At 57.8% G+C, this 57,671-nt stretch carries 54 protein-coding genes (1 of these 54 only partly in view); 27 read left to right on the forward strand and 27 right to left on the reverse strand.

All coding sequences use genetic code 11. From position 1 onward, the window contains the following. Positions 1 to 26: 26 nt before the first annotated feature. Positions 27 to 281 carry a hypothetical protein gene (locus tag V7773_RS01820; protein ID WP_336072016.1) on the forward strand — a complete coding sequence of 85 codons (255 nt, stop codon included), beginning with the start codon at positions 27 to 29 and terminating at the stop codon, positions 279 to 281. 203 nt (positions 282 to 484) lie between these two features. Here V7773_RS01820 and V7773_RS30335 read toward each other — a convergent pair whose 3' ends face one another. From V7773_RS30335 to V7773_RS01905, 18 genes are all read right to left on the reverse strand, one after another. Then, on the reverse strand, positions 485 to 775 hold the full coding sequence (locus V7773_RS30335; protein ID WP_442963437.1) for an SDR family oxidoreductase: 291 nt from the start codon (positions 773 to 775) through the stop codon (positions 485 to 487). Continuing rightward, complete coding sequence (locus V7773_RS01825; protein ID WP_336072018.1) at positions 748 to 1,233, reverse strand: SDR family NAD(P)-dependent oxidoreductase; 486 nt, start codon at positions 1,231 to 1,233, stop codon at positions 748 to 750. Before V7773_RS01825 ends, V7773_RS30335 begins: the two co-directional genes overlap by 28 nt. A 1,040-nt stretch (positions 1,234 to 2,273) precedes the next feature. Next, positions 2,274 to 3,203 (reverse strand): electron transfer flavoprotein subunit alpha/FixB family protein, encoded by a 930-nt coding sequence (locus V7773_RS01830; protein ID WP_336072021.1) that lies wholly within the window; start codon positions 3,201 to 3,203, stop codon positions 2,274 to 2,276. After that, the gene (locus tag V7773_RS01835) at positions 3,204 to 3,953 is read right to left on the reverse strand and encodes an electron transfer flavoprotein subunit beta/FixA family protein (protein WP_336072022.1); all 750 of its coding nucleotides are present in this window, start codon (positions 3,951 to 3,953) and stop codon (positions 3,204 to 3,206) included. A gap of 148 nt (positions 3,954 to 4,101) precedes the next feature. After that, the gene (locus tag V7773_RS01840) at positions 4,102 to 5,811 is read right to left on the reverse strand and encodes an FAD-binding protein (protein WP_336072024.1); all 1,710 of its coding nucleotides are present in this window, start codon (positions 5,809 to 5,811) and stop codon (positions 4,102 to 4,104) included. Positions 5,812 to 5,994: 183 nt separating this feature from the next. Beyond that, a complete protein-coding gene (locus V7773_RS01845; protein ID WP_079443444.1) occupies positions 5,995 to 7,194 on the reverse strand; it encodes a Rieske 2Fe-2S domain-containing protein in 1,200 nt (399 codons plus the stop codon). Positions 7,195 to 7,255: 61 nt separating this feature from the next. Continuing rightward, positions 7,256 to 7,813: a hypothetical protein gene (locus V7773_RS01850; RefSeq protein WP_336072027.1), complete on the reverse strand. Its 558-nt coding sequence runs from the start codon at positions 7,811 to 7,813 to the stop codon at positions 7,256 to 7,258. A 59-nt stretch (positions 7,814 to 7,872) separates the two neighbouring features. Further along, positions 7,873 to 9,075 carry a flavin-dependent monooxygenase gene (locus V7773_RS01855; RefSeq protein ID WP_336072029.1) on the reverse strand — a complete coding sequence of 401 codons (1,203 nt, stop codon included), beginning with the start codon at positions 9,073 to 9,075 and terminating at the stop codon, positions 7,873 to 7,875. 82 nt (positions 9,076 to 9,157) lie between these two features. After that, complete coding sequence (locus V7773_RS01860; protein ID WP_336072031.1) at positions 9,158 to 10,045, reverse strand: VOC family protein; 888 nt, start codon at positions 10,043 to 10,045, stop codon at positions 9,158 to 9,160. A gap of 71 nt (positions 10,046 to 10,116) precedes the next feature. After that, positions 10,117 to 11,151 carry a ferredoxin--NADP reductase gene (locus V7773_RS01865; RefSeq protein WP_336072033.1) on the reverse strand — a complete coding sequence of 345 codons (1,035 nt, stop codon included), beginning with the start codon at positions 11,149 to 11,151 and terminating at the stop codon, positions 10,117 to 10,119. Positions 11,152 to 11,235: 84 nt separating this feature from the next. After that, positions 11,236 to 12,087 (reverse strand): alpha/beta fold hydrolase, encoded by an 852-nt coding sequence (locus V7773_RS01870; protein ID WP_336072036.1) that lies wholly within the window; start codon positions 12,085 to 12,087, stop codon positions 11,236 to 11,238. Between the two features lie 381 nt (positions 12,088 to 12,468). Beyond that, positions 12,469 to 13,548 carry a helix-turn-helix transcriptional regulator gene (locus tag V7773_RS01875; RefSeq protein WP_336072037.1) on the reverse strand — a complete coding sequence of 360 codons (1,080 nt, stop codon included), beginning with the start codon at positions 13,546 to 13,548 and terminating at the stop codon, positions 12,469 to 12,471. 228 nt (positions 13,549 to 13,776) lie between these two features. Then, positions 13,777 to 15,012, reverse strand: a complete 1,236-nt coding sequence (locus tag V7773_RS01880; RefSeq protein WP_336072039.1) for an NADH:flavin oxidoreductase — start codon at positions 15,010 to 15,012, stop codon at positions 13,777 to 13,779. 13 nt (positions 15,013 to 15,025) lie between these two features. Next, positions 15,026 to 15,802: an SDR family NAD(P)-dependent oxidoreductase gene (locus tag V7773_RS01885; protein ID WP_336072041.1), complete on the reverse strand. Its 777-nt coding sequence runs from the start codon at positions 15,800 to 15,802 to the stop codon at positions 15,026 to 15,028. Between the two features lie 103 nt (positions 15,803 to 15,905). Continuing rightward, positions 15,906 to 18,443, reverse strand: a complete 2,538-nt coding sequence (locus tag V7773_RS01890) for an efflux RND transporter permease subunit (protein WP_336072043.1) — start codon at positions 18,441 to 18,443, stop codon at positions 15,906 to 15,908. Positions 18,444 to 18,497: 54 nt separating this feature from the next. Beyond that, positions 18,498 to 19,574, reverse strand: a complete 1,077-nt coding sequence (locus V7773_RS01895; RefSeq protein WP_336072045.1) for a WD40/YVTN/BNR-like repeat-containing protein — start codon at positions 19,572 to 19,574, stop codon at positions 18,498 to 18,500. Between the two features lie 324 nt (positions 19,575 to 19,898). Further along, positions 19,899 to 21,248: a DUF1329 domain-containing protein gene (locus tag V7773_RS01900; protein ID WP_336072047.1), complete on the reverse strand. Its 1,350-nt coding sequence runs from the start codon at positions 21,246 to 21,248 to the stop codon at positions 19,899 to 19,901. Between the two features lie 77 nt (positions 21,249 to 21,325). Further along, positions 21,326 to 22,972 carry a DUF1302 domain-containing protein gene (locus V7773_RS01905; RefSeq protein WP_336072049.1) on the reverse strand — a complete coding sequence of 549 codons (1,647 nt, stop codon included), beginning with the start codon at positions 22,970 to 22,972 and terminating at the stop codon, positions 21,326 to 21,328. A gap of 345 nt (positions 22,973 to 23,317) precedes the next feature. Between V7773_RS01905 and V7773_RS01910 the strand changes: the two genes are divergently transcribed. From V7773_RS01910 to V7773_RS01975, 14 genes are all read left to right on the forward strand, one after another. Next, positions 23,318 to 25,069 (forward strand): FAD-binding protein, encoded by a 1,752-nt coding sequence (locus V7773_RS01910; RefSeq protein WP_079443432.1) that lies wholly within the window; start codon positions 23,318 to 23,320, stop codon positions 25,067 to 25,069. A 139-nt stretch (positions 25,070 to 25,208) separates the two neighbouring features. After that, positions 25,209 to 26,237: an acyl-CoA dehydrogenase gene (locus V7773_RS01915; protein WP_336072053.1), complete on the forward strand. Its 1,029-nt coding sequence runs from the start codon at positions 25,209 to 25,211 to the stop codon at positions 26,235 to 26,237. Then, on the forward strand, positions 26,238 to 27,368 hold the full coding sequence (locus V7773_RS01920; protein ID WP_336072055.1) for an acyl-CoA dehydrogenase family protein: 1,131 nt from the start codon (positions 26,238 to 26,240) through the stop codon (positions 27,366 to 27,368). Between the two features lie 18 nt (positions 27,369 to 27,386). Further along, positions 27,387 to 28,145: an SDR family NAD(P)-dependent oxidoreductase gene (locus tag V7773_RS01925; protein WP_079443429.1), complete on the forward strand. Its 759-nt coding sequence runs from the start codon at positions 27,387 to 27,389 to the stop codon at positions 28,143 to 28,145. A gap of 40 nt (positions 28,146 to 28,185) precedes the next feature. Beyond that, positions 28,186 to 30,303, forward strand: coding sequence for an acetate--CoA ligase family protein (locus V7773_RS01930; RefSeq protein ID WP_079443428.1), 2,118 nt, complete (start codon positions 28,186 to 28,188; stop codon positions 30,301 to 30,303). 13 nt (positions 30,304 to 30,316) lie between these two features. Then, positions 30,317 to 30,796, forward strand: a complete 480-nt coding sequence (locus V7773_RS01935) for an FAS1-like dehydratase domain-containing protein (protein WP_161493719.1) — start codon at positions 30,317 to 30,319, stop codon at positions 30,794 to 30,796. Continuing rightward, positions 30,793 to 31,260 carry a MaoC/PaaZ C-terminal domain-containing protein gene (locus V7773_RS01940; RefSeq protein ID WP_079443426.1) on the forward strand — a complete coding sequence of 156 codons (468 nt, stop codon included), beginning with the start codon at positions 30,793 to 30,795 and terminating at the stop codon, positions 31,258 to 31,260. Before V7773_RS01935 ends, V7773_RS01940 begins: the two co-directional genes overlap by 4 nt. Then, positions 31,253 to 31,633, forward strand: a complete 381-nt coding sequence (locus V7773_RS01945; RefSeq protein WP_227778844.1) for a Zn-ribbon domain-containing OB-fold protein — start codon at positions 31,253 to 31,255, stop codon at positions 31,631 to 31,633. The genes V7773_RS01940 and V7773_RS01945 overlap by 8 nt, the downstream gene beginning before the upstream one ends. Then, positions 31,630 to 32,802, forward strand: a complete 1,173-nt coding sequence (locus V7773_RS01950) for an acetyl-CoA acetyltransferase (protein ID WP_336072063.1) — start codon at positions 31,630 to 31,632, stop codon at positions 32,800 to 32,802. Before V7773_RS01945 ends, V7773_RS01950 begins: the two co-directional genes overlap by 4 nt. Further along, positions 32,799 to 33,557: an enoyl-CoA hydratase/isomerase family protein gene (locus V7773_RS01955; protein WP_079443423.1), complete on the forward strand. Its 759-nt coding sequence runs from the start codon at positions 32,799 to 32,801 to the stop codon at positions 33,555 to 33,557. Before V7773_RS01950 ends, V7773_RS01955 begins: the two co-directional genes overlap by 4 nt. Before the next feature lie 32 nt (positions 33,558 to 33,589). Then, positions 33,590 to 34,399, forward strand: coding sequence for an enoyl-CoA hydratase/isomerase family protein (locus V7773_RS01960; RefSeq protein ID WP_079443422.1), 810 nt, complete (start codon positions 33,590 to 33,592; stop codon positions 34,397 to 34,399). 1 nt (position 34,400) lies between these two features. After that, positions 34,401 to 35,609 carry an MFS transporter gene (locus tag V7773_RS01965; protein ID WP_336072064.1) on the forward strand — a complete coding sequence of 403 codons (1,209 nt, stop codon included), beginning with the start codon at positions 34,401 to 34,403 and terminating at the stop codon, positions 35,607 to 35,609. Then, the gene (locus V7773_RS01970) at positions 35,606 to 36,589 is read left to right on the forward strand and encodes an SDR family oxidoreductase (protein WP_079443420.1); all 984 of its coding nucleotides are present in this window, start codon (positions 35,606 to 35,608) and stop codon (positions 36,587 to 36,589) included. Before V7773_RS01965 ends, V7773_RS01970 begins: the two co-directional genes overlap by 4 nt. Before the next feature lie 13 nt (positions 36,590 to 36,602). Then, positions 36,603 to 36,989 carry a nuclear transport factor 2 family protein gene (locus V7773_RS01975; RefSeq protein ID WP_079443419.1) on the forward strand — a complete coding sequence of 129 codons (387 nt, stop codon included), beginning with the start codon at positions 36,603 to 36,605 and terminating at the stop codon, positions 36,987 to 36,989. A 61-nt stretch (positions 36,990 to 37,050) separates the two neighbouring features. Here V7773_RS01975 and V7773_RS01980 read toward each other — a convergent pair whose 3' ends face one another. Further along, the gene (locus tag V7773_RS01980; RefSeq protein ID WP_336072066.1) at positions 37,051 to 38,364 is read right to left on the reverse strand and encodes an MFS transporter; all 1,314 of its coding nucleotides are present in this window, start codon (positions 38,362 to 38,364) and stop codon (positions 37,051 to 37,053) included. A gap of 288 nt (positions 38,365 to 38,652) precedes the next feature. On the opposite strand from V7773_RS01980, the gene V7773_RS01985 reads away from it, so the two are divergent. From V7773_RS01985 to V7773_RS02015, 7 genes are all read left to right on the forward strand, one after another. Next, positions 38,653 to 39,474: a fumarylacetoacetate hydrolase family protein gene (locus tag V7773_RS01985; RefSeq protein ID WP_336072068.1), complete on the forward strand. Its 822-nt coding sequence runs from the start codon at positions 38,653 to 38,655 to the stop codon at positions 39,472 to 39,474. 32 nt (positions 39,475 to 39,506) lie between these two features. Then, positions 39,507 to 40,394, forward strand: coding sequence for an acetaldehyde dehydrogenase (acetylating) (locus tag V7773_RS01990; protein WP_079443416.1), 888 nt, complete (start codon positions 39,507 to 39,509; stop codon positions 40,392 to 40,394). 22 nt (positions 40,395 to 40,416) lie between these two features. After that, positions 40,417 to 41,451: a 4-hydroxy-2-oxovalerate aldolase gene (gene dmpG / locus V7773_RS01995; RefSeq protein WP_079443415.1), complete on the forward strand. Its 1,035-nt coding sequence runs from the start codon at positions 40,417 to 40,419 to the stop codon at positions 41,449 to 41,451. 310 nt (positions 41,452 to 41,761) lie between these two features. Then, positions 41,762 to 42,802, forward strand: coding sequence for a flavin reductase family protein (locus tag V7773_RS02000; RefSeq protein WP_079443414.1), 1,041 nt, complete (start codon positions 41,762 to 41,764; stop codon positions 42,800 to 42,802). A gap of 913 nt (positions 42,803 to 43,715) precedes the next feature. After that, positions 43,716 to 44,213, forward strand: a complete 498-nt coding sequence (locus tag V7773_RS02005; protein WP_079443412.1) for an SRPBCC family protein — start codon at positions 43,716 to 43,718, stop codon at positions 44,211 to 44,213. Between the two features lie 28 nt (positions 44,214 to 44,241). Beyond that, positions 44,242 to 44,811, forward strand: coding sequence for an MBL fold metallo-hydrolase (locus V7773_RS02010; protein WP_336072069.1), 570 nt, complete (start codon positions 44,242 to 44,244; stop codon positions 44,809 to 44,811). Beyond that, positions 44,808 to 45,047: a hypothetical protein gene (locus V7773_RS02015; protein ID WP_336072070.1), complete on the forward strand. Its 240-nt coding sequence runs from the start codon at positions 44,808 to 44,810 to the stop codon at positions 45,045 to 45,047. The genes V7773_RS02010 and V7773_RS02015 overlap by 4 nt, the downstream gene beginning before the upstream one ends. On the opposite strand, the gene V7773_RS02020 is transcribed toward V7773_RS02015, so the two are convergent. The 7 genes from V7773_RS02020 to V7773_RS02050 form a co-directional block, all read right to left on the reverse strand. Next, the gene (locus V7773_RS02020; RefSeq protein WP_336072072.1) at positions 45,033 to 45,623 is read right to left on the reverse strand and encodes a TetR/AcrR family transcriptional regulator; all 591 of its coding nucleotides are present in this window, start codon (positions 45,621 to 45,623) and stop codon (positions 45,033 to 45,035) included. The two genes, V7773_RS02015 and V7773_RS02020, sit on opposite strands and share 15 nt — an antisense overlap. A gap of 86 nt (positions 45,624 to 45,709) precedes the next feature. After that, positions 45,710 to 46,723, reverse strand: a complete 1,014-nt coding sequence (locus V7773_RS02025; RefSeq protein ID WP_336072073.1) for an AraC family transcriptional regulator — start codon at positions 46,721 to 46,723, stop codon at positions 45,710 to 45,712. A 73-nt stretch (positions 46,724 to 46,796) separates the two neighbouring features. Further along, a complete protein-coding gene (locus V7773_RS02030) occupies positions 46,797 to 47,651 on the reverse strand; it encodes an AMP-binding protein (RefSeq protein ID WP_336072074.1) in 855 nt (284 codons plus the stop codon). Positions 47,652 to 47,668: 17 nt separating this feature from the next. After that, positions 47,669 to 47,992, reverse strand: a complete 324-nt coding sequence (locus V7773_RS02035) for an AMP-binding protein (protein ID WP_336072075.1) — start codon at positions 47,990 to 47,992, stop codon at positions 47,669 to 47,671. Between the two features lie 11 nt (positions 47,993 to 48,003). Then, positions 48,004 to 48,396 carry an AMP-binding protein gene (locus tag V7773_RS02040; RefSeq protein WP_336072076.1) on the reverse strand — a complete coding sequence of 131 codons (393 nt, stop codon included), beginning with the start codon at positions 48,394 to 48,396 and terminating at the stop codon, positions 48,004 to 48,006. A 40-nt stretch (positions 48,397 to 48,436) separates the two neighbouring features. Further along, entirely contained in the window at positions 48,437 to 49,573 is a 1,137-nt protein-coding gene (locus V7773_RS02045) for an iron-containing alcohol dehydrogenase (protein ID WP_336072077.1), read from the reverse strand. Positions 49,574 to 49,584: 11 nt separating this feature from the next. After that, entirely contained in the window at positions 49,585 to 49,803 is a 219-nt protein-coding gene (locus tag V7773_RS02050) for a hypothetical protein (RefSeq protein WP_336072078.1), read from the reverse strand. A gap of 423 nt (positions 49,804 to 50,226) precedes the next feature. Here V7773_RS02050 and V7773_RS02055 point away from each other — a divergent pair, with 423 nt between their 5' ends. Continuing rightward, positions 50,227 to 51,822 carry a phytoene desaturase family protein gene (locus V7773_RS02055; RefSeq protein WP_336072079.1) on the forward strand — a complete coding sequence of 532 codons (1,596 nt, stop codon included), beginning with the start codon at positions 50,227 to 50,229 and terminating at the stop codon, positions 51,820 to 51,822. Between the two features lie 583 nt (positions 51,823 to 52,405). Here the strand turns inward: V7773_RS02055 and V7773_RS02060 are convergent. Continuing rightward, a complete protein-coding gene (locus tag V7773_RS02060) occupies positions 52,406 to 54,154 on the reverse strand; it encodes a helix-turn-helix domain-containing protein (RefSeq protein WP_336072081.1) in 1,749 nt (582 codons plus the stop codon). 189 nt (positions 54,155 to 54,343) lie between these two features. Here V7773_RS02060 and V7773_RS02065 point away from each other — a divergent pair, with 189 nt between their 5' ends. The 4 genes from V7773_RS02065 to V7773_RS02080 form a co-directional block, all read left to right on the forward strand. After that, positions 54,344 to 54,943 (forward strand): amino acid synthesis family protein, encoded by a 600-nt coding sequence (locus V7773_RS02065; protein WP_336072082.1) that lies wholly within the window; start codon positions 54,344 to 54,346, stop codon positions 54,941 to 54,943. A 116-nt stretch (positions 54,944 to 55,059) separates the two neighbouring features. Further along, the gene (locus V7773_RS02070) at positions 55,060 to 56,007 is read left to right on the forward strand and encodes a flavin reductase family protein (RefSeq protein WP_294735979.1); all 948 of its coding nucleotides are present in this window, start codon (positions 55,060 to 55,062) and stop codon (positions 56,005 to 56,007) included. A 22-nt stretch (positions 56,008 to 56,029) separates the two neighbouring features. Next, positions 56,030 to 57,541 carry an aldehyde dehydrogenase gene (locus tag V7773_RS02075; protein ID WP_336072084.1) on the forward strand — a complete coding sequence of 504 codons (1,512 nt, stop codon included), beginning with the start codon at positions 56,030 to 56,032 and terminating at the stop codon, positions 57,539 to 57,541. Between the two features lie 18 nt (positions 57,542 to 57,559). Next, a protein-coding gene (locus V7773_RS02080; RefSeq protein ID WP_177042695.1) for an LLM class flavin-dependent oxidoreductase crosses the window boundary here: on the forward strand, positions 57,560 to 57,671 show its start. 965 nt of this gene lie beyond the right edge of the window; 112 of the gene's 1,077 nt are visible here — the first part of the coding sequence; the start codon lies at positions 57,560 to 57,562; its stop codon lies beyond the right edge, outside the window.

Consider the following 57,671-nt stretch of genomic DNA (forward strand, 5'->3'; position numbering starts at 1 on the left):
CTTTAGGCTTTTAATCCGGTGAACTCATGGACACGCCAACCAAAATGGAGATTGAAACAGCCCTTTCCGCTCGCCTTCCTAACTGTGCAGTTAGTTGTGCGTTCAATCCCGAGGGCAGCCTTTCAGTGACTGTAACGGCGCACGACGCTGATCAGTTCACCATCGTAAACATCAAACGCGCCCACTATCACGGGGAATCGGGAATCAATAGGCTTATCCGGGAAATACTGGAAGAAATGGTTATGTCTAGACAGTCTTCCCGGCGTTCATCTGTGGGGTAATTAAACGGGAACTCATATGCCGGACTCTACTGAAGTGCTCGCACAAACATCATCAATCAAATCGGCGTTTTTGTTTCTGTGTTTTCCGGAACTCCGTGAAGAACCTTAAAAATCAGTCTCCATCGGGACGCCAAGCCACGCCATTGACGTGCGACCCGCCGTCTGCATGGATAGTCATGCCGTTTACGTGTGCTGCATCATCGCTAGCCAGAAACAAGGCCACCCCCCCCAATATCCCTCTCAGGGTCACCCATGCGCCTGTTCGGGACCTGTCGGGTTATGGCCCCAGCAGCTTCTGGCCAGGTGCGCTCGAACTCATCGTACGCAGCAGTACGTGCTGCGGGACAAATCACGTTACAGCAAATGCCAAACTGACCCCACTCGACGGCTGCGGTGCGCGTGAGTGCGCGTACAGCTTCCTTGCCTATGTTGTAAGGAGCCGTGTGCATGTGGGCGTTTACGCCATTCAGTGAAAATTGACGATGCGTCCCCACCCACGCTCCTGCATATGTGGAAAAGACGCCTGCATTGCCCAGTAGGACGACCAAAAATTGAGATCCATGCCATAAGCTACATCCGCATCGGAAGTTTCTGCTAGTGACTTAGGAGCAATTCCACCGCCAGCGTTATTAACCAGGATATCTATCGCGCCGAAGCGACTGACTGTATCTGCGATAAGTCGCTCTACTTGCTCCTTAATACACACATCTATCGTCAGGAATTGCGCACGCACACCGAACTCTTCACGAAGTGATTGCCCGACACACTCCCCCACCTCAATCTTTCGCTGGGCAATCACTAGGGTAGCTCCCTCCCGGGCGAAACGGCGCGCAATTCCCAGCCCAATCCCCTCACCGCCACCGGTAATAATAGCGACGCGTCCATTCAACCGACCCATATTCAACTCCTCTGATAATTGAGTGGAAATCGTATCGGCGAATGTTGTAAACATTCTCATCCAAATAGATTAGATGACTCAATATAATGAGTGCGGCCTATCTTAAGCAGGCCTAGGCACTGGCATTGTTTGCTGCACACCTGAACGCCTTGGGCCTTAAAGGCCCGTAGCAAATCGCTGACCAGCGACTATGTGGTGAACGGCATTTGACGGCGGATGATTCTGCAGTCGCGGCTCGACGCGCTCGTGTCAAGCCGTTCGCGAACGCGGATCAGTTAGTACAAGCGCTGTTTGCGGAATGTCGACTGAAGTGCAGAGGCTGCACTGCAGCACCATATCGGTTTCTTTCATTGAGTCTGCAAATCTACTTGCAAGGCTGAATTCGCGATCCCCTTCTGCAGCCTCAGGTTACACATGGATGTGCAGTACCTGCTATCCATACCATCACGGTGTAAATAAAGATCAGAGCTCCAGTTGAAGAATCGGCGGATCGCCGAAGTGCAGTACTAGGTCACGCTACGGCGCACAGCGCGCCCACTTTCAGTGCGATGCTCCCAGCGGTCGACATACTCACCATTGGAATAAAACACTGTACCAACAGGATCGTTGGCATGTTGATGGCAAGCTTGAACATAGGTGTATGTTTGTTATTTTTTTGCTCTCCACTTTTACCATTGTGGAACCGATCAAGTGCCGGATAGACCCGCAAAAATCAATATAACGGCGCATCGTGGCCACTTAAAAGGCAATTCCAAACTGATCGTGGCCGTCACCGTAATCAAACACTACATCATTCTCGAAATACCTCCGATCTAGTCCCAACTTTTTCCATCAATCATCCTAACAAAAAGACCAAGCTCCTTAACAATTTTCCGTTCATCAACAATCATCTGCAAAGTGCTTTTTTACATGCTTGCTTTCCATCAGTATTTTGCCGTGATGGCCACACACGTACAGTTTTCCTCAAAAGGCGCTCTCAGGCACGCGACTCACTCGTCTCGCCACCTTTGTTATTCAGCGGCCCGCTCAGGAGCGCATGCCACAGTCTCTGCTGGACTACGAAGTCCAATCCACACGGTTACTTTGAAATCCGATTAGACCTGTATCTGAAGCTCAGGGATGGCTGCAAACAAGTCCGCAACCAAACCGTAATCAGCCACCTGGAAGATCGGCGCTTCTTCGTCCTTATTGATCGCAACGATCACCTTGGAGTCTTTCATGCCGGCCAGGTGCTGGATCGCTCCGGAGATACCGACGGCGATGTACATCTGTGGAGCAACGATCTTGCCGGTCTGGCCGACCTGCATGTCGTTGGGTACAAAACCTGCGTCGACCGCGGCGCGGGAAGCACCGACGGCAGCGCCCAGCTTGTCGGCCAGGGCGTACAGGTGTTTGAAGTTGTCGCCGTTCTGCATGCCGCGACCGCCGGAAACGACGATTTTGGCAGCGGTCAGTTCCGGACGATCAGACTTGGCCAGTTCTTCGCCAACGAAGCTGGAAATCGCAGCATCGTGAGCAGCAGCAACGGCTTCAACAGCGGCCGAACCACCTTCAGCAGCGACCGGGTCGAAACCGGTGGCACGCACGGTGATCACTTTGACCGCAGCGTTCGACTGAACGGTCGCGATGGCGTTACCGGCGTAGATCGGGCGCTTGAAGGTGTCAGCGCTTTCAACCGAGATGATCTCGGAGATCTGGTCAACGTCCAGCTGCGCAGCAACGCGCGGCAGGATGTTTTTGCCGTTGGAAGTGGCGGCAGCCAGGATGTGGCTGTAGCCCTTGCCCAATTCAGTGACCAGAGGAGCGACGTTTTCCGGCAGCTGGTGAGCGTAGGCAGCGTTATCAGCTACCAGTACTTTCGCCACGCCAGCGATTTTCGCAGCGGCTTCAGCCACGGCGCCAGCGCCCTGACCTGCAACCAGCACGTGGATGTCGCCGCCGATTTTGGCAGCAGCGGCCACGGTGTTCAGCGTGGCCGGGGCCAGCACTTTGTTGTCGTGTTCAGCAATAACCAAGATAGTCATTTAGATTACCTTCGCTTCGTTTTTCAGTTTCTCGACCAGTTCAGCCACCGACTTGACCTTGATACCCGCGCTGCGTGCAGCCGGCGCTTCGACTTTCACGGTCTTGTTGGTGGAGGCGGTGGAAACGCCCAAAGCGTCCGGAGTCAGCACTTCGAGAGGCTTCTTCTTGGCTTTCATGATGTTTGGCAGGGACGCATAACGCGGCTCGTTCAAACGCAGGTCGGTGGTGACGATGGCTGGCAGTTTCAGGGAAACTGTTTGCGCGCCGCCATCGATTTCGCGAGTCACGGCAACCGAGTCGCCAGACACTTCGACTTTCGAAGCAAAGGTGCCCTGACCGTAGCCGCTCAATGCAGCGAGCATCTGGCCAGTCTGGTTGTTGTCGCTGTCGATGGCCTGTTTGCCGAGGATCACCAGCTGAGGCTGTTCCTTGTCGACAACGGCTTTGAGCAGCTTGGCAACGGCCAGGGAAGTCAGATCTTCAGCGGATTCGACGAGGATGGCGCGGTCGGCACCCAGAGCCAGCGCAGTGCGCAGTTGCTCTTGAGCGGTGGACGGGCCGATGGAGACGACGACGATTTCAGTCGCAACGCCTTTCTCTTTCAGGCGTACGGCTTCTTCCACTGCGATTTCGCAGAACGGGTTCATCGACATCTTCACGTTGGCGAGGTCGACGCCGGAATTATCCGCCTTGACGCGAACTTTCACGTTGTAATCGACTACACGCTTTATAGAAACAAGTACCTTCATCGCTTCCTCTAAGCTAGCTTTTTGGACAGCCCCTATTGGACTGAGTTAATGGAACACACCCACGACGGTGTTCAGGTAAATTGCCTGCTGCCTGCGTAAAAGAAATGTTCGGGTACTACCCAGCAGCATATCGTCGAGGTATTCAAAACTACCGGCTCGCGTGCAACGCTGCCCGGCGCCCGGAAAAAACACAATCTGCAGCGGAAAGCCCGCTGACATATAAGTTCGATGGCAAGCCAATCGCAGTTCTACCTGCCGCATAGAGACCACCAATCGGGGAACTATCGGCACGTAAAACCTGCCCGCTTTGCTCATTCACACGGAGACCTCCCACCGTCATTGTCGGACAGGGAAACATCTTGCTGGATGACGAAACATCCACCGCATAGAAAGGGCCTTCTCGCAGGGCGTGGCACTCAGAGCGACTCTTGCCAAACTCATCGGCTTCCAGTCCATCCACCCCCCGGTTGTAGCGGGCTACGGTTTCCATCATGGTCGCCTCGGGGATCTTCATTTTTCTCGCCAATGCCCCCAGGGTTTTGCCCTTGCGGACCTGGAAGAGTAAAGCGAGCACCAGCGGAATACGCATGAACGGGAACAGGTTATCGAGCACCACTTCCCGCCAGGAACCGCTATAAAGTGCGCGATCCAGAAGTATGTAGCCTTCACCGGACTGATGTTCGTTCATGGCCAAACCAATGGCCGCGCCATATAGCTCTTCGTTAACATAGCGCTGGCCGCTGGCGTTGATCAGGATGCCTTTGGGCCACTGCGAGGGAGGATTGATGAATCGCCAACTGCTCATTCGCTCCATCAGGCCCGCCACCCCGCCGACACTCTGTCCCAGGCGTATGCCACTGCCGTTGTCACCGCCCGGAGACCCCATGGCCATGCTAGTGACGTACTTGGGCGCATGACTTTCGACCATCTGACGGTTCCAGACGAACCCACCCGCGCTCAGGCATACCCCACGATACGCGCGGACTCGATAGTGCTTTCCATGCTCGCGCTGCAGCGCTTCTGCCTGGCGCCAGAACACTTGAGCCTTGCGCTCAAGCCGCGCGAAACCGGGCATTGATGTCGGTAGTCTTTGCAGAATTTTCCGTGCTTTCTCCTGGGCCTGAGCGTATGTCACGGCCTCGGGTGAGTCCGGTGGGATGCGGATCACTGAAACGCCCAATACATCCCCGCCCGTCGATACGATCAGTCGACGGGCTTCAGTCCGTGGCCAGAACTCAACCCCCAGCGCCGCTGCTCGCGCCTGCAAGGGCTCAGTCAAGTGAATGCCGAATCCAACCGATTGATTGGACGGCTCATGCCAATACTTGTGGCCCCGCGCCGCAGGCTTGGCGATAGCCGCGTGCGTGGCTGCCAACGCGCTGTCCGAATGGTACAGAAAACTTCCGGCGGGCGGATAAAAGGTTTTCTTCGGGTAGTAGGTGCTATCGAACCGAACACCATGACCGGCCAGCCAGTCCAGATCGGCTGAACTGCCCGCGCAGAACCGCTGGAGTGTCTGCGCACTGACAACATTCTGAGTCTCGATGCGCAGGTATTTGTACATCTCCTCTACCGTATCCTCTACCCCTGCCTGGCGCTGGACGCTCGTTCCGCCACCGGCGTAGAAAATACCGCCGTTCATGGCCGTGGCTCCTCCCCCCGAAAACGCGTCCACCGCGAGCACCTGCAGCCCCCTCTCGGCGGCCTGAAGTGCCGCACTCACTCCCGCACCACCATAGCCAACCACCGCAAAATCAGTGGTGAAATCCCACTCAACCGCCTGCACATTCTCGACGCGCTCCGGCGACTCGACGTTGCTGAACCATTGGGGTGAATCCGGCCCGAACTCATATGACATGCTGAACCTCCTGGAAGCTGTATGGCCTCTGACTGCTTCCCATACACAGACACCCCGTACCTTAAAAACATCCATCGGTGCAAAGCTGATCCAGCGACTGAGTTGCAGGTCAAAGAAACGAGATGAGTGTGCACAGAGTCGGTGTAACGTCGCCCGGGGAGCGACGCAACACCTCAACTTAGGTCAGGCATCAGGCTTGGCGGCTGCTTCCCTGGCTTCCTGGGCGATTTTCTCTGCCGCTTGCTGCTCCCAAACAGGCAACGCATGGCGGGTATCGGTTTCTGCTTCAAAGCGGTTAACCATCTCGGGTTTGATATCTGCCACATCAACAAAGAACTGCTGGTACCAACGGCGCAGTTGATAGAGCGGACCATCGCTGTCGCACAACAGAGGGTTGTCGATGCGCGTCTTGGTTTTCCAGATGGCCACGTCCTGCAGCGTGCCGATGCGAAAAACCTCAGTCACCATCGCGGCGCGGGCCGCATTTTGCTCGGCATTCAGATCAGCACGGTTACGAGTAATGAAACCCATGTGCAAGGCAAAACTGTTTGCATCGATCGGGTAGTGAGCCAGGATTTCATAGCTTTCGATAGGGTCGTCACCGGTAAAGTTAACCATCAGCCGCGAGACCAGGTAAGACGGGCCGTGGTAGGTCGTCTCACCGCGTGACATGCAGGCCAGATCAGCAATATCGCCGGTATAAGTCGCATCTTTCTGGTAGGGAGGCTGTTCGATTTGCGGGCCGGTCTCCAGATACTGCGTTGCAAAGTTGCCCTCGAAAACGTTCTTGAAATAGGAACTCGCCCCACCTTTACCGTACCCATGGATATAGAAAAAGTGCGCGACGTCCACCAGATTGTCGACCAATTCCCGGCTGTTGGTGCCGACGGTTTCAGTGGTCCAGGACCAGTCGGTCCATTCATCGCTGAAGGCCCCTTCCAACCGAGGAATGATCACATCCGCCGGAGGAGGATTGCCCTCGGGGTCGTGCCAGACAAACAGTTGCCGGTTCTCTTCACAGGTGATGAAGCTCTGCGTGCGAGCACGAGGCGGAACACGCCTGGCATACGGGATCCCGGCGCACTTTCCATCCCCTGCCCAGCGCCAGTCATGGAACGGACAGGCAATGTTGTCGCCCTTGATGGTTCCTTCACCCAGGTGGCCACCCAAGTGCGGGCAGAACGCATTGAGTACATTGAGTTTTTTGCTGTGCTCACCCTCGAAAACCACCAATTGGGTACCAAATGCTTCAAGGGTATGTGGTTTTCCGTCTCTGAACTGATCGCTCAGCCCCAGGCAGTGCCAACCACGAGCAAAGCGTTCACTCAGGTCGCTGACGATGACGTGGGCTTTATCATCCAGATTATTGGCCAGATTACTCATACAAACCTCCATTCTATTTTTGTTTTTTTCAGAAAACTGACGGGCGCACCGTCATAGAGCTTCAAGTGAAACTTGAGGACGGGTTCATCAGGGCAAGGCCGCGGCGTAAATGAGGTGCATCAACCAGTTTGATTTGCCCGATCACCTCCAGCAGTTCGGCGTCCAGTGGCTGCCGTTGCCGTTGCTGTTGTGCAATCCAGCCCTTTACCCACTCCAAGGCCGCTTGATCAACGCGATCGGCCGGCGTATTGGTGTCAACTTCGACATGTAGCTCACAGTCGCTGCCATCATGAATCGGCAGGCAAAATGAGACTTGCCTGGGTCCCTGCTCTTGAATGCTTTTTCTAGCGCTGACGCGTTCAAGAGTCATTACTTGCGAGAGCCAATGGGCGATACCCAGACGCATAGCGCGTTGAACTTCGTCGGCCAGAAACACACCGTTCTGTGGATTGAGGACATAGCCAATCGGCACATCCAGCAGCGTTTCCTCAAGAACGAGATGTTCTTGCGCACCAAAATCCAGGCAAACCGAGCACTGCAGATACCCCGAGACTTGTCCCTCATCGGTTCGGACAATTTTGAGCTTCTGAGCACCCTTCGCGAGATAAGCAACGGACATGTGCACCTCCAGTCCTGGTCACCATAAGGCCGTCGGGTAAACGCCGACGGCCTGACGCATTAAAGGAAGAAATCCTGGCTCTGCTGGCCCATCTGCACCTTCGCCCAGTTGACACCAAACATTTGGAACTGGTTTGCCGCATGCTGGCGGCCCACATTGATGTCCGCCAGAAACCGGCCATACGGGTTGTTCGTGAACACCGCCGCGCCCCCCGCCGCCTTGAACAAACGAGACGCCAGGTACGAGACTCGTTCAGGCGGAAAGCTCGCCTGGAAGCGGTACTTCACGCGCTCTTCAATGGGCGGAACTTCCCCGCGCTCGGCATAACCTTCCAGCGCATCGAAGTTGCGCTTGAGCACAAGGGACAACTCATCGATCGCATTGCTCGCTTCGGCAATGATCAATTGAGCCGTGGGATCTTCGTTGGTTTTGATACCCACGACATTGACTCGCACCTTGGCGGTTTCCAGGAAGCAGTCGAGCATGCCGCGCAACGCCCCAATGGCGGCAGTGGAAACGGCCCGACTGAAGACCTGACCGAAAGGCATCCGGTAGAGCGGCGAGGTGTTCCACTGGTTACCTGGACTATTGCAAGTAAAACCGTCGAACATTTTGTGGGTGCGATACTCAGGAACGAACACATCGTTAATGACGATGTCCTTGCTGCCAGTGCCTTTGAGGCCGGCGGTATGCCAGGTATCGACGATTTCGTAGTCCTTGCGTGGAATCAACCAGGTCCGGGCATCCATCGGTTGGCCTTCAGGTTGCTGCACCAGGCCGCCCAGAAACACCCACTCGCAATGGTCGCAACCGCTGGAGTAACCCCAGCGCCCACTGAACATGAAGCCACCTTCGACCGGCGTTGCGCGACCGGTCGGCATGTAGGAAGAGGAGATCCGGGTCGAAGAGTCCTTGCCCCACACATCCTGAGCGGCCCGATCATCGAACAGCGCCATCTGCCAGGCATGCACCGCGACGACCGAATAGACCCAGCCGACGGACATATCACCCTCGGCGAGCGCCATGACCACATCGTAGAAAACCTTAGGGCTTAGCTCATAGCCACCGTAGCGCTTGGGCTGAAGGATGCGGAACAGGCCGGCCGCCTCTATATCATTGATGGTTTCCTGCGGCAGGTTTCTGTGCTCATCACCCAGCTTGGCCCGTTGGCGCAGCATGGGAATCATGGCGCGTGCGCGGTTGATCAGCTCTTCGCCGTCTGGAATGTCCAGAACAGGCTGTTTCATTTCGACTGTTTGCATGGTTTTTATCTTCCGAAATAGTGAAACCAATGTTCTGCAAGGCACTCATCGGTGCTCTGCTCCTCAGGGTGGGGAGAGCGGCCTACTGTCCGGGCGGCGGGGACCAGTGATGCCCCCAATGGCTGCCACGGGTAGTTTCGAAAACCGAATGATTGTTCTCCCAATCCTTGACCAGGCCACCGCAACCGAACTCGAGGGCAAAACCACCGGGAGTCCAGACATAGAACGAGACCATATCGTCGTTAACATGACGGCCAAGGCTGCTTGCCAGAGGCACCTTGTGCGCGGCGACGCGGTCAAGCGCTCGCCCCACGTCGTCCAGACCGGGGACTTCCAACATGATGTGGACGCAACCGCTAGGTTGAGGAATTTCCGCGAGGGCAAGGCTATGCTGACGAGGATTGCAGTGCATGAAATGAATACGTGCACGATGCTCGGGAGACAGTTGGGCATGCAGAATGTCGGAGAGTCCGAAGCCGCAGACCTCACGCCAAAACTGAAATGAGGCGTCGAAATTCATCGACGGCAGCACCACATGCCCCATGCCCATATTACCGGTGACAAAGCGCTCTACCCCGACCGGCGACACGAAAGGTGCGAAGTCGGAGATCGGCCCCCACATCACTTCCTGTCGGTTCCCGGACGGGTCGACAAAGGAAAACAGCCCGGTCACTTTGCGCAACGCACGGTCCAGTGCCGACGACTCGATGATCTCGACACCAGCCTTTTCAACGGTCTCCTTGACACCTACGAACTGCTCCTGGGACGTGGTTTCCCAGCCCGAGGCATAGAGCCCGTCGCGAGTGCCTGGAATGACCAGGATTCGATAGTGACGACCATCGGCTTTCAGATAGATCGCGCCATCCTCTGCCGGCAATTCGGCCAAGCCAACAACCTGCGTACCAAAGTGTCGCCATTTCTCGACATCGGTGGATTCGACCACCACATATGCCAGTTGATTAATGCTCATCTCCATCCCCTTTTAGGCTTTTTTGTTGTTCAGAACGTGGGGCATGCGCAGGCGATAATCGCCAGCGACATTCATCCGTCAAAACTGATCGAAACCTTGTCACTGATTGCGCGCGCCTGGCAGGCCAGCACCCAACCTTGAGCAAGGTCTTCAATACCCAGGACTTCGTTGTGACGCATGCTCACCTCGCCTTCGCTGACTCGGCACATGCAGGCGCTGCAACGGCCTTCACGACAGGAAAAAGGCGCCATCACGCCTGCCCCCAGCAAGGCGTCCAGAAGATCAACGCCTGGTGCCCAGGACAGCGTGTGAGTGACGCCGTCGAGCTCAGCGTTGAGCTCAATCCTGGGGTGGTCGTGCGCGGTGTCGTCAGGCACGTCCACCAGCACTCCGGGGTCGCTGTTCAAGGACACGAAACGCTCAACGTGGATGCGCGACCGATCCACCTTCAGATAAATCAGCGCCTGCTCCACCGCATCCATGAATGGACCCGGGCCACACACAAAGGCATGGGAATCAATGTGCTCGGCACAGAGGCTACCCAATTGCTCCAAGGTCGGACGCCCTTGCACCGACTCTAGCCAATGCATGACGGTGAGCCGTCGTGGATAGGCCTGGGCCAGTTGCAACAGCTCATCGCGAAAAATCACCGACTGCTCGTCGCGATTGGCATAAAAAAGAAACATACGACCGCTGCCTTGTAGCAGGCTCGACTTGAGGATCGACATGACCGGCGTAATGCCGCTGCCACCGGCAAACAGTAGAAAATCCACGTCCAATGAAGCGGGACAAAACACCCCTGCCGGCGCCAGAACCTCCAGCTCATCGCCAGCGCGCACGTTGTCGCATAGCCAGTTGGAACCCAGACCGTCCTGCACTCGTTTGACGGTAACCTTCAGCGCTCCATCAGCTACAGGCGAGCTCGCCAGTGAGTAACAACGCGCAATGGCCTTGCTCTGTGTTGGAACCCGTAGCGTCAGAAACTGCCCGGGTTTATAGGTGAACGCTCGACTGTCACTGGGCTCGGAAAACACGATCGACTTGCTGTCGTGCGTTTCCTCGATGACGTACTCAACCCGAAGCCGGTGATAAAGGGATTTCGACATAGCCTTAACTCTTGCAATGACAACGGAGCCACACTCCACCTGGTGCTCGCCATCGATACATCCGAACGGCAAGCGCCCCTCTGCTCAGCCGAGAAAACTCAGTACTTCCTGATTGAAGTAGTCAGGCTCTTCGAGCATGAACCAGTGCCCGGAGCCGGTTGAAATGATCACCCGCGCGTTGCCCACCAACCCTGCAACGACCAGGGCGTGACGAACCGGCAGGAAGTTGTCCTTCTGCCCCCACAGGCACAACACGGGCATCTTCAGTTCTGCCAGGCGCTCAGCGAACACCTCGACTTTCATGGTGCTGAAGACCGCCAGCGGTTGCTCAAGCCAGACCGGAAGACGCGTATCAATCAACTCATCAGTAATCATCTCGGGCGACGCCACAATGTGATGCAGCAGTTCCCTGAAAGACCCCTTGTCAGTCTTGCGCCCCTGGATAAATGCCCCCATGCACCGCAAACCACTCATCTGCCCCGCCCACAGTTCTGGCGCCTCGACACCACCGGGCCCCATGACCACGAGTTTGGCCACCTGCTCGGGATAAGTGAGCCCGAACTGGAAGGCGATGGATCCACCCAGCGAATTGCCCACCAACACCACGCGCGTCACATTCTTTTTCTGCAGAAATTCGTGCAGTACCTCCACGTGCAGAGTCGAGGTGTATTCAATATCGTCAGGCTTATCAGACAAGCCGTAACCCAGGTAATCAGGGACCAGAACGTGATAGCCCTGCTCGGCGAAGTACGGATAGTTCAGATGGAAGTTGCTGTAGCCACTGGCGCCGGGGCCACTGCCATGCAGAAAGAGCAAGGAAGGGCGATCAGCATTCGCCTGACCTATTTCGTGGTAATGCAGACGATAGGTATCTTGCACTTCAAGAAAATTGCCGACCGGGATGGGCGAAGATAAGACAGCAGACTTCAAGGACATAACCGTTCTCCACGTGTTGTTATGTCCTGAATATGAGGCTTCGCTAAGGGCCCTGCATGCTCAACATAGATTAGGTGTGGAGCCAGAATGCAGAGAAAAGGACGAACGTATCGGCCTAAGGAAGTACGGCTGACGATCGCGTCCTCGACGAGGAAAAAACCGGCTAAAGCGTCAGCCTGATCGGGAACACACGTCTTGAATGATCGACACGTTTGGGCCGCGCCAACGGTGCCGTGTGGTGGTCACCGCAAGCCTCTGCGCGCCGGTGCTGGATCGTCTGTACGGATGGCTGTTAATTCGCTTCCCGCGCCAGATGGCAGGAAGCGTTCGAACAGAGAAGGATGCCTGGAGGCATCCCCTCCCCTGACTACTGGCAACGCACTAGTCGTTGGGGCTCAGGCTGGAAAGGCCGATGACGCCATTGAGAACAATCCTGACCAGTTCGGCTTGCCGCGTAACGCCCGCCTTGCTGAAGATTGAACGCAAATGCGTACGGGCCGTGTTGAGGCGAATGCCCAACAATTCGGCGGCTTCATCCAGGGCAAGCCCTTTGGCCAACTCCATGGTCAACGTGGCTTCGGAGGGTGTGAAGTCGAACACCTGACGCAAGATCTCGCGAGGCGCGGTGGTCTGAGCATCCGGGTCGCAGATGAAGACGACCCACGCGGGCCGGCACTTGCCTTCCGACTCCGCACGCAGTGGAATGCTCCGGGCGACCAGCCCGAACTTGCGCTTGCCCGAGGGCCGGGTGATAGACATCACCTGAGCCGCCGTACCCGCTGAAGCAATCAAATCATGCAATAGGCTGCGCTCAGTCTTGTAGTGCGCTTCCAGTCCTCCCGCCACCAGCTTGAGGCCGTCCTCTTCATTCAGCATTGTCTGGGCCACTTGATTGCAGCGCAGTAAATGCTTGTCCTCATCCAGCACAATCGCCCCGATGTGGAGCCGACTGAGCGCGTCTTCATACAGCTCGCTTTGTGTCTCGTGACGCTCCAGGTGCGCCGCCAGACTCAGTGCTTGCCCGAAATGCGGGAGCAACTCACGTAACCGCGATTTATCCGCTTCGGTAAAAGGCGGCTGATCAGGCAGACGATACATCCGTACGCGGCAGACGGTGCCGTTGCGGGACACAATGTTGACACCCAGCCCGTGACGAACGCCGCCTTCACCGATGAAACGCTTGTAGAACTCAGAGTTCAGCCAGGTGCTTGCGCCCAGATATTCATCGATGGTGACGACCTGATCAATGGGCAACTCAACAAAGGGATCGATCGTCCAGTAATGCGCTCGGTAGGCATGCTCGATTTCCGGGTTGCGAGGGTGACATACCAGAAAACCCAGGTCCGTACTGGTTGAAGGCCTGATCACAATGATCGCCGAAGCATCCATGTAAGCGGCAAGGTGGCAGGAGGTATCGCGCCAGGGCTCACTGGAGAGGAGGCTCTGATAGATGGACAGCATCACCCGGCTCTGATCGACGCATCCAAGAGCGACTACCTGTTCGGTATCGTGGGCGAGAATCTCCGGTTGGCCTGGCCGAAGAACCGTACTAGGTAGGGTGTTAAGCACAGCGGACAAGTTAGGTTTTAGTGAATTTCCCGCGCATGACTTCTTCATTGCCTGCATGAAACCACCTCTTTTTATTATCGTTATCCGTAGGCGAGTGATTACGCTTATCTCATCATTTGGTCAATTCGCCGCCAACGCCTTACTGAGTGCCGGATCATTAGGTTCATTGAACACACAACGCACTCCGTTGGGATCGTAGATACCCATCACACAACGGTTGCAACTGGTACAACCCGAGCGGGTCAGCGCACCGCTCGCCAGCTTGTTGACGAAATCCGGGTCGTGAATAAGGGCTCTTGCCAGCGCAATACTGTCGAACCCCTCATCAATCACTTGCTGGGCTGCCGCCATTGATTTCACGCCGCCGACCAGTGCGAGCGGCATACGCACAGCCTGACGAATCTGGCGGGCGTGCTCCAGAAAATACAGCTCATGGAATGCCAGGTCCTTGGGCTGCTGCAGGCCCAATGCCCAAGGCCCTATACGCGCGAGCCCCCGGGCGTGGGCTTTCATATCTTCCAATGGCATAGGGCTGCCAAACAACGCCCAAGGGCTATGCATGTTGTGCCCGCCACTCAAGGTCAGAATGTCAGCGCCATCGTGCTCCAGAATCTTTGCCGTCACTGAAGCTTGCTCGGCATCGATCCCACCCTGCTTCGCATCGGTCTGATTGATCTTGCACCCCACCGCCAGGCGCGCGCCTACCGCGTCCTTGACTCGCCGTAGCACCATGGCTGGGAAGCGGCTTCGGTTCTGCGTACTGCCGCCATATTCATCACGACGATGATTGCTCAACGGCGACAGAAATTGGTTGAGCAAATAGCCATGTCCCATGTGGATTTCAACAGCGTCAAAACCCGCCTCCCTGGCCAGAACGGCGGCCCGGGCAAATTCTTCAGCGACCCGCTGCATGTCCAAGTCGGTCATGGCTCGCTGAAACAAAATGCCCTGGAGCATCCCGAAAGCGTTGATACCCGATGAGGCCGTTCGGGGATAGCCCTTTTCCGGACGCAGCATGGTGAAAGAGCCGCCATGGGTGATTTGCAGACAAGCGGCTGCACCTTCGGCATGCACCGCGTCAGTCAACACCCGCAAATGCGGCAACACCTCACGTGACATGTGGAACTGGTGCCGGAACGTTCGCCCATCCGGCGACACGGCCCCATAAGCGACGGTGGTCATGCCCACACCGCCGGCCGCGACGTCGCGATGGTGCTTGACCAAAGCCTGGGTCGGCATCCCGTCAGGTGTCATCCCCTCGTTAGCACCGGCCTTGATAAACCGGTTACGCAGGGTGATAGGTCCCAATGTGAGAGGGGAAAAAGGAGAACCCCTTCCGATATCAGCAGTCGTCATGTTCATCACTCCCTCAGCCGTGGGTTCCGCCATCAATGCGCAGTACCGCACCGTTCACGAACGCCCCATCCTCAGAGGCCAGCATCGCGATCACCGACGCCACTTCCTGAGGTTCACCCAATTGGCGGTCTGGACGGGAGAGGTGTGCGTACAGACTGAAGTCAACGCCCTCGGGGAAACCATGGGCTTGAGCGGCGACCATCGGTGTCCCGATCCCGCCGGGGGCAATAGCGTTGACCCGCACGCCACGGTTCAGGTATTCGCGGGACAAGGCTTGGGTCAATGCGGCCACCCCCCCCTTGCTCGCCGAATAAGCGGCCATGTATGCATGCCCAAAGAATGCAGACGTTGAGGCGGCATTGACGATGTTGCCCTTGCTTTGCAGCAGATAAGGCAGGGCCTCGCGACAGCACAAGAATGTGCCACCCAGGTTGATCTGGACCAGCTCCATGAACACGTCGAATGACGTTTCGGTGGTATGGGTGGAACGCAGAATGCCTGCCATATTAACCAGCACATCCAACTGCCCTTGCTCTTGCACAAAATCGTGCACGGCTTCTCGCACTTCTTGCTCATGGGTGACCGAAACCTGCTTCGACAACGCAAGCCCGCCGTAGCCTGCCGCTGCATTGGCCAGCTCCAGAGTTTGCGCCAGTCCTTCGGCGTTGCGGTCGAGAGCGAGCACGGTCCCGCCTTCAGCCACCAGGCGAATAACCGCCGCCTGCCCAATACCGGACGCACCGCCGGTGACGATGATTTTTTTATTCTGAAAACGAGATGCAAAGGTCATGGTTTAAATCCTTATTATTAGAATCGAATCATTATCAGGCGCCTCGCAGAGCTGGAGTGAAAGCAAAAATCAGCCTGTTCTCCACTCCCCGCACTCCGAGTATTTAAACACTCCCGGCGGTCGCCGCCAGATCACTGCGTTTGGACGATGGCCTTAAGCCCTTGATCTGATCATCACTGCCCGTCACCACGGTCGAGTCATCCGTCGCGGTGTGGGGACGCGTCTCCCCGCGTAACAAGAAGTGGGACAGCGCCGGGATCAAGACCAGCGAGCCAATCATGTTCCAGAGGAACATGAACGTGAGCAGAATCCCCATGTCGGCCTGGAACTTGATAGGCGAGAACACCCAGGTCAACACCCCGGTGGCGAGCGTCAGGCCAACCAGCGCGACGACTTTGCCGGTAAACATCAAGGCTCCGCTGTAAGCCTCTTCCAGGCTAGCGCCACGGCGTTGCAGGGTCAGTTGAACACTCAGCAAGTACAGCGCGTAGTCGACACCCGCCCCCACACCCAATGCAATAACCGGCAGCGTGGCGACTTTGACCCCGATGCCCATGTACACCATCAAGGCTTCGCAGAGCAGCGAGGTAATGACCAGCGGCACCAGGGCCACCACCACGGCCCTCCAGCTGCGGAAAGAAATCAGGCACAGCACCACGACCGAGGCGTAGAGCAACAGCAGGACGGTCAGGTTAGCGTCGGCCACCACCAGGTTGGTCGCGGCCTCAATCCCTGCCGGGCCTGCCGCCAGAAGAAACTGCCGGTCTTCGTTGTCATGTTGTGCCGCAAACGCTTGAACAGCACTGACCACCCCATTGAGCGTATCGGCGCGGTGGTCGGCCAGGTAGGCGATCACGGGGGAAATCGAGCAACTGAAATTACTCAGTTCAGGTGATTGCAAGGCCGCGTACTGAGAAGCCTGTGCAGACACTTCATCTTGACGCGGAATGCTCATCCACTTCGGATTCGCCTCTCCGTAGCTGGAGTTGATGAACCGCACTGAACTGGACAGGCTGGCAACGGACTGCACACCGGGCACATCACGAAGCATCTGGGTTAAGCGGTCGATCTCGGTCAAGGTTTCAAAGGTGGAGCAGCCGCCCGGTTTGGTCTTGACGATCACGGCGAACTGATCGGTCGAACGGCCGAAGCTCTGATTGAAAAACATTACGTCCTGGTTATACCGCGATCCTGGACGAAGCTCCGGGGCGCCAGCATCCAGATCACCGATCTGCAAGTCACTGCGCACCATAAAGGCCCCCACGCCCACCGCCAGTGCCAACACCACCAACACGCGGGCATACGAAGGGCTTGTGCACTTGACCAGCAGCGTACCGACCGCCTTGAAGAACGAATTGTGTTGGCTGCCTGCCGCCAACTCGGCTTCGTTGCGAACGCTGCGGCGCGCGGCCGATCGGCTGACACCCAGGTAAGAGAGCATCACCGGAACCATGATCAACTGGGTGAAAATCAGGACGCAGACACCAATGCTGGTGGTGATCGCCAGATCGCGGATAACCGGAATATCAATGATCATCAGCACCGCAAAGCCGAACACATTGGCCAGCAGGGCCGAGAGCCCGGCGACAAACAGGCGACGAAACGTGTACCGGGCCGCCACGTATTTGTGAGTACCTCGACCGATGTCCTGCATGATGCCGTTCATCTTTTGCGCGCCATGGGACATGCCAATCGCGAAGATGAGAAACGGCACCAGAATCGAGTAGGGATCGATTTCGTAGCCCAGCATCTGCATCAGGCCGAGCAACCAGACCACACTGCTCAGCGAAGCGACTAGCAGCAGCAAGGTGCTGCGAATGCAACGCGTGTAGCCAAAGATAATGACGGCAGCGATGGCAGCCGAGATGGCAAAGAAGCCCATCACCTGGGTCAAGCCGGAAATCAGGTCGCCGATCAGCTTGGCGAACCCGATGATGTGCACGCGCACCTTTATCTGGCCGTCAGGCCCGGGCACTTCGTACTGGCCACGAATGTCCTGTTCCAGAAAGTCTGCGAACTCCTGGTAATTCAGGGGTGCGCCGGTGACCGGGTCCTTATCCATCAGCGGCACCAGGATCACCGAAGAGCGCATGTCCAAGGAAACTAGGTCGCCGACCAGGTTCGCCCGCATGACATTGAGCTGCAGCTCCTGGAGTTTTGCCGGTGAACCGTCGTAGCCGTTGGGCATGACCGAACCGCCATCCATCCCGGCTTCACTGATTTCACTCCAGCGTACCCCCGGCATCCACAGCGACCGCATCCAGGCCCGATCAACGCCTGGGGCCAGGTTGACCTTGTCATTGATCTCCTGAAGCGCCTGTAAATAGGCGGGGTCATAGATAGTGCCATGAGGATTTTCCACCATGATCCGCACGGAGTTGCCCAGCGCGACCAGGTCTGCCTTATTGTCCAGATAGTTGCGAATGAACTCGTGAGAGTTCGGCATCATCCGTTCAAAGCTTGCGTTGACGTGTAGCTGCGTCGCCTTGTATCCCAAAAACACGGTCAAGACCGTACTCAACAGAATAAAGAGAAGCCGGTTATTGAAAATCAGACGCTCAATGAAGTTGCCAGAGCGGACATCAAACTGCTGCCGATCTTCAAGAACAGGTGTTGCATTGTTTTCCACGGAGGTGGTCATCTTATTATTCCTCTCACCCAGGCTCAGTAGTGCTCAACCAGTACAACCAAAGCGCTATGGGGTCTCCATAATCGTCACGCCGTTCAATCCAACCAACGCCAGTCGCTCGGCCGACAAACCCACCACGCCGGTGAACAAGGTCGGTTGCTTGACCTCGAGTGGCGTGAAGGTTGCGCCCCCGTTATGGCTGATCGCGGCCTGAGCGGACTGGCTCACCAGTACAAAACCGCGCCCCTCCAGCGCAGCCCCTGCGGTCACACTGCCTTTAAAGTCACTGCCCACCGCCGTCCAGGTCTGTGCACCGTCAACACTGCGAAACACATGCCCCTTCAAGCCGTAAGCCAGTAGATTTCCCTTGTCACCGGCCAGGCCAAACAGCGTGCCTTGATAGCCCGTCTCACTCGCCACAAAGCTTTGGGTTAACGGGTCCTGGCGCCATACTCGACCACGTTCACCGGTGATGAAAAGCGCCCCATCCACTCCGCGAATTGACGTCAGGTGAAACAGATCGTTGTTGTCGATTTGCGTGTTCCAGGGCTGCCAGGTTTCACCGCTGTCGTGGCTGGCCATGATCAAACCAAAGGGGCCCACTGCAAAACCATTGCCCCGGGTATCGAACCAGACGCCCATGAAAAACTGCCCGGGGCCCGGGCGCGTCATATTGAGAATGGCTGTCAGATAATTTTCGGCACTTTGCTCATCAAGTCCGGATTTGCTTTTGAAGTAATCGACAACAATCGCTTCCAGGCCACGTCCGTCCAGCTGCTTTGTCCAGGTCGTCCCCGCATCCAGGCTGCGCAAAATGACGGCGCCGTGCCCGACAGCCCAGCCGCGTTGATCGTCAGCGAAATACACCGCATTCAAATCGACGCTGACAGGCACCTTGGCCTGGGCCCAGGTCGCCCCCTGATCATCAGAGAAAATGATGACCCCGTTGTCCCCTGCCGCCACCAGGCGCTTGCCGGCCTTGGCGATATCTCGCATGGGTTTGTGATCAGCCTGGTGTACACCGGCGACAGGCAAGTCGAGCGGATCGACAAAGGAATTGGCGTTGACGGCGGCAGGAGTCGCCAACAAGGCACCTGCGAACAGCAATGCACGTGACTTTTTCATAAACATCAGGCTAGGCATGAAGGCTCCCTTTGCACTTTCTCTCTCCGCAAGATCGAGTCTGCTGTTGTTGTTTTTCAGAGGGTTGCAGTTACGCGCCGGGCCATGATGGCGTTCAGGCTGAGGTCGCCAACTCAGTGTCCGCTGCTCGTTGATTCTCGGCATGCCTAATCTTGATTAGATCGGCACACAACGGCCAAAAGGTTATGAGACAGGCCTTGCACCTGATCCCAGAAGTGCCGACGGCCCGCGCAGCGTGGGCAGCCTCTTACTTCCTCTTCAGACGAACGAGAACCCGACGGTGCAGGCACCGCCGGGTTCTCGTTCTATCAGGCAACAGCTGCGTTAACGTATGCCGCTACCGGCCATGGAATCCGGGGTCAGCTTACCGTTGGGCCAACGGGGTACACGTACGTAGCCAGTACCACCGGCCATATGCATGGAGGTGGCGTACTGCCCCTTCACCAGGTCATAAATGACCATCGGCGTATTGGGCACGGACTTGGTGTTCCAGTCGTAAGTTACGAGCCCCTGAGAGGTACGCATCAACTTGCCGGCCTGGTCATAACCCTCATACAACACTATCGACCAACTGTCCTCATCGACATAGAACACTTTCTTGCTTTGCGCGTGGCGCATGCCGGGTTTGAGGGTCGCTTCCACCACCCAGGTGCGGTGCAATTCCCAACGCATTTTTTCAGGGTTGGCGAATTGCTTGCCATAAGCGTCGTCAGCCGAGGTATGCATCAGGAATTTGTAATTGTTATAGGGGATATAGACCTCTTTCTTGCCGACCAACTTGAAGTCGTAGCGGTCCAGTTGCCCTTCCCACATCCCCAGCTCATCAAAGAAGTAAACCCCACCGGCGGTTGTCATGGGGCTGTCATAGCCGAACTCGGGCACCTGGCGGACGCGCCGCTGCCCCTGGGTATAGAGCCACTGCTTGCTGTTACCGTCTTTTTTCGCATGCATCACCATATAGGTGAGCGACTTGTCTCCCACGCTCCGCGCCGGGCCGACATAGGTACTGAACCGACGCTGGTAAAACGACTGCTCCTCGTCCGGATTGTCGTGGTAAGGCGAGTCGGTGTAGTTATCAATGTCATGGGTCACGATGCGGTTGCCCGCGGAGTCGACCATGTAACCCGAGAAACGTGAACGGTAAGCCGGCCCGTAGTAGCGCAGGTTGTGGTTCCAGACCACCTCACTGCCGGTTTTCGGGATCGGGAACGGGTAGCCCCCCATGGCCCCCTCCAGATCCTCGCCGTCGAAGGTGCTTTTGGTGCGGGTCGCATTTTTGACCGTGGCCGCCTTCAGCCAATCGGGAAAATCCACCACACGGTGGGTTTTATAGACTTCGAGCTTGTAATCCGGCCAGCGCGTCAACAGTTCACGGGTCCCCGTACTGACCTTGTCGCCATACTGCGCAACGTTCGCGCCAGTAATGGTGAACAGCGGTTTTTCGTCAGGAAACGGGTCGGGGTAAATCCCGCCATTTTCCGGCATGGCCGGCCCCTTCCAGTCCGGTTTCCACGCCGGAATGCTGCCATCGGCGTTCCCGGCCTTCTCGGCGCCGAATTCGGTCAGTTTGTCACCGCCCAGTTGTGCAGCCTCATCAGCTGAAACCGCTGCCAAGGCAGAAGCCGACATCGACAAAGCCAGGGCTAATGTCAGTGTCAATTGAGTCTTTTTCATCGTGTATCTCCGTCTAGAGCTCTGCATGCAGACAAGCGTCTCCACGGCCCGGCAGACGCCGAGCCTGAAGGGCACCTTTACAGGCTGGTTTGGAAAGTCAGGGTGACGCGTCCGCGATCCGTGCTGCCCATCGCGCCCACGCGGTCTTCAACATCGCCAGCATCCGAGTAGAGCAGGCCGACCTTGTATTTCATGTTGATGTCGGCCGTGACTCCCGTTGACCAGGCGTACGAACGCTCAGCCGAACCCATCAGGACCGCCGAGTTACCGTGCAGGCCGTAACCGGCCACGGTCAGGTTCCCGGTCAGATCCACCCCGGGAAGTACCTGAAGCCATGTCGGCATGAGCACCAGCGAGAGGCTGCTGGCATTGCGGGTTCCGCAACCTGGACCATCTTTGGCGTCTTCACACTGGCTGAAGACTTGTTCGTTATGGGTGACCTTATCCAGGTAGGTGTAACCGAGTTCGGCCAGCACGATGCCTGTGTCGTACAGCGGCAAGGTCGGCAGCGCGGCCTGGGCATTCAACAGCGCATGCACGGTATTACCGGTTGCACCGTCGAGGTTACCACTGAGTATCGGGCCGCCCGTGCTGTCCAGCGCGGTACCGCGACGGTAGGAAACCTCCGCGCCCCAGCTGATTTCCTGCCAGTTGAAGTTGGTAAAGGCACCAAACAGATCAACGCCACGGTTATAGACCTGATGGAAGCGAAGCCCGGTGATGGGGTCGGCAGGATCAACCGCGAAGTTGACAGGCCAGGGCTGCATTTCATCAAAGCGCCGATACACCAGCCCGATGGTCCCGGCGTACCACTGCGGCGTCATATTGAGCTGCACGCCGAAGTTGCCACGCTGTTTGTCCCGGGGTTCGATGACCTCGCCCTGGTTGATGTAGAAATTACCCAGGCCTGGAAACGCGCCTGCAAAAATTCGCCCGTCGCCTGCGTAGAGAAAGTCAGGTCCGCCCAAGAACGTGCCGCCTTCACTGGGCCGGTTTGGCTTCCAGTCAAAGTGGTAATAGCCCGCCAGGGAAAACGTATCGTTCAGTTGGCTCTGGAAAGAAATCTGAGGCAGAGGCATGGCCAATTCCTTGGGCGATGCACCCGGCGTTTCCGCGCCTTTTTGCAAGTTGCTGGGCTGCTGGCTCCAGGAAATCGCATCCGTGGAGTTGATCTGAGCCACACCCCAGACAAGGGAGTGCTGCCCAAGCTTGGCTGAAATCGGGGTATCGCCCAGATTGAAGGTGCCGAAGACAAACGCATCGAGAATCTCGCCGGACGGCCCGTTGTAATAACGCTGGGCCGAGCGCGACAGCTTGCCGTCTGCGTAGGCAGAGATGCCGCGTAAATCGGGATTACTCTTGAGGTCATGATCGTCGTAAGCGTTGTCGTACCAGCCTGTGGCGCTGATCCGCGCGCCATAATCGTCCCTGTAAATCAGGTCCATCTCAGTCAGCACATCGAGACGACGCTTCCACATATCGCCATTCCTGGCGAAATAGTCTGACTGATGGTTAGTGGGATCATTACCAATGTCCTTGGCAATACTTTCCGTACGCCAGCCCATTCCCAAACGGAATTCGGTGGTCCAGTTGATTTGCAATTCAGGGTTGCCGGTATTGATAGAAATGGCCTGAGCCAATGGACTCACCATCGCACCGGCCAATAACACCGGTACCAGAAACCTGTAACCGCTATGGGCTGCAGTACTCTTCTTCTTGTGCATGTTGCTCTCCGCAAGTCCAAGTCTGGTTTTATTGTTGTTCAGCTTGTCCTGGTGACAGGCTAGGGCTGGCAGATCCCCACTCCTCGACGTCACGGTTAGTTTCAGCACAAAGCACCCTGCCGGCATGCCCTATATTGATTAGCCAACTTCAAGCACTCGCTGCGACCTCTCCCCGTTTCCAACACTAATCGCCACCTAATCAATTCTGGGCATGCTCGACTCGCCCGTTCGCGGTGAAGCTATGGCAAGAGCGCCTGACAGCGAAACCTGTTCAGCCTTTCACTTCCGAAAACAAGAAAAAGCACGGCATCAAACACCGTGCTTGATTACGGAGATCGCGTGCCCATGAAGGTATTTACCGAAAATAAAAAATGCGCCGTGCTGGTGGTTGGCTCTGGCGCGGGCGCTTTGCTCGCAGCCAATCGGGCTCACGACCTGGGGATGCATGTCGTCGTTATCGAAAAGAGTGATCGCTACGGCGGCACCTCCGCACTGTCTGGCGGCGGTATCTGGATCCCCAACAACAGGGACATCCGTCATCAGGACTCGATCGAAGAAGCCCTGACCTATTTCAAAGCCTGTACACGCGGTCTGGTGTCGGATGAAAAGCTGCTGGCCTACCTCGATTCGGCACCAGAGATGGTCGAGTACATGCACCAGCAAGTAGGCGTCAAATACAACGCGGTGCAGGGTTACTCGGACTACTGCCAACTACTACCGGGCGCGTCGGACACGGGGCGAACGATGTTCGTCGAGCCTGTAGACGCAGGCATTTTAGGCGATGATTTTTTCGCCCTGCGCGAAGCCGACATGGGCGCAAAACTGTTTGGTCGCATTGCACTGGATTATTACGACGGGCAACTGCTCGGTGCTCGGGCCAAGGGCTGGAAACGCAAAATATTTTCACTAATCTGGAACTACTGGTCGGACGTTGCCTGGCGTCTCAAGACACGCCGTGATCGCCGGGTAACCATGGGTAACGCCCTGATCGCAGGCTTACGCATCGGACTGAAAACACGTCAGGTTCCCATCCTGCTGAACACCCGCCTAGAGCGCTTTATCGTTGAGAACGGTGTCGTGACCGGCGTCGTTGCCTCCCGCGACGGCAACGAATTCTCCATTCTCGCCAGCCACGGGGTGATTGTCGCTTCCGGCGGCTTTGAACAGAACCAGACGTTGCGTACCAGCCTCCTGAAAGCGCCAACTCAAGCAGAGTGGAGTGTCACGCCCATGCACAACAACACCGGTGATGCACTCCTGGCTGGAGAAAGTATTGGCGCAGACACCGAGTTCACGCACGAAGCCTGGTGGGCACCGACGGTGCGCATTCCGGCAGCAGACACACCTAATGTAAACATGCGCAGCGCACTCTTCATCGAACGCAGTTACGCCCATAGTCTGTGCGTCAACCGGCTCGGCAAGCGCTTTGCCAACGAAGCCATGTCCTATAACGACTTCGGCCACGAGATGCTCAGGGATAACGCCGACACCGGCGCCAATGTCCCCTGCTGGTTTGTCTTCGATGCCAATTACCGCAGGAAAAACATCCTCGGGCGCATCATGCCCGGCTCGATCATGCCCGACTCCAGCCTGCCGCCTGAGTGGTGGGACACCGTGCTTTACCGCGCGGATTCACTCAGCGTACTGGCCAGCAAAATTGGCATCGCCCCTGAGGTGCTGGACGACACGGTTCAGACGTTCAATGGCTACGCCAAAACGGGCATCGACCTGGACTTCAATCGCGGGCACTACAGCTTCGACCTCTTTTACTGTGACCCACGCCACCAACCCAACCCGAGTCTGGGTGCACTTGATAAAGCGCCTTACTACGCCATCCGGGTTGACCTGGGTGACCTGGGCACCAAAGGCGGTTTGAAAGTGGACAGCGATGCCAACGTACTGGATCTGGAAGGCAACCCGATTCCCGGACTCTACGCCATCGGCAATGCCTCCGGCGCCGTGACGGCCCAGTCTTACCCCGGCGCCGGTGGAACACTCGGCCCGGCCCTGACTTTCGGCTACCGCGCCGCCAACCACATCGCCCGAAACGGCCAGCCTCAGATCACACCGGCGAGCGCCCAAAAAGCCCATGCCTGAACACTGATTGTGTCGTCGGCAGGCGACAAACCGCCCCTGCTGGCGCTCGAACACTGGGCGCCAGTACCAGGCCGCCGCCGGCGAAATACCACGATTTCCCCGTAATCGTTCCAGCCCCTTAATAGTGGAGGAGCCTCCTGTGCTCGCCTTATTCAACGAAGAACAACAGATGTTCGAAACCACGGCCAAGCGCCTGGCCCAATCGATCGGCATCGCTAACCCCCATGATCTGAAAACAAAAGATCGTGAACTCGGCTGGAAGATGCTGGCAGAAGTCGGTCTGCTGGGGCTGCGCATGCGCGATGAAGGCATTGCGCTGGCGTCGGGTGTGGAGGTGATGATCGCCGCCCAGGCGCTGGGAGAAACCCTGACGCCACAACCCTTCACGTCTGCCGTGCTGGCCGGCGAATTACTGGCCCTGGCGGGCGCCCCGGACGAACTGCTCGAAGAGCTGGCGGCTGGCGAAACCCGCTATGGCCTTCTGCTGGATCGCTCACTTGAACGCCTCGCCGCACCCGACGAAGCCGGCGCGGTCGCGTGGGATGTCGAGGGTGCGCATTACGCCCTCGGGCTGATCAATGGCCAAGTAGTACGCGTCAGCCTGGATCAGGGCTTCGAGCCCGGCCATGACGCGGCCGACCTAACCCGCCTGCTGTTGCACCGCCGCGCAACCACCCTCCCCCCTCAGCCCATCGGCACACCGCTGAGCCAAGAACAGCTCAAGCGCTGGCTGGCGTTGGCGCTGGTGGCCGTGTCTGCCGACATCGTCGGCGTCATCAGTGGCGCGCAGGCCGGTGCGGTGGCTTACACCCGGGAGCGTGTCCAGTACGACGCACTGATCGGGACGTTCCAGGCCATTCAGCACTTGTGCGCCGAGATGCTGGTCCAGGCGCAGGCCGCCCACAGCATCAACTGTTTTGCCGCCTGGGCAGTCGATCAGCTGGATGCGGATCAGGCATTGCTCGCCGCGCGTACTGCCAAAGCCTATGCCGCGTCGGTCGCCCTGCCGGTCACCGAAACCGTTATGCAGGTTTACGGCGGGATAGGCCAAACCTGGGAGCACATCGCCCACGTCTATACCCGTCGCGCCCTGCTCAATGCCCGCCTGTTGGGTGACGAATCCTATCAATTGCAGCGAATTGCCGATGCCCGCCTGGGAGCACAGTAAATGGATTACCGAGATAGCGCCGAAGAGGCCAAATTCCGTCTTGAGCTACGCGAATGGTTCAAGCACAACATCCCCGCCAACTGGCGCGAAATCACCGACCCTCAAGGCCTGCGGGCGTTGACCAAGAGCTGGCACAAGGCGCTCTATGCCGACGGCTACATCGGTTTGAACTGGCCCAAAGAATATGGCGGTCAGGGCCTGTCGCCCACCTTCGATGCCATCCTCAATGACGAGGCAGGGCGTGCCGATGCACCCCGTCTGCCAGGCATGGTGAATTACCTTGGGCGAGCGATTTTCACCTACGGCACCGAAGAGCAAAAGCTGCAGTTTTTGCCCACGCTCCTGAGCGGTGAAGTGCAGTGGTGCCAGGGCTTCAGCGAGCCGGGCGCCGGCTCGGATCTGGCGTCCCTGCGCACTCGCGCCGACCTGGACGGCGACACCTATCGGGTCAATGGCCAAAAAATGTGGACCAGTGGTGCCTTGCAAGCCGACTGGTGTCTGCTGCTGGCCCGAACCGACAGCAGCGCGGCCAAGCACAAGGGAATCTCCTGCCTGCTCACCCCGCTCAATGCCCCCGGCATCACCGTGAACCCGATTGTTCTGCACAGTGGCGAACCGGAAACCGCCGAAGTGTTCTTCGACGATGTACTGATCCCGCAGACACAACGCATCGGCGACCCCGGCGCAGGCTGGCGCATCGCGATGACCACCGTGGCTTACGAGCGCGGCGCATCGGACACCGGCTCCATTTCAGTACTGCGTCGCCAGTTACGTGAGCTTGAGCAGATCGCTCATAAAAAGGGTCTGATAAGCACTGCGAGCACTCGCATGAAACTGGCCCGCGCCCATGTCGACATCGAAGCCTTGAGCCTCAACGTCGCCCAACAATTGTCGTCACGCCTGGCGGGTCGAGACCCAGGGCCGGAAGGTTCAGTGGGCAAGCTGCTGTGGTCCAGGGCGGCGCAATACACCATGCACGTCGCCCTGGATGTACTGGGTGCCGACGCCCTGACAGGCAGTGCCCCTGGCTGGTTGGCCGAGTACTTCACTTCGCGTCCGGTCAGCGTCTACGGGGGCTCCTCGCAGATCCAGAAAAACATCCTCGCCCGCATGCTCGACATGCCCCGCTGACCCCTTGGGAGAATCATCATGCGTTTGAACAATCGTGTCGCCGTTGTCACAGGTGCCTCACAAGGTATCGGCCAGGCCATTGCTAACCTCTACGCCAAGGAAGGCGCCAAGGTCGCTATCGTCGATATCAATATCGCGGCCGGCGAGGCTGCGGCCGCACAGATCAACGCCGAAGGTGGCACCGCCTTGTTTGTCCGCTGCGATATTTCCAGTCGCAGCGAAGTCGATGCAGCAGCGGCGGCCATCAAGGCCAGCCTCGGCCCCATCGACATTCTGGTGAACAATGCCGGCATCACTCGCCCGGCCATGCTGCACAAGATGACTGACACCGAGTGGAAGCAGGTGATCGACGTTCACCTTCACGGCTCGTTCTATTGGTTGCAGGCGGTCGTCCACAACATGATCGAACGCCGCTGGGGCCGCATCATCTTCGCCAGCTCTTCCACCGCCCAAAACGGCTCGATCGGCCAGATCAATTACGCCGCCGCCAAGTCGGCGATGCTCGGCATGATGCGCACCGCCGCCCGTGAACTGGGCAAGCACAACATTCTGGTCAATGCCGTCGCGCCTGCGGCGGCCACCGAGATGACCAAAGCGATCATGACCGATCCCAAGTTCGCTGATGCCCGAGAAGCCGCGCTCAAACAGCATCCACTACGCCGCTCGGCCGAGACGACCGAGATCGCCCCGACCTTCCTCTATCTGGCCAGCGAAGAGTCCTCGTACATGACGGGACAAGTGCTGTCCGTGGACGGCGGTTCAATGATGGTGCGTTGAGCACCGGCGACTTTGATTCGTAAATGACAGGACAATAACAATGAACCGACCAGACACGGCCACACCCGATCTTGATCGCTTGCTGTCTCCTCGCTCGATCGCCATGGTGGGAGCGTCCAACAACTTGAACAGCATTGGGGGGCTGGTCTTTGCCAATCTCAAGCGAAGCTTTACCGGCGCGCTCTATCCGATTCACCCCAAGGACACCGAGGTCCAGGGCGCCCGCGCCTACGCCAGCCTTCACGATATGCCGCAGACAGTCGATCTGGTGGTCATCGCCGTGGCCAGTCATGCCGTTGAAGGTGTGATGGAGCAGGCCGCCAGCATAGGCGTCGGCGGCGTGGTCCTGCTCTCTTCCGGCTTCGCCGAAGCCGGTGCCGAGGGCATCGCCTTGCAGCAACGGGTTACCGACATGGCCAAGGCGGCGGGTATCCGAGTGATCGGCCCCAACTGCATCGGCTACTTGAACATCAGCGGCGGTGTAATGGCGAACTTTGCCCTGACACCCGATGAACCCCTGCCACCCGGGGGCGGCGTGGCCCTGGTGTCACAAAGCGGCGGTTTCGGTTCCTACCTGACGACCAAGGGTTTATTGACCGGTCTGCGTCTGGGCTGGTTCGTCAGCACGGGCAATGAACTGGATGTGAATATTGCCGGGGTGCTGCGCTATCTGGTCGAGCGCCCAGAAGTTCGCGTCCTGCTGGCGTTCAGCGAAACACTGCGCGATCCACACATATTCATCGAGGCGGCCCGTCGCGCTCATGCCCTCGACAAACCCCTGGTGATTCTCAAAGCGGGCCGTTCGGAAGCCGCCGCCAAGGCGGCAATGAGTCATACCGCTTCAGTGGTCGGTGCCGTCGATGTATTCGATGCGGTCTGCCAGCAGTACGGAGTAATCGTCGCCAATAGCATGGAGGAGATGCTCGACCTCGGAATGATTTTCCAGGATGGCCGCCGCGCCAGGGGTAACCGTCTGGCAATCGTGACGGCGTCCGGTGGTGCCGGAGTCCTATTGGCCGACGAAGCCGGGATGAGCGGGCTGGACGTTCCGACCTTTCCGGATAACGAGCAGACCGACATGCTCAACGTCCTGCACACACCGTTCTTTGGCAGCGTGGCGAACCCCATTGACACCACTGCCGCCGTACGCCCGGAGGCCATTGGATTGTTGCAGAACCTGATCGCCCAGAGCCCTTCGGTCGACATGATCACCACCGTCACCTGGGCACGCGCCATCAGCGCCGCAGAAGACCTCGCCGCGTTCTATCAGCGCATCGACAAGCCGTTAGCTGTGCTTTCCACCGATCTGGTCGAGCCGTTGAAGCAGGCCGGTGTCCCCACCTATACCGATCCACAACGCGTCGCCAGATCTCTCGCGGCGCTGTATCGCCACTCTACGCGCAAGCCGCTGAGCGAGCCGGATAGCAGTCTCATTGACCCGGCTCGGGCACAGCGTGCTCGCCGGCACCTGCAACTGCCTGCCGATGAACGGGTCCTGATGGAAGCACAAGGCAAACGTCTATTTGCGGAGTACGGCATTCCGTTGACCCGAGAAGAATGGGTTCACAGCGAGGACGATGCAGTGGCCGCAGCACGGCAAGTCGGCGGTAAAGTGGTGCTCAAGGTCATGTCTTATCAGTTGCCTCACAAGTCCGATGTGGGCGCCATTCGCCTCGGCTTGCAGGGTGATGCGGCCGTACGCGAGGGTTACCGCGAGATGCTAGCGGAGGTCCGGCTGCGCGCGCCGCACGCCACGCTGGACGGCGTGTTGGTCCAGCAAATGGTACCTGCGCGCATGGAACTGACGTGTGGCCTGCAGCGCGATCCGATATTTGGCCCGATGGTCGCTATCGGTCTGGGCGGCGTGCTGGTGGAGCAATTGGCGGAAACCGCCCTGCTGCGCCCTCCTTTCAACCGGGAAACCGCCCGCTCGGCGCTCGCTCAACTGCTGGACGGGCGTTTGATCCAGGGCCGTCGCGGTCTGTCGGATCAGGAACAGGATCAGGTCGCCGCCATCATGATGGGCATTGGCAACCTGGCCCTGGAGTTGGAGGAAGTCGTGGAAATCGACGTCAACCCGATCAGGGTCGATGCCGGTCTTGCGTTCGCTGCCGACGCCCTGGTGGTTCTTGCCGACACCTCGGCAACCGGTCACTAAGGAAGTGCATGCAATGGCAGACCAATCTCTTATCGGCTATCAGTTCCCGTCTTTTCGATTCAAGGTCGAAGAAGGCAAGCTCGTCGAATTCGCCAAGGCCGTGCACTGCACGCAACCCTGCTACTTCGACCGCCATGCGGCAAGGCAACAGGGCTTCGCCGCCCTACCTGCGGCGCCCACATTCAGTTCGGTGATTGCGCACTGGCAACCCGAAACAGAAGGCAATCCGCTCAATCTCAACCTCGCACGCGTGTTGGCAGGCGGGAACGAATGGGAATACCTGCGTCCTTTGCTGGAGGGCGAAACGTTCACTGTTCGCACAGTCATTTCAGATGTCAGCCAGAAACAAGGCAAGAAGGGTTTGATGACGTTGATTGTGAAGGAGATGAGCTTTTTCGATGAGCACGAGCAACTGGCATTGATAGCCCGCAGCACCATCATTGAAATGCCCCCTCTTCCGGTAGCGAGCGATTACGAGGTCTTGCCCACATGAATAGCATCGCCAATCGTGTTTCTCAGCGTTTTCAAAAAGGTAACGAGGCCCCCGAACGAATTGTCGGGCCGATCACCCGCACCGACATCGTCCGCTACGCCGGTGCCGGAGGGGACTTTAATCCCATCCACCATGACGAAACGTTTGCGCAAAAAGCTGGCTATCGCAGCGTGTTTGCCCACGGCTTGCTCACGGCCGGCATTCTCTCTGCTTACGCAACGTCGTGGCTTGGCCTGAGTGCCTTGCGCAAATACTCAGTGCGCTACGTCTCCCAGGTATGGCCCGGGGATACGCTGATCCTCAGCGGATCTGTCATCGCGGTTGAGCCCATAACCGCAGGAGGTATGCAGGTGAGCTGCCAATTGCTGGTACGGCGCGAGTCGGCTAACGGACAACGTCAGGATGTTCTGGTGGCCAATGCCATGGCGACCTATCACGACACCTGGGAGATCACTCATGACTGATATTCACGAGCGCGCGCCCTATCAACGCTACCTGGAAGGTTTGGCCCGCGACGCGCTGGTTTACCAGCACTGCAGTGGCTGCCAGCGCGCGGTGTTCTACCTGCGGCCCTGCTGCCCGGCCTGTGGCTCGGTGCAGTTGGTGCTGCGTGACAGCCAGCGGCTGGGCACGCTCTATTCGTCCAGCGTCATCTATGACAAAGAGCAGAACTACAACCTCGTGCTGGTCGACCTGGATGAGGGGTTTCGTATGATGAGCACCGTCGTCAATTGCGAGGCGCCTTCCATCGGGGCGCGCGTCAAGGCACGGGTCGAGAAACTGGCGGGGCAAGAGCCTCGTGTAGTGTTCGAACTGATCGAAGGAGTCGTCGCATGAGTGCCCATCATTTGCGCGGTGCTGCCGCTGTCGTTGGCATCGCCGAGTCCGATCTGGGCGATGTCGGGCCAGAACGCTATTCGATCGAGCTCGCCGCCCAGGCCGCCGTCCGCGCCCTGTCTGACGCGGGCCTGGGCATGCAGGATGTCGACGGTCTTTTCGGCTGCGTGACCGGACGCTTCATGCCCAACCTTGATCTGGGCGAGTACCTGGGTATTCGTCCCCGCTACAGCGATAGCGGCAATATTGGCGGTAGTTCGTTCGTGTCGTATCTGCTGCACGCAGCGGTCGCACTTCAAGCGGGTCTGTGTGATACCGCCCTGATTGTTTACGGCAGCACACCGCGTGCGGATGGTCATCGCAAACTCTCACCCGGTGGCCTGATAGAAAGGCCCAATTACGAAGCGCCATACAGGCCTCGCCATCCGGTCTCCGGATACGCGCTGGCCACCGTACGCCACATGCACCAATACGGCACAACACGCGAACAGTTGGCGCAGGTGGCCGTGGCCGCACGGGCCTGGGCACTGTTGAACCCGGTCGCCTTCTGTCACGACAAGGGCGAGCTGAGCATCGACGATGTGCTGAACAGCAAGCAGGTCTGCAGCCCCTTGAGTGTGCGCGATTGCTGTCTGGTCACCGACGGCGGCGGTGCCGTGGTGATGACCCGTGCCGACCGCGCTCGGGATCTCGCCAGGCCGCCGGTGTACGTGCTGGGCGCCGGTGAGGCCCATTCGCACCGAGCCATCTCGCAGATGCCGGACCTGACCACGACGATCGCCACCGAGTCCTCGGCCCGCGCTTATGCGATGGCCGGCGTCAAGCCGGGCGACATTGATGTCGTGCAGCTCTACGACGCGTTCACCATCAATACCATCATGTTCCTGGAAGACCTGGGGTTCTGTGCCAAGGGCGAAGGCGGTGCCTTCGTCAGCGATGGCCGCATCGCCCCGGGCGGAGCTCTGGCGGTCAACACCAACGGTGGCGGCCTGTCTTATTGCCACCCTGGCATGTATGGGATTTTCGCGATCATCGAAGCGGTGCGCCAACTGCGCGGTGAGGCGGGACTCAGGCAACAGAGCAACGTTGAACTCGCCCTGGCCCACGGCAATGGCGGTCAATTTTCCAGCCAGGTCACCGCCATTCTCGGCACGCAGGCCACGCTATGAGTGTCGTACTGCGAGAGCGACAGGGCTCGACGCTGGTGATCACGCTCAATCGTCCGGACTCGCTGAATGCTTTCAACAGCGAGCTGCACCGTGAGCTCTCTGACTCCTGGCACGAAGCAAGCCACGCGGACATACGCGCGGTAGTGCTCACCGGCAATGGTCGGGGCTTCTGCGCCGGGGCTGACCTCAATACCGTGCACAACCCCGAAGAGGCGGGCCACAACACGCTACGCCATACCTTCAACGCCCACACGCTGGCCATGGCGTCGCTGGACAAGCCGGTGATTGCCGCCGTCAACGGTGCCGCCGCCGGGGCGGGTCTGTCGCTGGCCTGTGCCGCCGATATTCGTATTGCCTCGACCCACGCCAAATTCGTGCCGGCCTTCGTCGACATCGGGCTGGTGCCCGATGCCGGCGGCAGTTGGTACATCACTCGGCTGCTGGGCTACGCCAGAGCGTTCGCCTGGCTGAGCAGCAACCGTCGCCTTGGCGTGGAGGAAGCGCACGCCTGGGGGCTGGTCAGTGAAATTCTGGAACCGCAACAGTTACTCGATCGCGCCCTACAGATAGCCGCAGAGCTGGCGGCCAAGCCCGGACTCGCCGTCGGCCTGACCAAGCGGCTGTTGAATCACGCCACACGGCACAGCCTGGCCGAGCAACTGGAGGCCGAGGTGACGATGCAAAACCTGGCCCTGCTCAGCCCTGAGCGCGCCCAAGCCCGCACCGCGATGCAAGAAAAACTCAACCGACGCTGAACCTCGAACCGAATAAGACCAAGGAGTTTCTCATGCCCGATTACGGACGCTTTCGCAGCATACTCGCCGAACAACAGGAGTGTGTGCTGACCCTGACCCTCAACCGCCCGGATCGCCTGAATGCGATAGGCGATGACATGCACGAAGGGCTGGAAGCCATTCTGGCGGATCTGCGCCGCGACACCCAAGTGCGGGCCGTGGTGCTCAGGGGCGCCGGGCGCGCCTTCTGCGTCGGAGGGGATGTCAAAGCCTTTGCCGACTCGTCACAGGTCGAACGCACGCCCTATGAAGACCTCGCTCTGGTCACCGAGAGCGCCGCCCGTCTCATCGAGCTCTTTGTGGCAGTGCCACAGCCGATGGTGGCAGCCGTCCAGGGCTATGCGATGGGGCTCGGTGCAACCCTGGCGCTGATGTGCGATGTGGTGATCATGGCCGAGGACGCTCAGATCGCCGACACCCACGTGCCCATAGGTCTGGTGGCCGGTGATGGTGGCGCACTCGCCTGGCCGTTGGCGATGCCTTTGGGCGCCGCCAAGTACTACCTGATGACCGGCGAACGCCTCAATGGGGTCGAGGCTGCTCGTCTGGGACTGGCCCTGCGTGCGGTGCCGGCGGATGAACTACAAGCTCAGGCCTTCACCATTGCCCAACGCATGGCCGCCCTGCCCCCGCTTGCCTTGCAGGGCACCAAACGTACGCTGAACAAAATCCTCACCCATCGCAGCCAATTGGTGATGGAGACGGGGCTGCACCTGGAGGCGGCAACGTTCCTCAGCAACGACCACAAGGAAGCGGCCAGCGCATTCGTGGAAAAGCGATCTCCTACCTTCCATGGCCGCTGATATGCGCTCAAGTCCTTCCAGCATGGGCTGGTTGAGTGGCATTTCCCTAGAGGTGCGCTGCCTGTGTGTCATCAGCTTCATCTCCGCCGTTGGCTTTGGTATCCAGTCCCCCGCGATACCGGTCTTTGGTCAGTCATTGGGCGTGGGGAGCACGATGATTGGCATGATCATCGCGTCCTTTCCCTTCGCCCGGCTTCTGATGGCTTGGCCGGGAGGACGGCTGGTGAACCAACTGGGCGAATATCGCCTGCTCTGCGGGGGGTTGGCGCTGCTGGCACTCAGCAGTATTGGCGCTGGGATGGCCACCTCAGCCAGTGAGCTGCTGGTGTTTCGCGGGCTGTGCGGTGTCGGCTCGATCTTCTACAGCATCTCGGCCATGAACCTGATGCTGCGCACCACTCAGGCCAGTCACCGAGGGCGGGCCTCGGGCCTGTTCATGGGGGCCTATTACGTGGGAACCGTCACAGGCCCGGCGATTGGCAGCCTGTTCGTGGGCATGTCGGTACGCTTGCCGTTTTTCATCTACGGCGCGGGCGCCGGTGCCGCGTGTGTCGTTGCAATGCTGCTGCTTCGACACCTGCGTCACCAACGGTCAGCACAATTGACCTCCGGCAAGTCGCCGGTGAGTGTTGCCCAGGCGCTGCGTTTGCCCTCCTACCGCGCTGCCCTCGCCAGCAACTTCGCGATTGGCTTTGCCGTCTATGGCGTCAGGGTTTCGATTCTGCCGCTGTTTCTGCTGGTGATCTTGCAACAGCCCGCCAAGTGGATTGGCATCGGCCTGACGGTCGGTGCGCTGGCACAGACGCTGCTTTTGCCCAAGTCCGGGCAACTGGTCGATACCTGGGGCAGGAAAGCGACCCTGATGTTGGGCCTGGCGCTGGTGCTGTGCAGCTTTCTGACCATTGTGATCGGCGAGTCGTTGTCGACTTATCTCGCCGGGATGGCTTTCATGGGTCTCGGCACCGCCTTCTGTGCAACATCCGCCGCGGCGACTGCGGGTGATGTCGCCGATGGCCGTGGCGGCACGGTGATCGCCAGCTATCAAATGTCAGCCGACCTGGGCATGGTCATTGGGCCCATCCTGATTGGCTTGATCGCTGAACGCGGTTCTTATGCTCTGGCACTCGGCTGCACGGCTGGGTTACTGGCCCTTGCGGGCTTGATGTCTTTCTTCATGCCTCACACCAACCACACGGAGAACAAAAAATGAGTGACTGGGCTGAGTCAAGGATTCTCAACCTCGCGGGTAAACGCGCACTGGTCACCGGGGCGGCCAGTGGCATTGGTTACGAAGCTGCGCGTGCCCTGGCATTGGCGGGCGCCCAGGTGCTGATCGTCGACCGGGATCAGGCGGGCGGCACGGCCGCAGTCCAGCGTATTCGAGACCTGCGCGCAGACGCCAACGTGGAGTTCGCCTCCCTGGACCTTGGCAACCTGCAAGCCATCGAGCAGTTCAGCGATCTGTTGCTTGCACAGGACTTGCCCCTGGACATCCTGCTCAACAATGCCGGCATCCAACCGCTGAGCACACGGCGCACCACGGCGGACGGTCATGAGTTGACCTTTGGCATCGGCCACCTCGGCCACTTTGCCCTGACTGCTCGCCTGTTACCGCTGCTGCTGGCCGCCTCTGCGCCCCGCGTCGTCACCACCTCCAGCCTGATGCACAAACAAGGTTGGTTCGATCGCGACGACCTGCACCTTGAATCGAATTACGAAGCCCAGCGCGCCTATAACCAGACCAAACTGGCCAACCTGATATTCGCCCGAGAGTTACAGCGTCGTGCCGATCAGGCAGGCGTCGCGCTGACCAGCGTGGCCGTTCACCCGGGGGTGGCCCGTACCAACATCGGCGCCAACCGTAACCGACAGGGCACGCTGCACTGGAAGGACCATCTGGTGAGTCTGACGCTGTCGGTCGTCATGCCGTTGTTCGGCCAGGACGCCGCGCAGGGCGCCCTACCCTTGTTGTATGGTGCCACTGCCCACCCCATTGAACCGGGCGGGTTCTATGGTCCGCGCGGTTTTGGCGAAATGAAAGGTCCGCCCGGCCCGGCCCATGTTGCAGCCAGTGCTTTGGCTCCCGAGATGAGCACATGGCTCTGGGAGACCTCTGCTTGGCTCACGGGGACGGACTTTGCGCACCTCGCCCTGAACATGCAGCAACCTATCCCCTCAGTAGCCGGTTAATAACGGAGTCCTTATGCCTACCGAAGCACAGATGAAGAACGCCCTGCAGTCTTATATCGATGCCTTCAACCGCAACGACTTGAACGCCGTTGTCGCGCTGTACAGCGACGACGCTACTGTGGAAGACCCTTACGGCACGCCCGCCAAGGCCGGAAAAACGCAGATCGAGGCGTTCTACCGCACCGCCATGAATTTCGGTTCCGTGCTGAGCCTTTCAGCCCCCATCCGCGCCTCTCACGGCGATGCAGCCGCCATGGCCTTCCAGGCAGTGATGAAGACACCTCAAGGTGAGGTGCGGGTCAATGTCATCGACGTCATGACCTTTACCGAGGAAGGGCTTATCAAATCGATGCGTGCTTACTTTGGTCCAGGCGACATCGAAACGCCGGCCTCTGTCTGACCCGTTTCTGCACGAGACTTTCAGATGGCACTGAGAGTCGTGGCGAACCGAAACATCAGCACTACTTGTGCAGTTTCAGGCTCAGCGCAATCAGCAACGCCGACGCCATGACCGAGAAGAGCAGGCCCACGCTGAGCGCCTGACCCATGCTGCTCACCCCCAGCGCCAACCCCAGCAGCGCACTGCCCAGTGCTCCGCCATAGGTGCGTGCGGTTGAAATCAGTCCCGTGGCAGCGCCGACATGCTGCACAGGCGCGGCCATCTGCATGAACAACATCTGGTTCTGGTTAATCACACCCAACCCCAGGCCACATAAGCCGAAGCTGGTGAAGATGTAGGCCGATGAGCTTTGCGGGTTCAACAGATAGAGAAGCGCACATCCTGCAAGCAGCAACAACGCGCCCATTGCCATCAACCGTTGCGGTCGACGCTGGCGGCGAAACAGCAGGCCGTTGAGTATGCTGCCCACCGGCATGCCGACCAGCATGGGAATCATCGCCACTCCGGCTTCGACCAGGCTCAAACCAACGACTTCATGCAGCAGCGTCGGGCTGTAGAAAAACAGAATGAACAGCACGGCACCACTGAGCAACGTGGAGACAATGATTTGCCGCGCCGCCCGGTTGCGCAGGATCTCAAGTGCCATGATGGGTTGCGTCACCCGTTGCTGATGCCGCCAGAGGATCATCAGCGCAAGCCCGCACAGCACCCACCAACCGACGAACGATGCGATAGATTGCACATCCGCAAGATGCTCTTGCAAGGCCATGAGTGAAGACACGATAAAGACACATAACAGGCCGCCGCCGAGCGCATCGAACCGCTGAGTCTGCAGATGCACAGGTCGGTTGGCAGGAAGAAAACCCAGGATCATCAGTACCGGTAGACCGACTACCGGGACCACGAACAGCGCCGAGCGCCAGCCAAACGCGTCGCTGAACATCGCGCCCAACAAGGGACCAAAACTGCTCGACAAGGCAAACATAACACCGCTGACACTTTGCCACCGGACACGCTGCACAGGATCGGGAAAAACATCGGCAGGCACGGCAAAGGCGGTGGCGGCCATCATGCCGAGCGCGACGCCATTGAGCACGCGCATCGCCAGCAAGTGCTCCATCGTCAAGGCCATTCCACTGCCGACACCCGCCAGGCAGAGCAAAGCAATCGCCCCTTGCAGCAGGCGCTTGCGACCATACATGTCCCCCAGCCGCGCAGTGATGGGCGTTGCGCAGGCCGAGGCCAGCATCTGCAAGGTGCCCGTCAGCGGAAAGCGCTCAAGGCCATTGAGCTCATGGGCAGCCAGTGGAAGGATGCTGCCACCGATGGTGGTTTCAAGGCCCAGCAAGAACAGTACGGCATACACCCCACACATCGCGCGTGTTCGCTGCGGCGTCGTCAGTTCAATTGGCCTGTGTGCGCTGGATTGGCTGTTCACCCGCTATTCCCCATTCATTTCGTCTGATCTTGAACCCGCGCGCCGCGCCGCGCCTCGTCAATACAGATTAAGGCCAGGGAAAACCGTGGCACGACGCCTGGGTTTGCGAGCACTGAAAATCGGTGCCTTTCTTCCAGGGAAAACTCAAAATGTAATCCAAGCTGATCAGGGCGACTTGGCTCGCTTGCGGCATGATTCGACTGAGTCAGACAAGAGGACAGTCGAATGCCACCTGAAGTTGAATCTGTAGCCCATACCCAATCCATCGCTGAGTTGCATCCCCTCGCCGAGCGCTTGTACCGCGCACTTCGCGAGGGGGTAACGATCGAGCCCCTGACCTTCAGTGACGACCTGAGCATTGAGGGCGCCTACCGCATCTCGCTCCAGATCCTGGAACGGCGCGAGGCCGATGGCGAGATCGTGATCGGTAAAAAGATTGGCGTCACCAGCAAGCCAGTCCAGGACATGCTCGGTGTTCACCAACCCGATTTCGGCTTTCTCACCGATCGGATGCAGTTCGAAGATGGTGCCTGCATCAGCATCAAGCAGGCCAATCTGATCCAGCCCCGTGCTGAAGGCGAGATCGCGTTCATCCTCAAGGATGAACTGCTGGGCCCAGGCATTACCCGGGAAGATGTACTGCGCGCCACAAAGTCCGTGGTGGCGTGTTTCGAGATCGTCGACTCACGCATCAAGGACTGGAAGATCGCGATCCAGGACACCATCGCTGACAACGCTTCCTGCGGTGTCTTCGTCCTGGGCCAACACCGGATCGACCCTACCGATCTCGACCTCGCCAATGTCCGCCTGGATATGAAACGCAATGGTGAACTGCACTCCAGCGGACTGGGCTCTGCTGTGCAGGGCCACCCCGCGGAGGCTGTTGCCTGGCTGGCCAACACGCTGGGAGCGTTCGGCATGCCCCTGCGCGCCGGTGAAATCATCCTCTCCGGATCATTGGTGCCACTGGTGCCCGTGCAGCCCGGTGACCGCTTTGAACTGAGCATCAGCGGCATTGGCTGCGCCTCGATTCGCTTCACCGAATAAACCTGCCTTTCAATCACGCGAGATAACTGGCCATGACACGCAAAATCAGATGTGCCTTGATCGGTCCCGGCAACATCGGCACCGACCTGCTTTACAAGCTGCAACGCAGCGACGTACTGGAACCGGTCTGGATGGTGGGCATCGACCCCAACTCCGATGGTTTGAAGCGCGCTCAGGAGATGGGGCTCAAGACCACCGCCGAGGGCGTTGATGGGTTGCTACCCCACATCAAGGCCGACAACATCCAGATTGCCTTCGACGCTACTTCAGCCTACGTCCACGCCGAGAACTCGCGAAAGCTCAATGAACTGGGCGTGTTGATGATTGACCTGACCCCCGCCGCCATCGGTCCTTACTGCGTACCGGCGGTCAATCTGGCCGAACACCTTGGCAAGCAGATCATGAACGTCAACATGGTGACCTGTGGCGGGCAAGCAACCATTCCCATGGTCAACGCGGTGTCGCGCGTGCAGCCGGTGAGCTACGGCGAGATCGTCGCGACAGTCTCTTCACGCTCGGTCGGCCCGGGGACACGCAAGAACATCGATGAGTTCACCCGTACAACTGCTGGTGCTGTGGTCAAGATCGGGGGAGCGAAGGAAGGCAAGGCAATCATCGTGATCAACCCTGCCGAACCACCTCTGATCATGCGCGACACCATCCATTGCCTGACCGAAACCGAGCCTGACCGTGACGCGATCACACGATCGGTGCACGCCATGATCAAGGAAGTGCAGAAGTACGTGCCCGGCTACATCCTGAAAAATGGACCGGTGTTTGATGGCAACCGAGTCTCGATCTTCATGGAGGTGGAAGGCCTCGGCGACTACTTGCCCAAGTACGCCGGCAACCTGGACATTATGACGGCTGCGGCTGCTCGCACTGCCGAAATGTTCGCCCAACACATGCTGAAGTCTTAACCCTTCTTGAAGAGAAAATGCCATGACCGACTTACGCGGCAAGGAAATCAAACTGCATGACATGTCATTGCGCGACGGCATGCACCCCAAACGCCACCAGATCACGCTCAAGGAAATGATCGACGTTGCCACAGGCTTGGATGACGCCGGTGTACAACTGATCGAGGTAACACACGGCGACGGTCTGGGAGGCACTTCTGTCAACTACGGCTTTCCGGCGCACAGCGACGAGGAATACCTTCGGGCTGTGATTCCAAAGATGAGGCAAGCCAAGGTCTCAGCCCTGCTGTTGCCCGGCATCGGAACTGTCGACCATCTGCAGATGGCCTATGAATGCGGTGTCCACACGATCCGAGTCGCGACGCATTGCACCGAAGCCGACGTATCCGAGCAACACATTCAGTACGGCCGTAAGCTGGGTATGGATACCGTCGGTTTTTTGATGATGGCCCATATGCTCGATGCCGAAAGCCTGGTGAAACAGGCCAAGCTGATGGAGAGCTATGGGGCTAACTGTTTGTACGTAACCGACTCCGCCGGTTACATGCTTCCAGAGGATGTTCGCGTTCGTATCGATGCTGTCCGCCAGGCGCTCGATCCGCAAACCGAATTGGGTTTCCATGGCCATCACAATCTGGGCATGGGCATCGCCAACTCGCTTGCGGCGATCGAAGCAGGAGCGAGTCGCATCGATGGTTCTGCCGCAGGCCTCGGCGCCGGTGCCGGCAACACACCTCTGGAAGTTTTCAACGCTGTGTGCGATCGCATGGGCATCATCACCGGGGTCGATGTCTTCAAACTCGCCGATGTCGCCGAGGAGCGGGTATTCCCGATGATGGAGCATATTGTCCGGGTTGACCGTGACTCGCTGATGCTGGGGTACGCCGGCGTTTACTCCTCCTTCCTGCTATTCGCCAAACGTGCTGCTAGCAAATACGGCGTACCGTCCTATGAAATCCTGCTCGAACTGGGTCGGCGCAAGACCGTCGGCGGCCAGGAAGACATGATTGAAGACCTTGCCCTGGATATGGCTCGCGAGCGAGGCCTGATTGTCTGAGCAGTAAAAAACATCATGTAACCCGCGTCATCCTGCCTCCACTTCGGGGGCTTTTTTCTCCTTATATAACGCATCAACGGACTCTACTTTCATACCAACCGTGTACATCTGAATAACCACCTTGATGGCACATAAATGGCAACCGGTGCGTGGTCGTCCACGTGATTCAAAGTGCCCCAAAGAACTACAAAAGTGACAAAGTTAATGCCTTTACAAGGCGAGTTATCGTCCATACAGATCATGCGATTAGCCCTCAGGCATAACACAATTCATTCCACTGAATTTGCTTTATCACCAGAGGAACCGAGACATGATCGACAATGCACAGCGCAATGAACTAAACCAACAACCGAACACCTCACCGCCTCTTGATATCAAGGGGTTTCGCCAGGCTCTAGGAACATTCACCACGGGGGTGACGATAGTCACAGCTCGGGGGAACGATGGATCTCCGGTCGGCGTTACCGCTAACAGCTTCAACTCAGTATCCCTGGACCCGCCGATGGTGTTGTGGAGTCTCGCACGTAAATCGCAAAGCTTGCCAGTCTTTGAAGAGGCCAGTCATTGGGCGGTACATATCCTCGCGCATGACCAGGGGGACCTGTCTTCAAGATTTGCCCGGAGCACCACAGGGGCTGAAAAATTCGACGGCGTCATCTACGAGGATGGCTACGGTGCTGCACCGCTGCTCTCGGGCTGCACGACACGACTGGAGTGCCGTACCGCCAATATCTTCGATGGGGGTGACCACATTATTTTGGTGGGTGAGGTCGTAAAGTTCGAACAGAGTGGTACGCCCCCTCTCGTGTTTCAAAGCGGTAACTATGCCATCGCCACCAGCACGGCTCAGACAGTCCTGCCACCTCCTGGAGAAGATCCGCGTAATGTGAGCGAGACGAGTCCGCTGGGGTATCTGTTGGCCAGCGCTTACCTACATTTCTATGCCAAGGTACGTGAGCAGGCTCGGGCGCTGGAGCTGAACGATATCGAACACCTCATCCTAAGTGCACTGGGCGCCCGTGAAGGTCGTACTTACCGTGAACTGAGTACGCTAGCAACCTACTCCGGTCGCTCCGTAGGCCCTGAATCCATTGATGATCTGGCAGCAAGGGCGTTGATCAGAATTGAAGAAGATCTGGAAGAGTCCGGCCCGTTGCTCAATAGAGATCACACACGTATTTATCTGACTGCAGAAGGCCGAACCATGGTCGAGCAGATGGAGAAGGAAAGCGTTGTAGTGGAAGAGGAGATGATGCGGCAACTGGGAGTGCCCGAAACGATCGCATTACGCACATTGTTGAGCCGCTTCGTCCGAATACACAGCCCACTGATTCCATACCGATGGTTCTAGCAATAATGGACAGCCACTAACTAATCGTGAGTATCTACTCGACACCTTGTGCAGTATTGGAACAGAAAAAGACATCTGCTAACAGGCGTCAGTCGTCCGATTTCGCGGTCCGAGCTAGCAAAATATACACGCATGGTGCTGATAGAACGATCAGATTCCACCGCAGGTCGCGAGTCCAGAGTCGCATCAACTTCAACTTTGCGTCGCGGTAGGGACGGCAGTTACCTGCCGCCCCCACACAGATTCGTACACGTGGAACTACCGCATAAAATGTGCTCAGCCACATTTTATGCGGGGAAACTCGCATGCCCGGTTCTTAGGGGGGTGGACGCGGGGCTACCCGACAATCAGATCCGGCCGCGGGTTCTTGGGCGCTCGAACTGGATGTTCACGGGGGTCGTTACGCCACGGCAAACGTGCGGCGGAGATCATGAGTTTGTCCAATCGGCGTAGCTCAACGGGCATGATCCGTATGCTTACTTGAGGATGTTCTCACACCCCTGCCGACGTAACGGGACCGTTTCACATGATCAGGTACCAGTTTGGCTATACGAAGGTGCGCGTTCATGTCTTATCGAAAACCATCACTTAACAGACTACCTTCTTCGCTTCGTCGAATCTATAGATGGTGCGAAAACGGTTGATGCGTATGTGCGAGAGGCAGCTGTATGCGAGCTAAGCGCCCTTAATGAAAGAGCCATAAATTAAAGGCAAGAAGGAACTGATTTTCGACCAGCTTATGATTTTTAGTATCAAATAGCGAGGGCCTAAAACTCGGGCACTACAGACCTCATCTGGCACTTTTCGTGGCAAAAACTATCAAAATTCGTCATAACACATCAATGAAATACTCAAGAAAGCCATTTAATATGACACCGGAGTGAGCATTTAAATCAGCTGAATAGGGTTCGATATGAATAACAAAAAACTGAAAAAACTGGCAGCCCTGGCTTCATTTTTTCAAGTATTTTACGGTGCTGCCAGCGCGGACCAAAACTCCAATGAAATCTTCATCGAAGCCCCCATAGAAAAAGCTTATAGCTATGTAGCTCAACCGGATCGTTGGCATGAATGGCATCCTGCATCCATCAGCGCTCGTTCTGAAACCCTAAAACCACTTATGAAAGGCGATAAGTTCTCAGAGAAAATCCGCATCTATGGCCAAGAAACGGAGATGAACTATGAGGTAGTGATCGCTTCACCTCCCAACGAACTCAAAACGGTATTTACCTCTCCGCTCATAGATGGAACCATCAATTACAGGCTGAAAAAGACCGGAAACGGCACCCTTTTTCAGAGAACCCTTGAGTACTCACTGGAAAAATACATCATCACTATGAAAGGCGGCATGAACAAGATGTCTGAAACAGCGCTGAAAAACCTGAAAAAAAATCTCGAAGGCGATCTATAAACCGCATTAGAAGGCTAGAGAGAACGCCATGAACAGAATCGTTAAATTCCCATACAGCGTCATTAGTCCCGTGGGCGCTATGGCACTGGCACTGACGTTTGGAGGATGTAGCAGCGCCCCTCAAAAGTCGGCCGATCAAAGCGACGTGAAGACATTTACGGTATCCCTTGCCAATATTCATATTATAGATGCTTATGGTAAACGCCTGATGATTGACTCAGGCAAGCACGGTGACGAACCAACGTTCGTATCGGCTATGAGGGCCGAGGGAATTGATCCGCGCAGCATTGACTATCTGGTTATTACCCATGGACATACGGATCATGCAGGAGGGGCCCGCTATTTCAAGGAACACTTTGGCACCACTCTAATCGCTGGCCGGGACGATCAAAATATGCTGGCTTCCGGGAAGAATGCTTCGCTTTGTCCTACCAACTTGCTTGCAAACTTTCTTAAGCCGTCCATTCAGCAAGAGTCATACCCTCCGGTTTCGGCCGACATATGGGTCAAGGGAGGGTTCGATTTGACTGAGATCGGCATGAAAGGCAGATTTTGTCGATGCCAAGTCATACCCCTGGCTCCCTCGTGGTGCTCATGAATGATAAGGCTTTTGTCGGAGACGTTATTCGCGGCGAACTGCTCAATAAAACCAAACCAGCCAGACATTTTTTTATGTGCGATTTGAAGAGCAATGATCGAGACATTATGAAAGTTCTCGAAAACAGCGAAATTGAAATCTGGTACACAGGACACATGGGACCTGTGTCTACTCCATCAACCAAAGAAAAATTTGAGTCAATCCCGCAGCCTATTACTGACTCACCGCGCAAGTAGCAAAGTTTCAGCCAACTGATAGGTATTTCGATAAATCTGAACAAAATTCTCCTCACTCCCCCCGAGCTGGCCATGTCGATACATAGTCATCATACCTTGGCAGGAGCTGAGCAGCATCATGGCAGTGCGTTCAATATTGATATCTTGTCTGAACAGACCGACGTTATGGCACTCGCGAACACGATCGAGCAAAATCTGGAATGTCCCTCGACGTAGTTGTGAAAGTTGCCTCAGAATGTCTTCGCTCACCTGCGGCTTGTGACTTAGAAAAAAAATTCCGTAGTGGCTGGGTTGCTCCATGCCGAATGCCAGAAAAGCCTCGGAACACAGCTGTAACCGATGTAAAGGGTTATCGCCCATGAGGGATTTACTCATATATCGGGAGAACGTTTCTACACCCTCCAAAAATATCTCGCCGAGCAGTTCCTCCTTGTTTTTAAAATGCCAATAGATGGCCGCAGGCGTCACCCCAATCGAGGTGGCGAGTTTACGCATCGACAATCCTTTCTCCCCTGTCTCGAGGAACAGCGAACGCGCTTCGTTGAGAATTAACGCTTTCTGATCGTGCTTGGACAATTCTGACCCCAACAGATGATACAACTTCGGGCGATAGAGTAACGCGTGCGACAGCGAATCCCCAACAGTCCTATGGCTCTATGTCCTCATACAGACCTTTTCCAGCGGCCGGGGGTTTTTCCCGTCCAGCGTTGAAATGCTCGGCAAAAACTGGCTGCATCTGCATAACCTATGGATTCTGCGGTGTGCTGAAGGTCCATTTTCGATTCGCTCAACAGTCGTTTAGCAATGCGCATTTTGACTTGGTCGTTGAGCAACCTGAAACTCTGCCCCTCATCGACCAGACGTCGATGTAAAGTTCTCTCGGACACCCCTAAAAGACGAGCGACCTCCTTACCCGTCAACAGTGAAGCCGCATGCTCAATTAGAACCATCTGCACCCGCCGTGTGGTTGGCAGGTTCTCGGGCGTCAGCTCCGCCTGATCAATCAAACGACCACACAGTACTTCCCCCTGAAAGCGCGCTGCATGATTGGCCTGAGGCAGCACACATTTCAGGTCCGCATGGGTAAATAAAACGCCGTTATGGTCACTACTGAAGGTTACCGGGACAGGCAACCCCTGGTAACCCGACAGCCTTCCCCCCGGCCTGTCGTAGCGAACTTGAATGCTCAACGGCACGACCTCTCTCTGCATCAGTTCGCACGTGATGTGTATAACAGCACTAAGGCCACGCTCCACGACAAAGCAACTGGCATCACGGGGTAATACCAAATCATCAAAAATCACCCATAAACCACGCGGGTCAGGCGTGGTCTTGACCGGGCAAATGGTCAAGGCCAGCGATTGAAAGCGATCAAACGCCACCAATGCACTCAACAGTGTTTCGCTTGCAAGCATCGTGAAGCCAAGTAACCCTAACGAGGTCAGATGGTACTGACGCCCCGCGACGAAGCCGAGTCCGGGCCGTCCGATCCGCTGAGTCAGGTTTCGAATAACGGCAAGCTCCTGCCAGGCTTCGATAGTGCCATCGGATCTGGCCAACTCAGCCACTTCAATTGCACTTCCTAAAAGGCAGTGCTCGATGGGCAGTTCGTTTTCCCTCGCCGTCTCAAGGAGATAGCGTACTCCGGAGTAACTACGCTTCTGTCGCCAATCCATTCGCCAACCCCAAAAGCAGACACTGAGAAATCCCTCAGGTCTCGAGGATCATCGAAACCTGCCCTCACTTGCTTCAAAGAAATCGCTCGCGCAAGGACTGCTTATGAATCTTGCCTGTCGCTCCCAGCGGCATCTCTTCAATCACTTCAAGACGATCCGGCAACCACCAATTAGGGACATAACTCTGCAGGTGCTTGCAAATTGTATCAAGATCAATGGTGCAGCCTTCCTTGAGCGTCAGAATCAGCAGCGGGCGCTCAGTCCATTTGACATCGGGTATGGCGATGACGGCCGCTTGAGCTACGGCTGCATGGCTCTGGGCCGCCAGCTCCAATTCCAGAGAACTGATCCACTCACCGCCAGACTTGATCGCATCTTTCGAACGATCGGTGAGTTTTAGAAACCCGCGCCTGTCCGTGTGAGCAATGTCCCCCGTTGAAAACCAGCCATCGGTGGTACAGACGGTTTCATCCTGCCTGAAATACTGACTGGCAGCCCAATGACCGCGAACCTGAAGATGTCCGACGCTGGTGCCATCCCAGGCCAGCGTTTGCTCGCTATCGTCGACAATACGCCAATCCACGCCCCGTATGCCTCGACCTTGCTTGAGTTTCTCCTGCAACAAATCCTCATCACCTTGGCTCCCTGAGTCCGGCAAGGGCTTGTTCACTACGCCGATAGGACTCAACTCGGTCATGCCCCAGGCGTGTACCACGGTGACGCCCACGGTCTCGAAGCGTTGCAGCAGCGACTTATCCAGGGCAGATCCACCGATGAAAACTTCGCGCAGATCATTGAGCCTTAGTTGGCGCTCGTCCAGATGGTTCAGTACGCTCTGCCAAATGGTGGGCACGCCAAATGCAAACGTCACTTTCTCTTTTTCCAACAATGTGCAAAGGCTCGAACCGTCTAAACCATTGCCTGGCATGACCAATCTGGCACCGGTTAGCAACGCTGCGTACGGCACTCCCCGACATTGACGTGGAACATAGGCACCATGGGGATCACCACGGAACGCGCCGACAATGCCGCGCAATCTGGAAGCGCCGCGACGAGCGCATGCAGAACGCTGGATCGGTGACTGTAGAGCACGCCTTTGGGATTACCTGTAGTGCCCGACGTGTAGCATAACGAACAAGCCATTCGCTCATCCAGCTCCGGCCAAACCAGCCCATCACTCAGGGCATCCAGCAGTTCTTCATAGGACATACAGCCCACGGGCATGGCCTTGGACAGGTCGGTCTCGGTGCCCAAAGTAACCCAGTGCATCAACCCGGCCCTCACGCCTGCAAGCTTTCGACCAAGGGTTCCAAGTCAATATCAAAGAACAACAGCGAGTCTTCAGCATGTTCAATAATGTACGTCAGCTGTTCTGTATGCAGACGCGGGTTGATGGTGTGACAAACGACGCAGCTACCCGCACAGGCATAATAAAGCCTTAGATGGTGATGGGTATTCCAAGCCAGCGTCGCTACCCGATCACCAGGTTTAACACCTAGCGCCCATAGCGCATTGGCCAATTTCCGGGTGCGTCGTGCGAGTTCTCTATACCGCTGATAGACGAGTGTGCCATCGCTCAACCGACTGACAACCTCCTGCTCGGGGTGAAAGCGCTCGGCATGCTCAAGAAAGCTACCGACCAATAGGGGTTTATCCATCATCAAACCAAGCATCTTGGTACTCTCCTTTACCGCTCAACTCTTTGATCAAGGTTCAGCCCAGCACTTCTAGAAACAGCTGTTGGTAGTCTTGCACACCGGGTTTTCTGGGGTTCGTCGTGGTGTTTAGATCGGCCATGGCGTGGTCGGTCAAATCGTCCAGGTGGACATCGCTGACGCCCATTTGCTTGAGATTGATAGGTAGTCCAAGGCTTTGGTTGAGATCGCTGATGAAGTCTGCGAGATCGGTGTTGGGAGCCAGCCCCATGGCCCGCCTAAGTCGCATGTACTTGTCGCCTGCATGGGCATGATTGAAACGTAAAATGGCCGGCAATATCACAGCGTTCAGCGTGCCGTGATGCAGGTTGAGTTCGTGAATACGCCCAACGGCGTGACTCATCGCGTGCACTGCGCCGAGGCCTTTGATAAACGACAACGCCCCTTCGGAAGAAGCCATCATCATGTGCCAGCGAGCATCTGCATCCTGACCGTCACGCACCGCACGCAGTAGGTTCCCCTCACCGATTGCCCGCTCCAGCCCATCAAGACCGACCGCTTCCGCCGGCGGATTGATGATGGGCGAGAGCACGGCCTCGATACAGTGGGTGACGGCATCCATACCCGTGGCTGCGGTCAGCCCAGCCGGAAGCCCAAGCGTCAACTGTGGGTCGCAGATAGCCAGGCGAGGTAAGAGTAAATCACTGACGAGGGTCAGCTTGCGACCGTCCTCACAGATGATGACGCTGGCCACGCTCGCCTCCGAGCCCGTACCCGCCGTGGTGGGGATGGCAATCAGGGGAGCTACATCGCGAATCTTGCCCCTGCCGCCTTGTGTGGCAGCGTATTGGGCCAGAGGGCCGGGCTGACGCGCCAACAAAGCGACCGCCTTGCCCAGGTCCATCGGTGATCCTCCACCGATACAGATAATGCTGTCACAATCAGCAACGCGATAAACCTCCAGCGCCTGCAACACCGCCGACTCGGTTGGGTTCGACGGCACCTCACTGAAAAGCACGAACGGCACGTTATCTGGCAACTGCTCACGCAAAGTTTGCACTATCGGCCCCTTCGCCAGGTTGGGACCACTGACAATCAAAGGGCGCTGCATCTGCAGTCGTTGCATCCCCTTGGCCAGATGCTTGATAGCGCCATGATCAAAGTGAATCTGGGCAAGGTAATTGAGCGTTGCCATGGGTGACTCCTCTACGACGATAAAAGATCGGTTCTGGCTACCTTGATCAGGGCCTGATAGATCTTGCTGAGCATGCGTTGGGCCTGCTCTTCGGAGACCCCGATCGGCTCGTATCGGGCTGTAAAGACAACTTCACATTGATAGTCATCGCCCATAATCTGCAAAGTCGCCCGGTAATGCTCAAACGGCATGGAGCCGCGCTGCGTCATGACGTAGGTCAGGGCGAGCACTGCGTCACCTCCAGACACTCGACCAGCACGCTCCCACCGGGCATGTACAAATGTCGGCAACTGCCTGGCCCCTCGCCGACCATCGCGACCCTTTGCGCCAGTCCCGCCCGTTCTATGGCCGCAAAATCGCGCATTACCTGCCAGGCCCTTTGGGCGCTAGCCTCTACGGTCTCGTCGTATCTGAAGTGCATAATTAACCACTTAACTTAACAGGCGTTAATTTTTTTAAAGCAAGATCTATTCGCTATAAACCCAAGAATCAAGCACGCCACGTTCAAAAATACATTACAGAAAAAAGCATATGGACACCAGACATAAACACCCGTTAAGTTAGATGGCGAGCGAACAGTGCTCCACCGCCCGCACGCATGAAGGGCCGTCATCGCACCGTACTCATAACAAACATCGAGCGGGAGACATCTCATGAAAACAGTCGGCAACGCCTATCGCAAAGCCGTTGGCATCTCGGGCGAGTTTGACGCCATCGTCATTGGTTCAGGCATGGGTGGCCTGAGCGCAGCCTCCATTCTTGCCCAACAGGGCAAACGAGTCTTGGTGCTCGAACAGCACAACGTGATCGGCGGTATGACACATGCGTACACCCGTAAAGGCTATCGCTGGACCGTAGGCATGCACTACATCGGGGATGTGGGCTCAAAACAGTCTGCTGGCTGGAAGCTTTTTAACTATGTCACCGGCGGTGGCCTGGAATGGAAACCCATGCCGAACGTTTTCAACCGTATGGCAATCGGTGATCGCTATTATGAAATACCCACCGGGCCAGAGGCATACAGCAATCTGCTCAAGGAGCATTTCCCCCACGAAGCAGATGGCATCGACCAATACATAAACCTGGTCGTCAAGGTTGCCAAAAGTTCAGCTGGCTACTTTGCCCAGAAGGCAATGTCAATCAACGCAACGGACTCCGTTTACGACGCAATGTGTGCCACTTTCCACAGCTACTCGGACCGCCTCACGCTCGACGTCCTTTCCGAGCTGATTACCGACCCAGAGCTGATTGCGGTTATCTGTGCCAACTATGGCGATTACAGTCTGGAACCCACCAGAAGTTCGTTCGCGATGCACTGCATGCTGGCCAAACATTATCTCAATGGCGCCTTCTATCCCGTGGGGGGCGGAATGACATTTTCCAGATTGATGGCGCCGCTCATCGAGCGCGCGGGTGGGACGCTCTTGCACGGCGCCGAGGTCACCGAAATACTCGTTGAAGATGGGATTGCCCAAGGTGTTCGTCTCAGCTCCGGAGACGAGATACGCTGCCCGGTGATCGTCAGCAACGCAGGTGTACGGAACACTTTTTCTCGACTGCTGCCACAACAGGTCAGCCAGGATGCCGGTCTTGACCGACTCCTGGAAAATGTCATCGAGACGTATGCCGTGGTCGGCATCAATATCGGTTTCAATCGATCAGCAGAAGAAATCGGCTTCACGCCGGCGAACATCTGGTCACACGCGACAAACGATTTCCAGGCCAACTTGGAAGCGCACCGAAAAGACTTCAACGCCCCCTTCCCCTGGTACTTCATCACCTTCCCGTCCGCCAAGGACGCTTCCTGGCATGAAGAGTTCCCCAACAAGGCCACTGTCGAGATGTATGCTTACACGGACTATAAACATTTTAAACAGTGGGAGGACACCCGCTGGATGAAGCGCGGCGATGATTACCTTGCACTCAAAGAGCAGATCGGCAAACGGTTGCTGGCCGAACTCTTTCGCCACGTTCCCCAGGCTCGGGAAGCACTGGATTACTTTGAAGTATCCACGCCATTGAGTTACGAGACGTTTGCCAAACGTGAGCATGGCGGGTTCATGGGAATCGAATCGTCCCCCCAGCGTTTCAGACAACATTGGCTGCGGGCGCACACCCTTATCAAGGGGCTCTATCTCACTGGACAGGACGTAGCGACTGATGGGGTCATTGGCGCCCTTGTCGGCGGTGTGCTGTGTGCGTCTGCAGTAATTGGCAAAGATCTGATGTCTCACATCCGATCGTCGTAAGCCCCTGGCTAGCAATAGCCCTACTGCCCTGCCGCAATATATATCTTTGCAGCGTCTCATGGCTTATATGGCAGAGCTACATTAGTGCCGTCTAAACGTTCATGTCGAAACGGCATTAATGTTGAACATTCGCGTCATCGTGCAAACCGCTTATAATGCGCCTGGCAGGCAACGTTCCTATTTAACAGCGCGCGACCGATTCTGATCGACCCCGCAACCTGCCACCGACGGTGAGCGATTTGCGAAGCGCTATAGACAGCCCACTCAACTTCACCCAGATTGTTGCACTGCCCCCCCCCAGCGCGCAACCAAGCAAGACGCGGTCTTTTGTGGCCGGCGAGAGCACAGCCGCACTGGCAATGGCTGTTCTCGGGCTCGTAATGGAGTAGAGTTCGTGCAAACCCCGGCGGCAAGTCGGGGCATTCAGTTTTTTGCCGAACGCAGTCTAAGCGGGAATAAATTTCAATGCGCCAAGTTAGACACCGTATACCCCAATCCGATATCGAAGTCATCCGTAGAAGACCATCGATAACCGCCTTAAGATCACCAACCAGTTAGTCCTGCTGGCAGCACTATGTCGTCCTTAGCTATCCAACACCCGTTGCAAATAAATCGCCAACTCGGTTGCAAACCGCCGCTCGGGCGTCTCGAAATCGATGTCAAACAGCTCTTGAATTCGCGCCAATCGATACCGTAGCGTGGTCACGTGCACGCCCATCGCGTCCGCGCAGGCCTGGCTGCGGCAGTTTTCACGCAGGTACGCGGTGAGGGTTTCCAGATACGGTGTCTGGTGTTTGCGATCATGTTCCAACATGGCACCGACGCTTTCGTTGACGAAGGTGCGGATATCCTCCCCCCCCACTGCTGCGACGAAGATCGGAATGGGGCCGAAGTCCTGGTCGGAAATCGGTCCGCTGCGGCCTAAGGAATGGGCTATGTCGATTAGACGGCAGCAGCGTTCCCACGCAGCCGGATAATCCGCCAGCACCCGGCACACGCCGCTGGCCAGCAGGATCGGCTCGGCGCCCAGGTAGTGCGCCAGGTCATCCGCGATCTGCCGCTTGATCTTGGTCAAGCGCTCGCCTTCCGCCGGCACCAGGCATACCAGGCCGTTGTCGACGATGATTACCGTGGCCTGCATCCCCGCCCGTTGCAGGATGCGGGCGACGTTGTGGTGCAGGTTCTTCGCCTCCCGGGCCTTGGCGCCATAGTCGACAATAATCATCTGCTGCGGGGTGTTGAAACTGATCCCCAGGCGTTGGGCCCGCTGCTGGATATCATCGGCGTCGCGCCAGCGGCCTTCGAGCACTTCGAACAACAACTCGGTCTGGGTGCGGGTTTCAAACCGAAAGCGGATAAAACTGCGCATCATCTGCACGCTCAAGGCGAACTTGGCGCTTTCCAGCATCAGCAAATCCAGCTCGTTGACCGGCACCGCCACCGGGAACAACACCAGCGCGCCCACCAGTTCGTGGTCGACCATCAACGGTTCGATCTGCGCCCGCAACGTAAACTGGCGCTGACCATCGTCAAGGAACAGGTTGACCGTGTTGCGCAGGGCGCTGCGCAAGCTTTCCTGGGCAGCCTTGGTAATCTGCACGCTGAGCACCCCGGCGACCGCCGCCTGCCAGGCGTTGTCATCAAACAGCGCGGTGTCCGGCGAGCGCCCCGCCACCACCTGGTTGGCGGTGAAGTCCACGGCGATCACCGGGTTGGGCAACTGGTCGCCCACCATCAACGATAACGACGTCACCGAACCGCCGCCCAACACGTGTTCCAGCATCGTGGTGTGCACCTTCAAGGCCTGCTGCATGCGCTCGGCGGCGCGGCGCTCGGCTTCCAGCTGGCGCTGGCGCTCCACCGCGATGGCGCCCAGGTGGATGATCATGCCGAGGAACACCCGGTCTTCTTCCGACACGTCCATCAGCGTGCGGGAAATCACGCTGAGCACCATGGGCCGGCCATCGAAGTCGGTGCAGTTCATCGGCATCACCATCACCGTGCGGTAATCGCGCTCCAGGGATTCGCGGCGGTAGCCGGGGTACTCGCATTCGCGCACGTCGCGGATGAATACCGCCTCGTTGCGTTGCAGGGCGGTCATCACCGGGCTGGACGACAGCTCCCAGCAATCCACCAGTGGGCGCTGCACCAGGGTCGGGTCGTGGCGGGCGATGACGTGGCCGAAGCCGGCGTCCATGTCGATGGCCATGATCGAGCTCATGGTCCAGTGGGTGTGGCGGCAACTGGCGTACACCAGCTGGTGCAGCATCGACTGCAAGTCACCGCCGGAGTTGATCTGACTGGCCACATCCCGCAACGACAGTATCTGCATTTCTCGATTCAAGGCGCTCACCCGAACATGGAGGTCACGGCAGCCACGTTGCCTGCCAGGCCCGCCTGATACTTGCGCCGGTTCAGAGCAATGTCCAGTGGATTTGTACTCTGCAACCACGGAAGACGTTGTTCACCGATGCTCCTAGCCTAAGGCCACAACCAACAGCCACAAGGGCGACGAGTCATCATGAATCTGGAAAATCTGGGCGTCAGGAAGTACTGCACCTTTATCGAAGAAACCCTTATCGAAGGCGGCAAGGACGCCGGCAAACCCATCACCCTGATCGTGGTTGCCGCGGTGTTGAAAAACCCTTGGGCCGACCAGGGCTTCGTTGAAAACCTGCGCCCGGAAATCCTGCGCCTGGCCCCGGGCCTGGGTTATGAAATGACCCGCCGCCTGATCTCCCTGATGCCCGGCGGCAAGGTCGAAGCCTTCGGCAAGGCCGCGGCGGTGGGGGTCAACGGTGAAATCGAGCACGCCTCGGGCCTGATCCACACCCTGCGCTTCGGCAACCTGTTTCGCGAAGCCGTGGAAGGCACCGCCTACCTGAGCTTCACCAACACCCGTAACGCCCCCGGCGCCCTGCTCTCGCTGCCGATGGTGCACAAGAGCGAAACCGGCAAGCGCTCACACTTTCTCACCGCCAACTTCCAGATCGCCGATGCGCCGGGCCCCGACGAAGTGCTGATCGCTATCGGCGCCAGCGACGGCTCCCGTGCGCACCCACGGATTGCTGATCGCTACCAGGATATGGCGGAGATGGAAGCGGAACTGCCTAAGGACTGACGCCTCGCTGCCAATCCGAGCAAAACTTTCATCCATGTTCCTCCTAATCGACGCAAGCCCACGGGTCCCCTTCCTCGTAGGCTTGCTTAACACCACAAGAACAAAGGAGTACCCCGATGCCGAGCACCGTGATCAGCGCCAACGTTGCAGCCGTCGATCCGGGCGCCTTGCGCCAGGCCTTCGGCACCTTCGTCACCGGCGTCACCGTCATCACCACCCATGACGCCGACGGCAACCCACGCGGCATGACCGCCAATTCGTTCACCTCGGTGTCCCTCGACCCACCGCTGCTGCTGGTGTGCGTGGGCAAGTCCGCCGCCAGCTACACCGCGTTCGCCAACACCGAACAGTTCGCCGTCAACCTGCTGCATGAAGGCCAGGTCGACGTCTCAGGCACCTTTGCCTCCAAGTCGCCGGACAAGTTCCACACCGTCAACCACGACACCGTGCACACCGGCGCGCCGATCCTCACCGACAGCCTGACCTGGTTCGATTGCAGCGTGCACCAGCGCATCGAAGCCGGCGACCACCTGGTGCTGATCGGCCAGGTGCGTGCCTTCGGCACCAGCCCCAAGCTGCCGCTGTGTTTCTGCCGGGGCCGCTACGCCAACATCCAGGACCCGCTGCCGGCCAGTTGGCTGGACTCCCACAAGATGATCATCGGCTACCTGATCGAAGCCGACGGCGGGATCCTGTTTCGCGCCGATGGCAATGGCGGCTGGACGCTGCCGGTGGCCGGCAAACGCAAAGGCTTTATCGACGCCGGTAACAGCTCGCTGCCGGTGGAACAGGAATCGACCTTCCTGTACTCGGCCTTCGATGTCGACGACACCGACCCCGGCTACCTGATCTACCGCGCCCAGCTCGGCCCGTTCGACAGCGGCCTGCCCGACACCCTGCGCGTCTTCCCGCTGGACGAGTTGCCCATCGAACAGATGCCGGTCAACGAACTGCGCTCGGTGGTGCGTCGCTATGCCCGCGAGCGCCAGAACCAGCAGTTCGGCATCTACACCGGCTCCGCCGCCAGCGGCCGCATCGCGATGCTCGAAAACGCGCCCCTTTGACACACACCTACAGGACTCCTGCATGAAAACCACGGTCAGCGCCCTTGAGGGCAACCGCCTCAACCTGTTTATCGACGGCCGCTTCGTTGCGCCTGCCAGCGACACCTACGTCGACAGTTTCGACCCCACCACCGGCCAGCCCTGGTACCAGTTCGCCCAGGCCGATGCCAGTGACGTCGCCCGCGCCGTCGCTTGCGCCCACAAGACCTTCAACGACCCGCAGTGGCGCAATATGACGCCCACCACACGGGGCAAATTGTTGTATCGCCTGGCCCAGCTGGTGGCCGAGCACGCCGAAGAACTGGCGCTGCTGGAAACCCGCGACAACGGCAAACTGCTGCGGGAAATGCGTGCCCAGATGAGCGCCCTGCCCGACGCCTACATCTACTTCGCGGGCATGGCCGACAAGCTGCAAGGCGAGGTGATCCCGGTCAATAAGCTCAACCAGCTCAACTACAGTAGCCGGGAACCGTTGGGCGTGGTCGGCATGATCACCCCGTGGAACTCGCCGTTGATGCTGCTCACCGGCACCCTCGCGCCGTGCTTGGCCATCGGCAACACGGTGGTGATCAAGCCATCGGAACACGCCAGCGCCTCCACACTTGCACTGGCCGAATTGATCATCGAAGCCGGCTTCCCGGCGGGTGTGGTCAACGTAGTCACCGGCAACGGCGCCGTCACCGGCGATGCGTTGACCCGCCACCCGGACATCGCCAAATACGTGTTCACCGGCAGCACCGACACCGGCCGACGCATCGCCGGCAACGCCGCCAACAACCTGGTGCCGTGCCAGATGGAATTGGGCGGCAAGTCGCCCCACGTGGTGTTTGCCGATGTCGATATCGAGAAGGCCGTGAACGGCGTGGTCTCCGGGATCTTCGCCGCCGCCGGGCAAAGCTGCGTGGCCGGTTCGCGCTGCTTTGTCGAGGCGCCGATCTACGACAAATTCGTCGAAGCCCTGGTGGCCCGCACCCAACAGATCAGCGTCGGCCACCCGATGGAAGAACACACCGACATCGGCCCGCTGGCCCTGCAAGCCCAACTGCAAAAGCTCGAAGGCTACATCGCCAGCGGCGCCAGACAAGGTGCGCAGATTGCGGTCGGCGGCAAGCGCCCCAATGCGGCCAACCTGTCCGAAGGCTGGTACTTCGAACCCACGGTGATGGCCAACGCCACCAACGACATGCCGTTCATGCGCGATGAACTGTTCGGCCCGGTAGTGGGCGTGATGCCCTTCACCACCGAAGAGCAAATGCTCAACCTGGCCAACGACACCCACTACGGCCTGGCCTCGGGCATCTGGACCCAGAACATCGATCGCGCCCTGCGTTTTGCCAACCGCATCGATGCCGGCACGGTGTGGATCAACACCTACCGCAGCTCGGCCTACATGTCCGCCAATGGCGGTTTCAAACACAGCGGTTATGGCCGTCGCGGCGGCTTTGACGTGATGCGCGAGTTTTCCCGGGCCAAGAACGTGGTCATCGATTATTCCGGCGAAATGCAGGACCCCTTCGTCATTCGCCTGCGCTGATTATTCAAGGAGCACCTTATGAAATTCGCCGTATCCCTGAGCATGGAACGCTTCTCGCCGGACGTGCCGATGCAGACCGTCATGGCCAACCTGCTGGAGCTAGCAAAGATCGCCGATGCCGGCGGCTTTG

The organism is Pseudomonas sp. 3JA (genome assembly GCF_036961705.1).
GTDB classification, from domain to species: Bacteria; Pseudomonadota; Gammaproteobacteria; order Pseudomonadales; family Pseudomonadaceae; genus Aquipseudomonas; species Aquipseudomonas fluorescens_Q.

Excerpts from the sequence above, each read along its gene's own strand:
- V7773_RS01820 (WP_336072016.1), top strand. The coding sequence starts at position 27 with ATGGACACGCCAACCAAAATGGAGATTGAAACAGCCCTTTCCGCTCGC.
- V7773_RS01825 (WP_336072018.1), bottom strand. The coding sequence starts at position 1,233 with ATGTTTACAACATTCGCCGATACGATTTCCACTCAATTATCAGAGGAG.
- V7773_RS01830 (WP_336072021.1), bottom strand. The coding sequence starts at position 3,203 with ATGACTATCTTGGTTATTGCTGAACACGACAACAAAGTGCTGGCCCCG.
- V7773_RS01835 (WP_336072022.1), bottom strand. The coding sequence starts at position 3,953 with ATGAAGGTACTTGTTTCTATAAAGCGTGTAGTCGATTACAACGTGAAA.
- V7773_RS01840 (WP_336072024.1), bottom strand. The coding sequence starts at position 5,811 with ATGTCATATGAGTTCGGGCCGGATTCACCCCAATGGTTCAGCAACGTC.
- V7773_RS01845 (WP_079443444.1), bottom strand. The coding sequence starts at position 7,194 with ATGAGTAATCTGGCCAATAATCTGGATGATAAAGCCCACGTCATCGTC.
- V7773_RS01850 (WP_336072027.1), bottom strand. The coding sequence starts at position 7,813 with ATGTCCGTTGCTTATCTCGCGAAGGGTGCTCAGAAGCTCAAAATTGTC.
- V7773_RS01855 (WP_336072029.1), bottom strand. The coding sequence starts at position 9,075 with ATGCAAACAGTCGAAATGAAACAGCCTGTTCTGGACATTCCAGACGGC.
- V7773_RS01860 (WP_336072031.1), bottom strand. The coding sequence starts at position 10,045 with ATGAGCATTAATCAACTGGCATATGTGGTGGTCGAATCCACCGATGTC.
- V7773_RS01865 (WP_336072033.1), bottom strand. The coding sequence starts at position 11,151 with ATGTCGAAATCCCTTTATCACCGGCTTCGGGTTGAGTACGTCATCGAG.
- V7773_RS01870 (WP_336072036.1), bottom strand. The coding sequence starts at position 12,087 with ATGTCCTTGAAGTCTGCTGTCTTATCTTCGCCCATCCCGGTCGGCAAT.
- V7773_RS01875 (WP_336072037.1), bottom strand. The coding sequence starts at position 13,548 with ATGCTGTCCATCTATCAGAGCCTCCTCTCCAGTGAGCCCTGGCGCGAT.
- V7773_RS01880 (WP_336072039.1), bottom strand. The coding sequence starts at position 15,012 with ATGACGACTGCTGATATCGGAAGGGGTTCTCCTTTTTCCCCTCTCACA.
- V7773_RS01885 (WP_336072041.1), bottom strand. The coding sequence starts at position 15,802 with ATGACCTTTGCATCTCGTTTTCAGAATAAAAAAATCATCGTCACCGGC.
- V7773_RS01890 (WP_336072043.1), bottom strand. The coding sequence starts at position 18,443 with ATGACCACCTCCGTGGAAAACAATGCAACACCTGTTCTTGAAGATCGG.
- V7773_RS01895 (WP_336072045.1), bottom strand. The coding sequence starts at position 19,574 with ATGCCTAGCCTGATGTTTATGAAAAAGTCACGTGCATTGCTGTTCGCA.
- V7773_RS01900 (WP_336072047.1), bottom strand. The coding sequence starts at position 21,248 with ATGAAAAAGACTCAATTGACACTGACATTAGCCCTGGCTTTGTCGATG.
- V7773_RS01905 (WP_336072049.1), bottom strand. The coding sequence starts at position 22,972 with ATGCACAAGAAGAAGAGTACTGCAGCCCATAGCGGTTACAGGTTTCTG.
- V7773_RS01910 (WP_079443432.1), top strand. The coding sequence starts at position 23,318 with ATGAAGGTATTTACCGAAAATAAAAAATGCGCCGTGCTGGTGGTTGGC.
- V7773_RS01920 (WP_336072055.1), top strand. The coding sequence starts at position 26,238 with ATGGATTACCGAGATAGCGCCGAAGAGGCCAAATTCCGTCTTGAGCTA.
- V7773_RS01925 (WP_079443429.1), top strand. The coding sequence starts at position 27,387 with ATGCGTTTGAACAATCGTGTCGCCGTTGTCACAGGTGCCTCACAAGGT.
- V7773_RS01930 (WP_079443428.1), top strand. The coding sequence starts at position 28,186 with ATGAACCGACCAGACACGGCCACACCCGATCTTGATCGCTTGCTGTCT.
- V7773_RS01935 (WP_161493719.1), top strand. The coding sequence starts at position 30,317 with ATGGCAGACCAATCTCTTATCGGCTATCAGTTCCCGTCTTTTCGATTC.
- V7773_RS01940 (WP_079443426.1), top strand. The coding sequence starts at position 30,793 with ATGAATAGCATCGCCAATCGTGTTTCTCAGCGTTTTCAAAAAGGTAAC.
- V7773_RS01945 (WP_227778844.1), top strand. The coding sequence starts at position 31,253 with ATGACTGATATTCACGAGCGCGCGCCCTATCAACGCTACCTGGAAGGT.
- V7773_RS01950 (WP_336072063.1), top strand. The coding sequence starts at position 31,630 with ATGAGTGCCCATCATTTGCGCGGTGCTGCCGCTGTCGTTGGCATCGCC.
- V7773_RS01955 (WP_079443423.1), top strand. The coding sequence starts at position 32,799 with ATGAGTGTCGTACTGCGAGAGCGACAGGGCTCGACGCTGGTGATCACG.
- V7773_RS01960 (WP_079443422.1), top strand. The coding sequence starts at position 33,590 with ATGCCCGATTACGGACGCTTTCGCAGCATACTCGCCGAACAACAGGAG.
- V7773_RS01965 (WP_336072064.1), top strand. The coding sequence starts at position 34,401 with ATGCGCTCAAGTCCTTCCAGCATGGGCTGGTTGAGTGGCATTTCCCTA.
- V7773_RS01970 (WP_079443420.1), top strand. The coding sequence starts at position 35,606 with ATGAGTGACTGGGCTGAGTCAAGGATTCTCAACCTCGCGGGTAAACGC.
- V7773_RS01975 (WP_079443419.1), top strand. The coding sequence starts at position 36,603 with ATGCCTACCGAAGCACAGATGAAGAACGCCCTGCAGTCTTATATCGAT.
- V7773_RS01980 (WP_336072066.1), bottom strand. The coding sequence starts at position 38,364 with ATGTGTGGGGTGTATGCCGTACTGTTCTTGCTGGGCCTTGAAACCACC.
- V7773_RS01985 (WP_336072068.1), top strand. The coding sequence starts at position 38,653 with ATGCCACCTGAAGTTGAATCTGTAGCCCATACCCAATCCATCGCTGAG.
- V7773_RS01990 (WP_079443416.1), top strand. The coding sequence starts at position 39,507 with ATGACACGCAAAATCAGATGTGCCTTGATCGGTCCCGGCAACATCGGC.
- dmpG (WP_079443415.1), top strand. The coding sequence starts at position 40,417 with ATGACCGACTTACGCGGCAAGGAAATCAAACTGCATGACATGTCATTG.
- V7773_RS02000 (WP_079443414.1), top strand. The coding sequence starts at position 41,762 with ATGATCGACAATGCACAGCGCAATGAACTAAACCAACAACCGAACACC.
- V7773_RS02005 (WP_079443412.1), top strand. The coding sequence starts at position 43,716 with ATGAATAACAAAAAACTGAAAAAACTGGCAGCCCTGGCTTCATTTTTT.
- V7773_RS02010 (WP_336072069.1), top strand. The coding sequence starts at position 44,242 with ATGAACAGAATCGTTAAATTCCCATACAGCGTCATTAGTCCCGTGGGC.
- V7773_RS02015 (WP_336072070.1), top strand. The coding sequence starts at position 44,808 with ATGAATGATAAGGCTTTTGTCGGAGACGTTATTCGCGGCGAACTGCTC.
- V7773_RS02025 (WP_336072073.1), bottom strand. The coding sequence starts at position 46,723 with ATGGATTGGCGACAGAAGCGTAGTTACTCCGGAGTACGCTATCTCCTT.
- V7773_RS02030 (WP_336072074.1), bottom strand. The coding sequence starts at position 47,651 with ATGCCAGGCAATGGTTTAGACGGTTCGAGCCTTTGCACATTGTTGGAA.
- V7773_RS02035 (WP_336072075.1), bottom strand. The coding sequence starts at position 47,992 with ATGCACTGGGTTACTTTGGGCACCGAGACCGACCTGTCCAAGGCCATG.
- V7773_RS02040 (WP_336072076.1), bottom strand. The coding sequence starts at position 48,396 with ATGCTTGGTTTGATGATGGATAAACCCCTATTGGTCGGTAGCTTTCTT.
- V7773_RS02045 (WP_336072077.1), bottom strand. The coding sequence starts at position 49,573 with ATGGCAACGCTCAATTACCTTGCCCAGATTCACTTTGATCATGGCGCT.
- V7773_RS02055 (WP_336072079.1), top strand. The coding sequence starts at position 50,227 with ATGAAAACAGTCGGCAACGCCTATCGCAAAGCCGTTGGCATCTCGGGC.
- V7773_RS02060 (WP_336072081.1), bottom strand. The coding sequence starts at position 54,154 with ATGCAGATACTGTCGTTGCGGGATGTGGCCAGTCAGATCAACTCCGGC.
- V7773_RS02065 (WP_336072082.1), top strand. The coding sequence starts at position 54,344 with ATGAATCTGGAAAATCTGGGCGTCAGGAAGTACTGCACCTTTATCGAA.
- V7773_RS02070 (WP_294735979.1), top strand. The coding sequence starts at position 55,060 with ATGCCGAGCACCGTGATCAGCGCCAACGTTGCAGCCGTCGATCCGGGC.
- V7773_RS02075 (WP_336072084.1), top strand. The coding sequence starts at position 56,030 with ATGAAAACCACGGTCAGCGCCCTTGAGGGCAACCGCCTCAACCTGTTT.